Raw genomic sequence first — 44,727 nt, 5'->3', positions numbered from 1 at the left:
AATCCCGGGGCTCACTGTGCTGCGGGATCTCCGTGTCGATGCGGTGGGATGAGGCACACCCCGCCAATCGGGATTCGTGTGTGCCCGAACAACCGGTGTCCCAAGCGCCCGACTGCCTGCTCCCGGAGTCTCTCACCTGCACCAGGAATGGCAGCGGGTTCAGTCGAAGCGGAGTGCGTCAGTGGCCTCGGCGGCGCGATAGGCGGTGCGGGTGCGCTGGAGGGCGGCGGAGTCCGCTGCAAGAACGCTTAGGGGGCGGGGAGCAATGAGTCCCAAGACGTCCGGAATGTCCGCAACGCGGAGGACATTCAGCAGGAGCGGGGCGTCGGGGGCTTCATGAGTGAGGGGCGGCCCGACGAGCCTGGCACCATCCAGGGTCTCGTCGAGGGCCGCCGCGTAGGCCGCCAGCACCCCGGCCGCGCCGCTGCCGGCGACTCGCACCGACCTCGGGCGATGCGCGGCGGAACCGTCCCAGCCCTCGTCGCGCAGATGGGCGGCAACGGCAAGGACATCCCGAATCCGGCCGGCATCGACGGTGAGGCCGAGCAGCAGGAGGGAACGCTCGACGTAGTTGGGCGGATTGACCCGGGTCCAGCGGGTGGCGCCGACGCCGCGTGGCTCGCAGAGAACGACCATCGATTCGGTGGCGGCTTCCCGGACCCAGTCCGGAACGGTGCCGGCCTCGGCTTCGTTCTGGACCACCAGCAGCAGTTGGCCCGCCCGGGCAGCGTTGGCAAACTCCAGAAGGTGGAGATGCACCACGATACCGTCCTCCGTCTGGACACGACGATGGCGCGGGCTCAGGGAATCGAGGCGGGTGGCGGATGGAACTGGGGAAGGCAGGGCACGAAAGGTAACCCTGCGCAGTTCGGACAGGAGAGCGGACCTCCATTCGGCATGACGGCCGGGGACCGGGTCGGGCGCAACGGCCGAGGGAACGAAGTGCTGGTCGATGGTGGCGTTGAGGGCATCGGCCGGGAGATCGGCATCGGAAGGGAAGACCCGGAGTCGTTCGGGAGAAATGGGGTAGGGACCGGGACGGCTGCCTTCGCTGACGATGTCCACCTCGCTGTCATGGACGGGGCGCGGGTCATTCTTGAAGTGCGTGTTGAAGAACCGGTAGGCGGCCTGGCGGATGTCCGCACGGTAGGCGTGGTCACCGAGGCTGACCACGGCGTCCACGCGATCGCCAGCGCCGTACGCGGCGTAGATTCGTTCGAGGCGCTGGATCACGCGGTCATTGGCATCCATGGGAAAGATGGGATCGCGGTCGCTGTTGACGAAGAGAAGGGGACGTGGCGCAACCAGGCTGGCGATGCGCGTCCAGGGCCATTGGAAGGTGTTATGGAGGAACATGCAGTCGCAGTGGCCGTTGATGACGCGGTTGGCAAGGTAGGATTCCAGATCGGCCATGCCGCTGACCGGAGCGGCGGCGGCCACCCGGGGATCCGCGGCGGCGATCCAGAAGGTGGCCGCACCGCCGCCGCTGATGCCGGTGACACCGATTCGGGCGGGATCGACGTCGGGGCGGCTTACGAGATAATCGATGCCGCGGATACCATTCCAGGCCTCGACGCCGGCCGGGGTGTAGCCGCGCGAGACCCACCACCAGCGGTTGAGCCGGTAGGTGCCGTGGTGGTGGGAAGCGATCTCGCCAAGCTGGAGGGAATCGAGGACCAGGCAGACGTAGCCGTGGCGGGCGAACCAGATACCGTGCGACTGGTAGGCGACCTTGTTGCCATCACGGCCACGATGCGAATGCCCACACACATAAAGGATGGCGGGCAGGCGCTCACCCGGCGCAATGGCGGGCGGGCGGTAGAGGTTGGCGGTGACGTACAGCCCCGGGCGGCTCTGGAAATGGAGGTTCTCGACACGGTAGCCATCGCCCTCGAGGACACCCGTCACCACGGGCTGGAGCGGCGTGAGATCGGGACGCGGGGAGAGGCCCAGCATGTGGAAGTATTCCTCGATCGTTTCGGCACGGCGCACGTCCTCGAAGGAGCGGTTCAAGAGGGCTTCGTCGTACGGCGCCTCGATGGCCAGCGCGTGACGGGCCAGGTACTCCTGGATCATGGGATCTCCCGGCGCGGAACGATCAGGCTGGCCCAGAGGTTGGGCCACGGCGACGAGCGTGCCCGCGAGGAGCACCAGGGCAGCGGGAAGGAACGGAGAGGTGTCAGAGTCAGTCGGATTCATGGGAGGCCGGGAGAGAGGGGAAGGCGTTGGCTTGGGATAGCGCCGGGGAAGGCCCGAGTGCAAGCGGCATGGCGAGGGCGAAGTTCCCCCCGGTGCATCCCGGAGTTGTGGGTGAGGAGGCAGTGAATCGGAGGGACGAGCTCCGCGAGTCCTCAACCCAACGCCCCACACCGTTGCGGGCTCGTGGAACTCGGCCCTCCGAAGCGCCGCGTCGCGGAGTTCGCACCTCTACTCACAACTTCGGGATGCACTGCAATCCCCCGGGCACAACGAGAACTGCTGGCCCCAAGCCCGACGATCGGAGCAGGCTCGATCCATGAATCGACGGATCGCTCCCATCGCGCTGTTGCTGGCCGTTGTCCTGAACGTCGCCGCGCAGTCCCCAAGCCAGCGGGCCCACGCGCACAACGACTACGAGCATCCACGTCCCCTGCACGATGCGCTGGAGCAGGGGTTCGGCAGCGTCGAGGCGGACATCTTCCACATCGACGGTGCCCTGCTGGTGGCCCATGACCGGCCCAAGGTCTCCCCGGAACGCACCCTCCAATCCCTGTACCTGGATCCACTGCGGGAACGGGTGCAGCAGCAGGGGGGCCGGGTTCATCCGGACGCCCCCACCTTTGTCCTGTTGATCGACTTCAAGTCGGAAGCCGGGCATACCTACCAGCGGCTTCAGGAGGTGCTCGCCGATTACCGGGAGATGCTGACGGTCTTCCGGCCTGACCGAACCGAAACGAACGCGGTCACCGTGATCCTGTCTGGAAACCGTCCCACGGCCACGGTCGCTGCGGAACCGGAACGGCTGGTGGCGATCGACGGCCGCCTGCCCGACCTCGAGGGCACGGCGAATCCACACCTCATCCCCCTGATCAGCGACAACTGGCGGTCCCACTTTCGTTGGAACGGGGTCGGGACAATCCCGGACGAGGAACGGGCCCGGCTCCACGATTGGGTCGAGCGCGCCCACGCCCAGGGACGCCGCATCCGTTTCTGGGCCGGGGCCGATCGTCCCGAGATGTGGCGGGTGCAATGGGAGGCGGGCGTGGACCTGATCAACACCGATCGCCTGGCCGACCTGGCCCGCTTTCTGGAGCAGGCGGAAGCCGGGCGCCACTAAACCGGCATTTCAAGTCTCGAACCGATGACCATGCCCGCCGCACCCGGCCGCCCAGAGCTCCTCGAAGTGCGGGAGCCCCATGCCATGTCAGCGGACGAAGTCCTGCAGGTGCTGGCAAGTTCGCCCGATGGCCTCGGCACCGACGAGGTCCTACGGCGCCGCGAACAAGTCGGTCCAAACCGTCTGCCCGAGCCCGAATCGGAAGGATTCTTCAAGCGGTTCTTCAAGCACTTCCACGACCTGTTGATCTATATCCTGATCGCGGCCGCCGCAGTCACCGCCGCGCTCGGCCACTGGGTGGATACCGTGGTCATTCTGGGCGTGGTCGTCCTTAACGCGACGATCGGCTTCCTTCAGGAGGGCAAAGCCGAGCAGGCCCTCGCGGGGATCCGCAGGATGCTCTCCCCGCACGCCGTGGCACGGCGGGACGGCGGGTGGACGGAGATCGAGGCGGTGGATCTGGTGCCAGGGGACATCGTCCGGCTGAAGTCCGGTGACCGGGTTCCAGCCGACCTCCGCCTCATCGAGGCCAACAACCTGCGCATCGAGGAATCCTCCCTCACCGGGGAATCGGTTCCCGTCGGGAAGACACCCTCCCCGACTGCGGCCGACGCCAGCCTGGGCGACCGCCACGGGATGGCGTACTCGGGCACCCTGGTTGCCGCGGGCCGCGGAACGGGCGTGGCAACCGCAACCGGACCGTCCACCGAACTGGGGCGGATCAACCGGATGATCTCCGAGGTCCGGACGCTGGCCACGCCGCTCACCCGCCAGATGAACCAGTTCGGCAGGATTCTCTCGGTGGTGATCGTCGGCATGGCCGGCCTGATGATGCTCATTGGCTGGCGGCTCCATGACCTCGCGCCCGGCGAATTGTTTCTGGCGGCCATCGGGTTCGCCGTGGCCGCCATTCCCGAAGGTCTGCCCGCCATCCTCACCATCACCCTGGCCCTGGGCGTCCAGCGCATGGCCAGCCGCAACGCCATCACCCGCAAACTCAACGCCGTCGAGACGCTGGGTTCGGTCACGACGATCTGTTCCGACAAGACCGGGACGCTCACCCGCAACGAAATGACCGTCCGGCACGTCGTCACCGCGTCGGCCGCCTACGAGGTGTCCGGGACGGGTTACCAGCCCGAGGGGACCATCACCCGCGACGGTCAGGAGGCCTCGCTTGACCGGGACGCCGACCTCGCGGCGGTCATCGAGGTCATGGCCGTCTGCAACGACTCGGAAATCCGGGAGGCGGATGGCGGGTGGGAGGTGACGGGCGAACCCACCGAGGGCGCCATGCGAACGCTGGCCCGCAAGGCTGGATTCGAGGACACGAAGTACCGGCGGGTGGCCGCGATTCCGTTCGAGTCCGAAAACAAGTTCATGGCGACCCTCCATCGCCTGCCCGACGGCGGGGCGCGGATTCTCCTCAAGGGCGCCCCGGACCGGTTGCTCGACCGTTGCCGTCAGCAGCGCAGTGCAACCGGCGCCCCGGAGTCCCTGGACCGCGCCTTCTGGGAACGCCGGATCGATGCCCTGGGGAACCAGGGTCTGCGGGTGCTTGCCGCCGCCGCCCGCGACGTGGACGAGGCCCATGACGAATTGACCCCTGACGACCTTGGGGACGGCATGATCTTCCTCGGTCTGGTGGGCATCATCGATCCGCCGCGGCCCGAAGCGATCGAGGCCATCCGCATCTGTCGTCAGGCCGGCATCCGGGTGAAGATGATCACCGGCGACCATGCCGGCACGGCCCAGGCCATCGGCCGGGAAATGGGGATTGGCGACGGCTCGCCCGCGGTGACCGGCGCCGAACTGGAGGCCGCCTCGGACGACGACCTTCGAAGACTGGTGCGCAAGGCCGACCTCTTCGCCCGCACCAGTCCCGAGCACAAGCTCCGTCTCGTCACCGCACTGCAGGCCGGCGGCGAGGTCGTGGCCATGACCGGCGACGGCGTGAACGATGCGCCGGCCCTGCGGCGGGCCGACGTGGGGGTGGCCATGGGCATCAAGGGAACCGAAGCCACCAAGGAGGCGGCCGAGATCGTGCTGGCGGATGACAATTTCAGTTCGATCGAGCGGGCCGTGGAAGAGGGCCGGACCATCTACGACAACCTGCGCAAGGCGATCCTGTTCATCCTGCCCACCAATGGCGCGGAAGCGCTGGTGATTCTCGCCGCCATCGTTCTTGGCTTTGCCCTGCCGCTGACACCCGTCCAGATCCTCTGGGTCAACATGGTCACCGCCGTCACCCTGGCCCTCGCCCTGGCCTTCGAACCGGCGGAGCCGGGGGTCATGCGCCGGCCCCCCCGGGATCCCCGGGCCCCGATTCTCGGACGGGCCTTCCTCTGGAGAATCGCCTTCGTTTCCCTGCTCATCGGCGGGGCGACCATCGCCGTCTTTCTCGTCGAGAAACGTCTCGAAGCGACGGTCGAGCTGGCCCGCACGCTCGCCGTGAACACGCTGGTCTGCTCCCAAGCCTTCTACCTTTTCAACAGCCGCTTCCTGCGCGAGTCCAGCCTCTCGATGCGGGGCCTATTCAGCAACCGCATCGTCTGGCTGGCGGTCGCCATCCTGGCCCTGCTGCAACTCCTGTTCGTCTATGCCCCATTCATGCAGACGCTTTTCGGCTCCACCCCGCTGGAATGGCGGCACTGGCTGATCCCACTCGGTATCGGCCTGGGGGTGTTCCTGCTCGTGGAGACCGAAAAGGCCGTCCTCCGCGCCATCGAGGCCCGCGCCCGGCGGCGGAACCCTCCGTCAACGGATGCGGCAACCGCCGGGTAGAGGGGGCCGCTTTCCCGGATCCAGGTCGAAGGCCTCGCAGGCCCGGGCATCGAATCCGGAATCCGGTGCATCCCGGCGTTGCGGGTGAGGTGCGAACTCCGCCAAGCGGTGCTTCGGAGGGCCGAGTTCCACGAGGCCGCAACAGTGTGGAGCGTTGGGTTGAGGACTCGCAGAGATCGTCCCTCCGAATCGCTGCCTCCTCACCCACAACTCCGGGATGCACCGTCCGGAATCCGCCCCCGCATATTTCGCGTGAGGGGCCGTGGGCGGGCGATTACAGTTCCCAGCATGACAACGGCCGCGCCTTCGGCGCCCCAGAAGATCAACCTCCGCCGCCCGGACATCATGGAGGCGGTCCAGGCGCAGGTGCTCTCGCACTACCGGAGCGCCCTGGTCGAGCGGATCCGCTCCAACGGGAACGAGATCTCGGCACCCGGGGTGCTCACGGTGAGGCTGGCCAAGGAATTCGGGTTTTGCTACGGCGTCGAGCGGGCCATCGACCTGGCCTACGCGGCGTGCAAGGCGTTCCCCAATCGCCGGATCTTCCTGCTGGGCGAAATCATTCACAACCCCGAGGTCAACGACCAGATCCGCCGGATGGGGATCGTGACCATCGCCAGCCGGCCCAGCGCGGCCCAGATCGAGGAACTCACGCCGGATGACATTGTCATCATCCCCGCCTTCGGCACCGAGGTGGCCACCCGCAAGCAGCTCGAGGCCCGCGGCTGCACGTTCGTGGACACCACCTGCGGCGATGTGATGAGCGTGTGGAAACGGGTGCGGCAGTACTCGAAGGAATCCGTCACCAGCATCATCCACGGCAAGGCCTGGCACGAGGAAACCCTGGCCACCAGTTCCCAGGCCCGGGCCAACGGGTCAGGCCATTACCTGGTCGTCTTCAACCTCGACGAGACGGATTACGTCTGTGCCTACATCCTGCACGGGGGTGACAAGGCGGCATTCCTCGAGAAGTTCCGCGGAGCCTACTCCGAGGGGTTCGATCCGGACCTCCACCTCAAAGCCATCGGTGTCGCCAACCAGACAACCATGCTCCGCGGAGAAACCGAGGAGGTCCAACGCAGGCTGCGGGCCGCGATGGAGGCGCGCCATGGCACCGCCGCACTTCCCGAGCACTTCCGCTTTTTCGACACCATCTGCGGCGCCACCCAGGACCGGCAGGACGCCCTTCAGAAGCTGCTCAGGACTCCTCCCGACCTCCTCATCGTCATCGGCGGCTACAATTCCTCGAACACCTCCCATCTGGCGGAAATGGGCGAGGCCATCCTGCCCACCTACTTCGTCAAGAACGCCGGCAAGATGGTTTCCCCGGCCCTGATCCAGCACTGGGACCAGCATCGCCGCGAGGAAATCGAATCCCGCGACTGGCTCCCCGCCACCCCGGCCACGGTCGGCGTCACCGCCGGCGCAAGCTGCCCCAACAACCTCATCGAGGAAGTCATCGAACGCCTGTTCGAACTCAAGAACGTCGCCCTCCCCGACCTCGGTCCGGCCTGATCCGGAACACGTCAGTCCCCCGGCGGACTTCCCACCCGCATGCCTGTCTCCCGCCTGGAGTTGGAGGAACGCGAACGGCTCTGGCTGGCCCCCTTCGCGCAGGCCAGCGCCGCCAGCCGCGGGCGCGTCCACGACGAACCGCCCCCCGAGTGGCGCACTCATTTCCAGCGGGACCGCGACCGCGTCATCCATAGCCGCGCCTTCCGCCGGCTGGAATACAAGACCCAGGTCTTCCTCAACGGCACGGGCGACCACCTGCGCACCCGCCTCACCCACACCATGGAGGTGGCCGGCATCGCCCGGAACATCGCCCGCGCCCTCCGTCTGAACGAGGACCTCGCCGAGACAATCGCCCTCGCCCACGATCTCGGGCATTCGCCCTTCGGCCACTCCGGCGAACAGGCCCTCAACACCCTCATGCGCGGCCATGGCGGCTTCGAACACAACCGCCAGAGCCTCCGGATCGTCGATCATCTCGAACGCAAGTACCCCGCGTTCACCGGCCTGAACCTCACCTGGGAGGTCCGCGAGGGACTCGTCAAGCACGGACCGTCCCATCCGCTCCCAGGTCCACGGCCGGACTGGGTCATCCGTTCCCCTTCACTCGAAGCCCAGGTGGCTCAACTCGCGGACGAGATCGCCTACTACAGCCACGACCTCGACGACGGTCTGGACGGCGGGCTCCTTTCCGAACGGCAGCTCCAGCGGGACGTCGCCCTGTGGCAGGACGCCACCCGGTTGGTCCGCCGCCAGTTCGGCCGCCTCTCCGACGACACCCGCCGCCTGTTCACCATCCGGGTCATCATCGATGAGCAGGTGAAGGATGTGGTCCGCACCACCGAAGCCCGCCTCCGCCGCACCGGGGTTCGCACCGCCGACGCGGTGCGCCGCCTCCCCCGCCCGCTGGTCGGCTACGCGCCGGAACGCCGTCGCCTCAATCTCCAGCTCCGGAAATACCTCTACCGCAATCTCTATTACAACCCGGCCGTTCACACACCCAACCAGCGCGCCGTCCGGCTCCTCGAACAACTCTTCCGGCACCTCCTCGATCACCCCGAAGACATGGGCGCCGGCGCCCAGGCGCGGCTGGCCCAGGACGGTCTTCACCGCACGGTGTGCGATTACCTCGCCGGCATGACCGACCGCTACGCCATGCGCGAACACCGCCGTCTCCTGGGAGTCGAGCTTTGATCCCGCGTCACCCAACCGGCACTCGCCCGCGGCCCCGGCCTTCGGATACCCTGTTCTCATGACCGATTTTCGTACCGGCACCCGGGCGGTGATCTTCGACATGGACGGCGTCATCGCCGACAGCGAACCGCTGCATCGGCTGTCCTTCCAGCGCCTCTTTGCCGAGATCGGCGTGGAACCGGTCGGCATGGAACCCTGGCACCGGTTCATCGGCACCTCGGACCGGCACGCCCTCCTTCAAATGTTGGATGGCCGCGAGGTGGGACCTTCGGTGGACGAACTGCTCGATCGGAAGGGCCGGCATTTCCTCAAGCTGCTTCGCGAAAAGGAACCCCTCTTCCCCGAGATCCCCGCCCTGGTGGACCGCCTGGCAGACTGCTTTCCCCTGGCTGTCGCCTCGGGTTCCCTCCGGTCCGCCATCACCGCCATCCTCGAACTCCAGGATCTCCAGCGCCACTTCCGCCACACCGTCTCCGTGCAGGATGTCGCCCGCGGCAAACCCGCCCCCGACCTGTTCCTCCGCGCCGCCGAACTCCTCGGCGAACCTCCGGAAGCCTGCGTGGTGATCGAGGATTCGCCGCCCGGCGTCAGTGCCGCCCGGGCCGCCGGCATGCGCGTCATGGCCATCACCAACACCTCTCCCGCCCAGGCCCTGCTCGAAGCCGATGCCGTGGTGTCCAGCTACGCCGAAGTTCAGACACTCCTGCTCGGCGAACCGGCCCCGGCGTTTCCCTGACCTCCCTGACCTCCATTCGCACCGTGCGGGACGCCGCACCCCGATCCCAGCCACGCCCGCAATCGCTCCAGCGCCCGGGCCCGATGGCTGATGCGGTTCTTCACCGCCTCGCCCAATTCCGCCAGCGTGTCCGTCCCGCCCTCGGGCACAAACAGCGGATCGTACCCGAAACCCCTCGATCCCCGCGGCACCCACCCGATCCGGCCCTCGCAGGTCCCGTCGAAACTCCCGCCCTGCACCTGATCGTCCAGCCATTCCCACACCAGCACACACCGGAACCGCGCCGTCCGCCCTTCCCACGGCACGGCCGCCAGCAACCGCATCAGCCGGGCGTTGTTCGCGGCATCGGGCGCATTGCCCTCCAGACCGAAATCCGCGGACGCGAACCGTGCCGAATGCACCCCGGGCGCCCCGCCCAGCGCGTCCACTTCGAGCCCCGAATCGTCCGCCAGCACCGCCCATGAACCGTCCACCGTCCGGCCGCCGCCCTTCTCATTCGCGGCCCGCGGACCGCGCAACCACGCGGCCAGGGCCTCCGCCTTGAGCCGCGCATTCTCGACGAACGTCGTCCCGGTCTCCTCCACATCCGGCACGTCCCCCACCTCCGCCGCTCCGAGGACCCGGAACCCCTCGCCCAGCACCGCCCGGATCTCCTCCACCTTGTGCCCGTTGCGGGTCGCGATAACCACGGTTGTCACGCCGCGCAGCATGCCGCAGCGGGCGGGGAATTGTCACCGACTTCACCCCTCCGCTCCCGTTGGGTGTCCACGCTTCAGCGTGAGCCTCCGTACCCCGTGACGTTTCTCCCCTCTGACCGGAGAAACCCGGAGGGTTTCCAGACATTAGCCGGGGTCGAACCCGCGGAGCGGGCTTCGACCCCCGGAGCAAATCCCCCCCCCCGTTCACGACCCCGCGAGGGGTCGCAGAACCCAGTCCGCATGAGGATCGTTCAGACATAGCTTCCCGAACGCCTGGCTGGCAGTTGCCGGGCTTCCGCTTCCGATCGGTATCGGGGTCGGTATCGGAATCGGGATCGTCTCCGCCCACCCAATCCCCACCCGGTTCCACATCGATCGTACGCCTGCGCTCTCCCTGATTCGTTAGCGTGTCCAAATCCCATTTCAGCCCTTTCGATTCCGATTCCGATTCCGATTCCGACCCCGATGGAACCTGACGGGTGAACGGGGCGCACGAAGAGACCCCGTCGTTGTCCTCCCTTCCCTCGGGTTCAAGCTGCCCGCCATTCGGGGAACTCATCCAGCGTCGCCGGATCGCCACCGTGGCACAGGACGGCGGCCAGCACCTCCAGCAGGCGCACGTTGGGATGCCCCGACTTCGCTGCCACCTCGATGGTGGCTTTGAAATCCCAACCCGGCGATCGGTCTCCCGTCGCCACCCGCTCCTTCAACGATCCAAGAATCCCGGGCCAATCCTCCCGCACATGGGCCGCCCGATAGAAGGCAAGCTCGACCTGAAGGGCTCGATTCCCATCCGCCAGCCTTTCCGCCTCGACCCATCGCCGCATCGCCTCATCGGAACGCCCAAGAAGGAATAGAAGTTGGGCGTAGTTGCCCAGATGGTTGGCGTGCTTCGGATCGGCCTCCAACGCCCGCTTGAAATACACCTCCGCTTCCTCCAGTCGCCCACGCCTCTCCAGGAACAGGGCGTAGTTGCCCAGATGGCCAGCGTGCTTCGGATCGGCCTCCAAAGCCCGCTGGTAGTACGCTTCCGCTTCCTCCAGTCGCCCACGGTTTCCCAGGAACACGGCATAGTTGCCCAGATGGCCGGCAAGCTTTGGATCGACCTCCAACGCCCGTCGGTAATACGCTTCCGCTTCCTCCAGTCGCCCACGCTTCTCCAGGAAGTCGGCGTAGTTGCCCAGGTTGTTGGCGTGCTTCGGATCGACCTCCAACGCCCGTCGGTAATACGCTTCCGCTTCCTCCAGTCGCCCACGCCTTTCCAGAAACACGGCATAGTTGCCAAGATTGTTGGCGTGCTTCGGATTGGCCTCCAACGCCTCCTGGTAGTACGCCTCCGCCTCCTCCGTTCGCCCACGCTTTTCGAGGAACATGGCGTAGTTGCCAAGATGATTGGCGTGCTTCGGATCGACCTCCAACGCCCGTTGGTAGTACGCCTCCGCTTCCTGCAGTCGACCACGCTTCTCCAGGAAGTCGGCGTAGTTGCCAAGGTGATTGGCCTGCTTCGGATCGACCTCCAACGCTCGCTGGTAGTACGCCTCCGCTTCCTGCAGTCGACCACGCTTTTCCAAGAACACGGCGTAGTTGTCCAGATGGCCGTCGTGCTTCGGATCGGCCTCCAGCGCCCGCTGGAAATACGCCTCCGCTTCCTGCAGTCGACCACGCTTTTCCAGGAACACGGCATAGTTGCCCAGATGGTTGGCATGGTTCGGATCGGCCTCCAACGCCCGCTGGTAGTACACCTCCGCTTCCTCCATTCGCCCTTCTTGCGCCAGGCGGTTGGCGTAGTTGCCGCGCAGGGAAGCATTGCCGGGGAATGCCTTGAGCGCCTCCTGATAAACTCGTTCGCGGGCGACCGGATCTTCCTGAGCTGTCGCCTCCTGCTCCCAGACCCACCAGGGTTTGCCCACTCTCTGATGGGCCAGATCACGAACTGCGGCCAGAAGGAGTCGATTGACTTCCAACGCCTTTTGCCCGGCCTCCGCCTTCGCGGTGCCACGCATACCCGGATCACCTGTGACTTCTTCCACCTTCCTGGAAGTTTGATCCAGTTTCTCGGACAGGACCCGTTGCTGCTCGTCAAAGCGTCTGACCCGCTCTTCCGAGCGCTTCTTGAGCCGGTCGTAAAGATTTGGAGCCGTCCCAACTTTGTTCAACTCGCGATGCAGTAACAGCATCAGTTCATCAAATCCCGGGATCGGAACCAAGTGACCCTTTTGCCTGGCCACGTAGTCGCGGACGGCCTGCGGAACGGCCTCCAGCCTCTTCACAGGTTCGTTGTCCGGATTCCAGAAACACCAGAAGACGGTGTCCGGGACCGACTCCGGCAGGCTCTCCAAGGTTCCCATCAGGCTGCCGTCATTGCCGTCGTAACCGATGACAATGGGAGTGTAGCGCTCGAGGATCGCGGCCAGCGCCCCCTTCCATTCGATGCTCAGCTCCTTCAATTCGTCGGGGGAACTCTTGGGGGCAAAACCCAGGCTCCCATGCACCTTCGCAATCAGGGGACGCCGCAGCGCCACTCGGGCATAGCTGGCAAGCGAGTCGTGGCCCACCACGATGGGGAAGGTACTGGAATGGATCGATAGGGCGTCGGCCGCCAGATTGTCAAAATTCGTGGTGATCAGGACCTTGTGCGGCGTTTCGGCGAGGATATAGGCCAGCACTGAGTAGCCAAAGCTGGGCTCCTTGTTCTCCATCTTCGCTTCGAGAAAGGCGTAGCCGTCCTCCGCATGATCCCGATAGCACGCGGAATAGAGTTTCGGGTAGGAGCGGGCGGGATTCTGGAAATCGAACCCGTCGATGTCCAGTCGTTCCGCCGTCGCCCACTCCTCCAGCGGCAACCTCGCCAGATCGTACTTCCTGTGGAGCTTTTCGACCCATTCCCTGGCCATGTCCCCGCCCGTGGGAATTCCGGACTGTTGTGACGCCCCTGCACCCAGGATGAAGCAGAACGGACGATCGCCCCGGTTTCGATGCCGGTCTGAAAAGGTTTCCAGGAACCCTACCGTTGCCATGAGTCGGTCACCTCGCATACTCGCGCCTTCCCAAGCTTGAATCGTTCCGAATCGCACAACCAGCATCAACTCGCTGAGCGACCCTCCCCCCGTACTCGTACTCAGCCCGAAGGGCGGTACTCGTACTCGATCGATCCCAAATCACCATCCCCCCTGCAACGGAATCCTGACCTCTCGACACCCTCGCTCCGCTCTGAGTATCCAGAATCGTTGCCCCGAAGTGTGCCCGCCTTCAGATCCCTGACAGGCAAAACCCGAAGAGTTTCGAGAGATCAGCCGGGAGTCGACCCCCACCCCTCATCACCGCACCCTCCCCTCGAAATCGGGATCGGGATCGCCATCGGCGCCGCAGGCTCACGAAAGCCTCCACACCCAACGGAGTGCAGCCAAACCCCGTGCCCCCCCACGTCCCCGCCCTGCCGGAAGGGTTGGGTGTCCACGCTTCAGCGTGAGCCTCCGAACCACCCCGACACGCTAAAGCGTGCACACCCAACAACCGACACGATCCGCAATCCGCCTCGAAAGAGAATCGCGGAATTTGAAGTCCCGACCCCGATTTCGATTTCGATGGAGATCTTGAGTCCGTATCCGCGTCCTCGCGGCTCGGTGTTCAAGGCAGGAAACTGCGAGGAACAGGATCGGTGGCGCAAGGGACAGGGCAACTCGCAGCTCTGGTAGCGCGCATGCGGGCTGAATCGGGGTTCGATGACATCCAACGCACCCCTCCACGGCAGCGGGATCACATTTCCAGGATATGCCGGCGCCGTTCGTCCTCACGGTCACCCTGTTCCACGGCCATGATCCACCGGAAGAAGGGACCCAGGACAGGGTCCTTGGCGTGCGTCGCCGCGGCCCGAATGGCCTCGGCCTCGACGTAGTCGCTGTCCCGGTTCAGTTCGCCATCCGTGAAGCCCCGGACCGACGGACCGGTGACGTGGTAGAGGGCTGCGCGAATCCGCCTGGACCCCACGGTGCCGTCGAGATCCTCGGCCCGCAGCAAGGCGGCGGAGGTCAGTTCCGGGAAGCGAAAAATCACCAGCGAACCGTCGAAGCAAATCAGGTTCAGCCAATTCCTGAGATCCTCGATTGTAGGCGCAGATCGGATCGCCTCGATCAGCCGGGGCAGCCAGAACTCGATGTGGTCCAGGACGACGGCCTGGAACAGTTGGCACCAGGCGTTGTGTGGGGAGCTGACTGTCGGTGAACTCACTTTCTGCCACAGAAACTCACAGATGGCGGGAAAGTCCGGCGCCCTGTCCAGTCCCGGAAGGCGAAAGCGGCCAAGGCCGGGACACGGCAGGGGCCGGTAGCCGGCCTCCGGGGTGAGCCGTTCGCCCACCGCAATGCGTTGCAGCACGAAGTCATAGACCACCCTTGGATACAGCTCTACGGCGCGTTGGAAACCGCCGCCTTCGTGGTCCGCGATGATTTCGGGCACGGCAACCAGCGCATTCAGGACGTGACGTACCGTCGCCTCCGGGGGCGCCACGCGTTTCACCCCATAAGGATTGAGGGCGGCCAGCACCTCTCCATGCTGCGCCTCGGTCATCTCGGCAAGGCGCAGCCTACCCAGCAGACGGAATCCCCACTCCGCACAGGATTCGCCGGCCCATTGCACCAACCGGACGAGGGCGAGCATCTCGTCAGTTCCGGCACTGCCGGCCATCTCCTCGAGCAGAAGCTGTTCATCCGGGGTGATCACCACCTCCTTGCGGTCCCGGAATCGAAGGTAGTCCACCACTCCGCGCCGAACCTCGGTTCGCGGGTGCGACGCCGCTTCCCGAAGCAACGGCCAGACCCTGCCCGGTTCGTCCGTCAATCCGAAGAGAAGATGATACCAGGCCACGGCGATTTCCGGGATGCGGCCCGAAGCGTGGAATGCCGGCACCATGGCACCCGCCAACTCCGGGTGACGCCGAGCCAGCACCGGAAGCAGCTCTCCGAGTCGTGGGAAATATCCCGCCTCAAGGCTCTCCGCGACCAACCCATCGAGATATTCCACCGCCTCTGTTGCAGTCGGCCGCGCCGCGACCAACGCGTCGACCACCCGACCGATCCGTTCCTCCCAGCGTGCCATGGTCTCGTTCCGCGCCTCGCCCTTCGGCGCACCAGGCTCTTCCCTAAGTTCAACATAGCCATCCGAAAGGATGACTCCGAGCAACTGCAGGTCGAGATCGTCCCGCACTGCGGCCAGCACATCGCGCAGCTTCGCTCCAAACGCCTCGTCCTCCTCCCGGGCCAGGGCGCACTGGAGCATCTGCCGCACAGTCCAGTGCACCATCGGGTGCGAATGCCGGGCCAAGGCTGTGGTCAGCAAGCCCAGGGCCAGCTCGCGTTCCGGCAGCCATGAGGTGAGGAACGCTTTGGGATCCTTCATCCAGGCGACCTCCAAACCCGCGGTCCGTTGAAACGCCCGCTCCGCCGCACGCACGGCGTCCAGTGCCAATCGCCATGAGTCCTGGTTGATCAACTCCGCGAGGATTTCCCGCGCACGGGTGCGCACCGGCGCCGTGGCCTCGATGTTCACCTCGCACTGGTGCCAACGCACGGTGCGGCCGTGCCATTCGGAAGACTCCACGTACCGCGCGAAGCATGGCCCGAGGAGTGTGCCGAGGACCGAACGGTTGGATTCCATGACCTTCCGGACGGAAGGACGCCGTGCCAATCCCGCCACCCAACCCACCGCCTCCTTCGAGACGTGCAGCGGCTTGCGGGACGAGAATCCGACCACCTCGGAAATGACGGACCAAGGGTGATTCTCGCCGCCTTGTGCGGCCCCGCGAGGCGCATCGAGGCCCAGCGTCCACAGGACGTCCAGCGCCTCGTGCCGCTGCGCGTCGTGCCAGAGTGCGACGGGCTTCAGGAGGGCCGGAAGCCCCGCCAACACGCCGTCCCGCAAAGTGACATCGTAGTGCCCGTCGCGGTCGGTGGACGCCCCGTTCAGTTCCACAGGCGGCGTCTTTCGCCCCAGTGCTCTCCGGGCCAGCTCCAGCGACTCTGCGGGAAGGTACACGGAGAAGGCGGACCATTCGTGGATCATGCGCAGGCGCTCCCAACCGTCCGCCGCATCGAACCGGGCGAATTCGTGATCCAGCAGGGGCCGAATCAAATCGTTGTGGGGGATCGCCTGCGCGCTGGCGACCCAGGACGCCTCGGCGAGATTCCGCAGGAGCTTCGTGCTGTCCTCGACGAACAGCTTGAGGACGGTTCGGGCGAATTGTGGCAGGCGCCGCAAGGGATCGAAGACCGTCTCGAAAACCAGAAAGTCCGCAAAGAGATCGGGAATGACACGAATGTTGCCCGGCTCGGGGGACACGACTCCTGTGGCCTGCAAGCCGTGCAGCAGTGCCTCCACCTCGACCTTCGGAATCTCGAGGCAGTCCGCGCCGCGCTGATGGAACGGTTCGTCCGGGTTCACCGGCTCCAGCAGGGCGATGAGGCGCAGCAGTCGCTCAGCGGGCCCGCGACGGGTCTCATCCAACGGTTCCAGGTTCTCGCGTTCGAACCAGCGGAACACCTCGGCTCGAAACGCGTCATCGGAATGCCAGCCTGCCCATCGAAGGGTCCCCCGGCGAATGAGGTTCCCTGCCAGCACGGTCAGAAACGGGCTGGAACCCGTCCGGGCGGCCAGTTCCCCGGCGTGCTCCTTGTGCCCGGGGCCCAGCGCTTCCTCTGCAAGCGCCACGCTGTCCTTCTCCTTCAGCGCTTGAAGCTCGATCGTCGGGACCTCGGTGAATCCCTGGTCGCGCAGCCGCTCATCGACCGCTTCCCTTCCCTGCGGGCGCATCGCCAGCAGGAGTTTCGTCGCCGACCCGTTGCGGACCAGCGCGAGCAACTCCGCCGACACCCGATCCAGGCGGTGGGCATCATCCACCACCAGAACCCGCGGAACATCCTGCTCCCACAACGCCAGGGTCAGATCGCCGGTGGCGTGGGGATTCAGGAACAGCACTTCCGGCTGGCCCTCCTGCGGGACCGTCCCGGCGAATTCCTTCAGGAGGCGGCTTTTTCCTTCACCGCCTTTGGCGGAGAGCTTCAGGACCTTTGCCCGGGGATCGCCGGCAAACGCATGCAGCGCCGCCAGTTCCCGCCGGCGTCCGATCAACGGGTGGTCGTGGTGGAACGAATGCCCGGGCCGCGACATCGGCGCGAAGTACTCCATGGCGGGCACCAGCGCATCCGTCGCAAACGGCGCGAACCGCGCCAGTTCCTCGGGCGCCAGGAAATGCAGGATCCGAGGCAGCATCGGCTTCGGAACCCGCATGCGGACCTCCTGACAAATGCGGTCCAGGTTCCAGAAACTCCAGTTGGCGTACTGTGCCATCAAATCCTGCACGTCCTGGTGCGGATCACAGGCCACCAGCAGGAAGTAATGCTGAGCGGGGTATGTTGCATCCTCCACCGCCTTCCCGGTTGCACCGACGTCCCAGGTCTTCCGGCGTTTGCATTGGAAGGCCCAAGTTTCCCCCCCCTCCATCTTGGCCAGCAGGTCGATGCCCTTCTGATTGCGACCGGTCCCCGCAGCGTAGGTGATCGCCTCGATCACCTTCCGCTCGATCCGTTCTCCTCCCCGATCGACGGCCAGGGAAATCCCGGCGTTGAGGAAGTGCAGAAAAAACTGCTCAAAACCCACTGCCGACAGATCCGCCAGTCGGAGACGGAGATGCTGATCAAGGCGAGATGCCTGGTTCTCTTCGCTCATTATTCTTGCAGTTATGCAGCGCTACTACATAATTTACAGGAAATGGAGCATGTCAACCAGATTCCTCGCCCGGGAGAGTTGGATCGGATCCGGGCGGGACTGGCCCACTGGCCGGTGACGATCGTTTTCGGCCCGCGGCAGATCGGCAAGACGACGCTGGTGCGGGACTTCGCCACATCGCCGGACCACTACTTCGACCTTCACCAACCGGTGGATCGCGTGCGGTTGGAGGAGAGCCAGTTCCGGATCCTCGACGGCCTCGATGGGGTGGTTGTTATGGATGAGGCTCAGGAGATGCCTGCGCTATTTCAAAAGTTGCGGGCCCTCGCCGACCGCCGGGACCGCCAAACCCGCTTCATCCTCACAGGCAGCACCTCACCCCGCATCTTTCACGGCGCCTCGGAGAGCCTGACCGGGCGCGTACGATTGCATTCACTGGGCGGCTTCTCCTTGTCCGAAGTCGGGCCCGGGGATTGGAATCGGTTGTGGATTCGCGGCGGGTTCCCCGCGGCCTACTGCCGGGAACTGGAGGCGGTTTCCATGGAGATCCGGCAAAACTACATCGCGCAGGTTCTGACCCGCGACCTGCCCGCCTTGACCGAACTCCGCCTCACCTCCGAGCAGACCTACCGCTTCTTCCGGCTCCTGGCCCATTACCACGGTCAGTACTGGAACCACGCCAGGGTCGCCGCCCTCCTCGGGGTCAACAACCGCACCATCCAGCGCTACGTCGAGCTGTTCAAGGGTATCTACCTCGTGCGGGAACTCCCGCCCTACTTCCACAATGCGGCAAAGCGCCTGCGACGGGCTCCGAAGCTATACCTCCGCGATACGGGGCTGCTGCACGCGCTCCTCAACATCCGGACCGAAGCCCAGCTCACCTGCACGCCGCACATTGGGGCCTCATGGGAGGGCTTCGGCATCGAACAGATCGCCTGCCTCTTCCAGATCCGCGAGGAAGAGATGTTCACCTGGTCTGTGCAGAGTGGGGCGGAGGTGGACCTTGTGCTTCCTCGTCCAGGTGGACTGATCGGGTTCGAGTTCAAGTCGGGCGATGCCCCACGGCGCACCCGTTCCATGACCGCCGCCATCCAGGCCCTGCAGCTCAGAAAGCTCTACATGGTCTATCCCGGAGAGAAGGACTACGCCATCGACGATGTCGTTCAGGCCGTCGGCATCAGAAACCTGCACCGATTGCCGGACCTGGGCGGCGATTCGCCTGCATCGAGGCTCTTACACCCTGAAAACCAGGCGGGGCCAGAGATCTGAGCCCGTTGGCTCTGCTCGAAGGGACCCGGAGCGGTCCAGACGTTAGCCAGGAGGTCCAACCCTGCTCCGCATCACCCCCTTCCCTCGAAATCGAAATCGCCATCGGCGCCGCAGGCCCACGAAAGCCTACACACCCAACGGAGTGCAGCCAAATCCCGTGCCCCCCACGTCCCCACCCGGCCACAACGGTTGGGTGTACACGCTTCAGCGTGAGCCTCCCAACCCACCCCACCCCTTGCAGCCTCGTAGAACCCGGCCCTCCGAAATGGTGCTTCGCGGTGGGAACACGCCGGAAGGTCACGGCCACGGGAGCCGGAAGCTCGCAAAGAACCCGTGGGCGGTGTAGTCAGCCGCGCCGCCCAGGGTCGGCTCGTCGTACCCGAAGAACCCATACTCGAGCCGCAGCAGCCGGTCCCGATGAAAGCGCCGGGTCACCGCCAGGGTCGCGGCGTGGCGGGTGTAGGTGATCCCCAGCGGCAGGGTGAAATCCGAATTCTCCTGCCCGTAGTTCGCACTCGAATACAGGTACGTCGCCAGCAGATCCGACTTCTCGTCCACGAGGAAGGTGGCCGTCTGCAGCAGGTGCCAGGCATGCCCCTTGTAAGGCGCCACCTCGCGGTCGTTGTTCACCCCCGAAAGGCTCCGGCTGTCGGTCCACGACAAGGTGGGCGCCCAATACAACCGGCTCCACGGATTCACCACCAGCCCGGCCGACAGGGTATGCGCGTCATACTGTCCCGCCAGCAGGCTTCCGCCCGATTGCGGCGTTGGTGGGAACGTCCTGAAATCCTCCCAGTCATCCGTGCGGGTCCGATAGTCGGTCGCCGCCACGCCGTACTTCACCGTCGCCTTCAATCCCCGCCTCACCTGCCACACCACGCGCGCCTCGACTTCGTCCGTCTCCGTCCGCCTCGACCGGATGAACGCCGGATACCCGTTCCCGCTGGAGAACACATCCACGTCCCGCGGATGCTCGTAGTCGTCCCGTCGATCCCGGTGACGATACCGGGCATGCAGGCTCACCGGGCGCCAGGGCGAGATCGAGAACCCGGCCACCACCTCATGCAGGTTGCCCGTCGCGTCGGTGTCCCGCAGAAACGCCTGCGTCTCGTCCGCCAACCCCTCCTCGAATTGGGAGATCGAGTCCTGTTGAAACCGCGTTTCCACGTACAGCACGGTCCAGGGAAGCCCGGCATAGCGCAGGCCGAAGGTCTCCTCGGTGGCGGCCCGGTCGAGATTGGCATCGTAGGTGCGCCGCGCACCGAACACGGTTCCCCCGGCAAACCCCTCCTGCCGGGTCCATTCCGCCTGGAGCCCGGCATAGAAGTGAAGCTTCTCCCAGGGCCCCAGCATGGCGTTGGCGTTGGCCACGTGGGATCGCCGCCGCAACGTCATCCCGTCGGCGTTCCAGTCCAGTGACGGCGGCAGGGTGGGGTCCGACGGCGCGAAGCTTTCCACGCTGAACCCCCCGACATCGCGCAACTGGGAGAACAGGTAGCCACCCGAGAGATACAGCCAGTCGCGCACCGACTTCTCGAGCCGCAGCACGTTGGCCCCGCGCCAGGCGTCCTGCCGGTCCCGGGTCCGCGTCGCAAAATCGAACGGCGGATCGGCGAACTCGTAGCTGGTCCGCAGGTTGTCCTGGTCGTGCCACTCGAATTGCGCCTGGTCTGAAATCAGCAGCCCGTTCCAGTCGTACCCCACTTCGAAGGTCAGCCGGTGCGTCGTCTCGTCCACCCGCTTCCGCCCGGGAAACACCGCCCGCGTCACCACATCCCGGCTGACCGCCCCCCAATGCAGCGTCGCCTCGGTGCCATCCCGTGTATGGAGATCGTAGGCCAGCCGCAGATCCGGCCAGTCGGGCAGGTCCAGCCCGACCTCGATCGTCGCATGACGTCGCCGCACCACCAGTTCCTCCCCCAACCTCGGCGCCGCCACCCCCAACGCCGGATCGTACCCGCCGGTGTCGTCATGGAACCGGCTGAACTCCCGGTACGCCACCCGCACCCAGCCCAGTTCGTCCCGCTCGACCCGCGTCTCGAACCGGTAATCGTCCGGACCCGCCATCGCGCGGCCGCTCATCGTCACCCGCGTGGCCGCATCGAGATCGTACTTCAGGGCGAAGTCCGCCACCCCGCCTCCCCAGCCCGCCGCGGTCCCCAGGTGTTCCCGGAACCGGGCCACATTCCCGCTCACCGTGAAGAACTGCACCGCGGTGGTCACGCTGGCCGTGATCTGCGGGGACGACGGCGCCTCCGACCACGCCGCCCCCTGGTCGATCCAGGCGCGCACCAACCCGATCTCCTCCGGCGTCCACGGATCCCCCTGCCCGACCGGCGGCATCTCCATGTCCTCCACCAGACCCGCCACGAAATGGATCAACGGACTGGCCGCGCTGTCGCCCGGAATGATCGCCACGCCCTCATGGCCCCCGCGCAACGCCAGATCCCGGTCATCCAGCCGGAACCCGCTGCGGGGCCGTTCCGGTCCGTGACACCGCAGGCACGTCCGCTCGAACAGCGGGGCGATGTCGCGATCGAACGACACCGGCCCCGATGCCGCGGGCGGCAACGCCGCCGGATCCACCGCCCCCGAAACCGATGCTGCCGCCACGCCCGCAGCGAGGCCCAGACACTGCTGCAACCGCGCGCTCCGGGTCCGCCAGGATATGGGTGACGACAGGTTCACGGCGGTTCAGTACAGCATCTTCGGGTGGAAATTCGACCCATGCACCGCGGTATGACATCCGGCGGACCAGCAGCTTCCCATCGACAGGAGGGCGGTGTGGTTGACCTTGCCGATGAAGACTTCGCTGGGCCTTGCCTGGACCTGGGCATGGCACTTCAGGCACAGGTTCGAATCCCGCTCGGTCAGGAGCTTCGCGTGGATGGACCCGTGCGGCTGATGGCAGCTCACACACCCGTCCCGCATCGCCTCGTGCTCGAACACGAAGGTCCGCGCCTGTTCCCGGTGGCAGTCGGCGCACTGTTCGTTGAGCCGGGCCATTCCCAACCCGCCCGCCGGCTTGAAGATCTCGCGCCCGTGCGGATCGTGGCACTGCACACAGTTCATGTGCCCCTCCAGCACCGGATGATGCACCGGGAGCCGGAACTGGGTGTGGACATCCAGATGGCAACTGAAGCAGGCCTGCGGGTCCTTCCCCGGATTCACGATCAGCCGTGCCCGGTCCTGCGGCGCCGCCGCGTGCAGGCTTCCCGGCCCATGGCAACTCTCGCAACTCGTCCCGCCCGGCAACTGGCCCACGTCCGCCCGCACCCGGAAATGCACGCTTCCCTGGAACGTCCGGGCGTAGTTCGTGTGGCAGTAGTAACACTGGTCGTTGCCCACGAAGGTCGCCCCCGCGATCTGCGGCGGCACCACCACCGTCCGCGGCACCGTCCCGCACGATCCAACCGCCAGCAGGGCCGCCGCCAGAAACGGCAACGCCGCCAGCCCCAACCATCGATGTTCAACGAATCGGCCCATGACGGTCGCCCCACCGAAACGCCCCGATTCCGTCGGCGCACACCGCCTCCGGGATCGCAGGAGCACGGGGAAGAGACTCGCGGTTTATACCGATCCCGTCCCGCATGAGGCAACCCCCTCTTCCGATTCATTGCTCGCGAGCGGTGCATCCCGGAGTTGTGGCTGAGAGGGCAGCGAATCGGAGGGACGAGCTCCGCGAGTCCTCAAACGCTCCACATCCTTGCGGCCTCGTGGAACCCGGCCCTCCGAGGCGATGCTTCGCGAAGTTCGCACCTCAAAGTTCTCCCTGTAAGCCCCCCACTCGCCACTCGCCACTCGCCACTCGCCGTTCGCCATTCCCCATTCGCCCCCACGCCTCACGACGCGGCATCCACGTCCGGATCCGGTGGCACACCCGCCAGCACATGATCGACAACGCGATCCGCCGTGACGCCATCCGCGTCGGCCTCGTAGTTGAGAATCAACCGGTGACGCAGGGCCATCGGAGCGGCCCATGCGATGTCCTCGCAGGCGACGTGGAACCGGCCCCGGGCCAGGGCCCGGACCTTGCCCGCGAGGACCATCGCCTGCGCTCCGCGCGGACTGCTCCCGTACCGCACCCAGCGGGTCACCTCCTGCATCGCCGTTGCCGTGCCCGGATGCGTGGCCAGCACCAGCCGCACGGCGTAGTCGCGCACCGCGCTGGCCACCGGCACTTCACGGACCAGCCGCTGCATCCCCTCCAGACTGGCAGCGTCCAGCACCTTGCCGACGTCGGGAGTCGCGCCGCCCGTGGTGCGCTCCAGAACCTCGGTCAGTTCCGCCGCCGTGGGATACCCGACCAGCAACTTGAAGAAGAACCGGTCCAACTGCGCCTCAGGCAAAGGGTAGGTGCCTTCCTGGTCGATCGGGTTCTGCGTGGCCAGCACGAAGAACGGCGCCTCCAGCGGGCGCATCGCCCCGCCTGCTGTCACCTGACGCTCCTGCATCGCCTCGAGCAGCGCCGACTGCGTCTTCGGCGTCGCACGGTTGATTTCGTCCGCCAGGATCAGATGGGCAAAGACCGGCCCGGGCTGGAACTGAAATCCGCGCCGACCGTCCGGGTCTTCCATCACCAGGTTGGTCCCCACGATGTCTGCGGGCATCAGGTCAGGCGTGAACTGGATGCGGCTGAACGACAGGTCGAGCGCCTCGCCGAGCGTTCGCACCAGCAGCGTCTTACCCAGACCCGGAACGCCTTCCAACAGGACATGACCCCCGGCGAACAACGCGACCAGCGTGCCCTCGACGATCCCCTCATGGCCCACGATCGCCTTGGCGATCTCCGTCCGCAGACGCCCGTAAGCCTCCCGGAACCCCGCAATGCGCGCCTCCAGTGTCATGCGTTTCCAGGAACTGCCCCCCGTCTTCCGCTTAGAGCCAGCGAACCCGTGTCTTGCGCCCGTCCTCTTCGCGGTTCCCGGCGAAGGCCCGCAACGTCAGGTCCACTCCGGTCGGATCGAACCATGCATCCACCCAGCCCACCGGATCGCTGTCCCGGAAGTTGTAACCCACGGCGGGGAGGTTGATCAGTTGCAGGGTGTCCCGCTGCCGGATGCCCCACACGTGCGAGTGCCCGTAGAACACGGCCTTCACGTGGGCATGCGGACGAAACAGCTCGAACATCCGGTCCGCGTCCAGCAGGTCCCCGTCGCCGTCGCCCAGCGTGTGGTGCACGAAGAAGACCATCGGCCGATCCGCCTGCGCCGGGAGGAAATCCGCCAGCCATTGCCGCTGCGCGCGTCCGAGCAACCCCGCCACCTTGTCCACGTACAACAGCGAATCCAGCACCACCACCCGCACCGCCGGATGCTCGATGACCACCACGTGTTTCCCGGCAATCTCCTGGCGCTGTCCGGGCGGCGCCTCGAACACCCGGAAGAAGTTCGCCCGATCGTCGTGGTTCCCCAATCCCACATAGACCGGCGCCACCTCCGCCACCGGCTTCAACAGCGCCGCCAGTTCCTGGTAATCCTCCAGGTAACCGGCCAGACGTGCGGCGTCCCCGTTGATGATCACCCCCTGGGGCCGCACCGCCACCACGTCCGGCGCGATCCGGAGCAGGTTCTCCCACGGATTGAAGCCACGATGCCCGTTCTTCCGGTCCCCCGGAATGTGGGTGTCCGAGAGCAGGGCGAGATGCAGCCGGTCCGGAGCGCTGTCCGGTTCCGCCCCCCGGACCCCCTGCCCCACCCACGGCAGGGTCGAGCCGGCCAGGCCGGCGAACTTCAGAAATCGGCGACGATCCACAGGTTGATACAGGAGTCCGGGCATGAACGGCCTTTCGTTTCGCGATCCCCGAAGCGAATCGCGATCCGCCGGCCGGGACAAGCCAAACCGGGGCCCTTCAACCACCACAATTCGCGTGGCGCGATCCCTGCCGGTTCGCAGGATGTTCCCCATGCGCCTCACCGTGAGCCTTCCGCCCGCCAGCAGCGCCCTCGCCACCGCCCTGGTCCTCCTCCCGCTGCAACCGCTCCCGGCGGACGGTGCCGGGGGCGCCGCGGCCTGGCATGTCGCGCCCCATGGCGACGATGCCCACCCGGGCGATGCCCAACGCCCCTTCGCCTCCCTCGAACGCGCCCGGGACGCCATCCGCGCCCTGCCCCGCCCCCTGCCCGAGGGCGGTGTGACCGTGTGGATCCATGACGGCGAATACCCCGTTCGCTCCACCTTCCGGCTCACCCAGGCCGATTCCGGCACCGACACCGCCCCGATCGTCTATCGAGCCGCCGACCGGGCGCAGCCCCGCTTCTCCGGAGGCCGGCGCCTCAGCGGCTTCACACCAGCCACCGCGGAGGGCCCGGGGACGCGACTGCCCGAGAACGTCCGGACCCAGGTGCGCCAGCTCGACCTGCGCTCGGCCGGCATCGAACGCTGGCTGCCCCTGGAACTGGGCGGGTTCGGAAGCGGACGCGGCTTCCGCACCCACCCGGTGATGGAACTCTTCGTCGATCATCAACCGCTCCCCATGGCCCGCTGGCCCAACGACGGGTTTGTCCACACGGACGAAGTCCTGGGTCCGCTCACCCTCCCCGCATGGGACGGGAAACGCGGCACCGTCGAAGGCCGCTTCCGCTACGCCGGCGACCGGCCAGCCCGCTGGATCGGCGAACCCGACGCCTGGCTCTACGGCTACTGGTTCTGGGACTGGGCCGACGGCTACGAACGCATCGCCCGCATCGACCCCGGCCAGCGTTCCATTGAACTCGCCCCGCCCTGGCATCGCTACGGGTACCGGCATCAACAGCGTTACCACGCCATCCACATCCTCTCCGAACTCGACGCCCCCGGGGAATGGTACCTCGACCGCGCCTCCGGCCGCCTCTTCGTCCTCCCGCCCCGCACTCCTGATCGCGCCCTCGACGACGCCCTCGTCGAACTCTCCCTCCTCGCCGAACCCATGGTGGTCCTCGACAACGTCTCCCACGTCACCTTCGAGGGAATCGCCTGGGAACTCGGCGCCGCCGATGGCATCCAGGTCCGCGGTGGCGCCCACTGCCGCTTCGTCGGATGCACCATCCGCAAACTCGGTGGCACCGGCCTCGAAATCGACGGCGGCCACCGGCATCGTGTCCAGTCCTGCGACCTTCACACCCTCGGCCGCGGCGCGCTCCGCATCGCCGGCGGCAACCGGCAAACCCTCTCGCCCGGCGCGCACGTCGTCGAAAACTGCCATCTGCACCACCTCTCCCGCATCGACCACACCTACACCCCGGGCGTCTGGCTGGACGGCGTGGGGCATCGCCTTGCCCACAACCTCGTTCACCACGTGGCCAGCAGCGCCTTCCGCGTCGGCGGCAACGATCACCTCATCGAACTCAACGAAGTCCACCGCGTCGTCCTCGAGTCCGACGACCAGGGCGGTGCCGATCTCTGGGGCAACGCCACCTACCGCGGCATCGTCTTCCGCCACAATTACTGGCATCACCTCGGCAACTGGGACGGGCGCGCCGAGGAATCCCCCACCGGTCAGGCCGGCATCCGCCTCGACGACGCCATCTCCGGTGTCCTCATCGAAGGCAATGTCTTCCAGCGCTCCTCCGCCGGACGCGTCGGCTTCGGCGGTGTGCAGATCCACGGCGGCAAGGACAATCACCTCGTCGGAAACCTCTTCGTCGATTGCGGCGCCGCCGTGAGCTTCACCGCCTGGGGCGACCGGCGCTGGCGCGAATTCGTCCGCAACGCCCTCGACGATCCCGCCATCGACCGCGCCCTCTATCTCGAACGCTACCCCGCTCTCGCCCGTCTCGCCGACGATCACGACGTCAACCGCCTCTCCGGGAATGTCGCCCTCCGTTGCGCCCGCCTCCTCCTCCGCTCCCCCGGACGCCAGATCCTCGAAGACAACCGCGAACTCGACGATCCCGAACTTCTCCGCGAAGGCCCCGACGGGCGCCTCGTCTGGTCCGACGCCGATGCCCGCCGCCTGGGCCTGCCCGACATCCCCTTCGCCCGCATCGGACTCTACCAGGATCCCCATCGCCAGCGCCTGCTCCGGTGAAAGCCCGGATCCGTCGGTTCATGGTATGAGCGCACAAGACGGATCGTCCGTGAACCGCACCTAACGGTGGGCGGCCAGGGCCACTCCGCCAATCACCACGGCTCCCACGCCGTGCTGTTCCAGGATCCGGGCGACCCCTCCGCAACCTCGATGATCGACTCGGGATCCGGCATCCCTCAGCCGTATCCATGCAGTAAGGAGGAAAGCGATGGCGCCGCAGGCTTTCGGGCAAGACGAGGAGTGATCGAGGCGCGTATCGGAACCGAGATACGTAACGAGCGAACGACGAAGCTCTTGCCCGAAAAGATCAAGCCAGCGCGCCCGACCTTACTGCATGGCTACGGCTCAGCCCTTCCTCCTGGCGTCGATCGGAACGGGCGAAATCCCGGCAAACCGGTCCCCCATCGATCACGCGGCCCTGACCCGCTCCTCAATCGTCATCGCGGCGACGCGTTCGATCTCGGCCTGCCGCGAAGCCCGGGCCACGCGGCTGACTCGGGGCCGGTCCATCGCCACATCGGGCGGCGGGTTCGCACCCATGACGCGAGCCTTCACCCGGCCGTCCACGGGTGGCAAGAAACGATCCGCGAGACCGGCGCATCCCAGGTTATCGGAACTCTTGGAACTCCCCTAATCCACCCCTCGCACGACTCGTACTCAGCCCGAAGGGCGGTACTCGTACTCGTCATCGATCCCGCAGACACACCTTTTCGATTGTCGCCTTGTGGCAGGTGCGATGGGTTCGATCGTGTTCGGTCCTCCCATTCCACGTGCGAACTGGGCTGGGCGATTACGAGTACGATTACGAGTACGATTACGATGACGAGTACGAGGGGAACCCGGGCACATCTCCATGTTGTCGGAGATGCGATCGGTCGAGGGATACGACGAGGGGACCGTCGGGGTCGGGGGCGGAGTCGGCATCGGAATCGAACCGCAACGAACTCCGGGGATGCGCGAAGCTTCCTGGCTCCTGTCGATACCGATTCCGAGTGCAACCCCGACCCCGATTCCGTTGCATCTTCCGACAACTCGGAGATGCGCTCCGGGAGGGCGTGGAGGTGACGGATCGCGAGTGTCCACCGCAAGCGAACCCATGGATCGCAGGACGGCGGAGTCGCGGTGTTGACGCGTGATGGCGGCTTTGGACGAGTGGCCTGATGAACCCCGCCCGGTCCCGGTGTCACTGTCTGCCGTCCACGCGACGGTCGCTTCTGCGATCCGTCCTGGCCGCCTCGGTGGCGCCTGTTTTTGTCCCGGCGCGGGTGCTGGGGCGGGGCGCCGAGCCTGCCCCGAACAGCAAAGTGACCCTGGGTGTGATCGGGGCGTGGGAGCAGGGGCATTCGGGCATGCTGGCTTTTCTGGCGCAACCCGGGGTTCCGCTGGGCCTGTGAGCTGGCGCTGAACGGCCGGCTGGGCGCCATCCGCGAGATCCAGGTCTCCGTGCCGGGCGGTCGTGCGGGACCCCGGTTTCCCGGGCAGCCCGTGCCGGATTACGTGGACTGGGACCGCTGGGTGGGTCCCGCGCCCGAAACGACGTTTCAGCCAGCGCTTTAGTCAGCACCGGCGGGCCCTGCGGTACAGCCGCTCACTTGAGCGTTTCCTCGACCAGGATCTGCTCGAACAGTTCGTAAACCAACGACCGCCGTTCCGCGAACAGGCAATCGAACGTGCGGACCCGATCCTTCACCGAGTCGGCGTACAGGATCCGATAGCCACCGACCCGCAATCTCCAGTACCCGGACAGCCTCCCCTCGAGTGCCTTGGTGTCCCCGGCGGGCAGCCTCTTCATGGCCCGGACCAGACGGCGCGGTTCGGGTGGCAGGGCCCGCACAAAGACCTCCGCCTGCGGGTGAACGATGACTCTATTCATCGAGGCAGGCAATGTCCTTGCCTTGGGAACGCCCGGCCTCGAAGTTTCGGATGGTCTTCATGGCCTTGGGATTCGCCAGGAGCTCCAGCGTCTCGATGATGGCTTCCATGCGCTCCTTGGAAACCAGGAAACCGGCGACCCGCCCATGACTGGTGATGGTCACCGACTTCCTTGCGGGGAGCTGTCGCAGCAGCCGGGGCAGTTGCGCCTGCGCTTCCGTGGTGGTCACCGTATTTTTCATGGAAATCCACGTAGCATGATGGTTGACGACTGTAAACCGCGTTTCCTTGGCGAAAGCCGGGAATGGCGACTGGAGCGCGGACAGCCCTGTCCGCGAGTCCCACCATCTGGCGAGGGGTGGTCCTGGAAGCGCTTCAGAGCCTGCGGATGAAGCGTTCCATCCGCTCCACCGCCTGCTCGAGCTGCGGGAGGGACGTAGCAAAGCAGCAACGCAGGTACCCTTCCCCGCTCGGCCCGAAGGCGCCGCCCGGCACGCACGCGACGTTCTCCTCCTTCAGGAGCCGCAGGGCGAACTCCCGGGACGCAAGGCCGGTCGAGGCCACCGACGGGAAGGCGTAGAACGATCCCCGGGGCAGGTGACACTGCAATCCCATCGCATTGAAGGCGCTGACAACGAAGTTGCGCCGCAACCGGTACTGTTCCCGCATTTCGATCGTGTCCGATTCGCCATGGCGGATCGCCTCGAGGGCGGCCTCCTGGCTGATGATGCTGGCGCACAGCATCGAGTACTGGTGGATCCGCATCATCGCCTCGGTCAGGCCCACCGGCGCGCAGGCGTACCCGATCCGGAACCCCGTCATGGCATAGGCCTTCGAGAAGCCGTGAAGGAAGATGGTCCGCTCCCGCATGCCCGGCAGCGACGCGATCGAGACGTGCTCCCCTTCGAAGGTCAGCTCGGAATAAATCTCGTCGGTGATCACCAGGAGGTTATGGCGCTGCGCCAGCGCGGCAATCGCATCGAGTTCCCCGCGCGTCATCGTCCCGCCGGTCGGGTTGGTCGGGAAGTTCAGCAGCAACGCCTTGGACCGTGGCGTCAGCACCGCCTCGATCGCCTCGGCACGCACGGCGAACCCGTCTTCCGCCCGGCACGCCACCGGCACCGGCACGCCATGGGCCAGGGCGATGCTGGGCGAGTAACTCACGTAGCACGGCTCGTGGTAGATCACCTCGTCGCCCGGATCGATGATCGCCCGCAACGCCAGGTCCATGGCCTCGCTGACCCCCACCGCGATCAGGATCTCCGTGCGGGGATCGTACCGGACGCCGAACTTCTCCTCCAGATGCCCGGCCAGCGCCTCGCGCAATTGGGGTGTCCCCAGGTTGGAGGTGTAGGTGGTCCGCCCCTTCTCGAGAGCGTAGATGGCCGCCTCGCGGATGTGCCACGGCGTCACGAAGTCCGGCTCCCCCACGCCCAGCGAGATGACTTCCTTCTGGCTGGCCACGATGTCGAAAAACTCGCGGATGCCCGATCGCGGGATGTCCCGCACATGGGATGCCACGAACGACTCCTCGGCCTGCGCACTCATAGGGGCGCCGACGCTAGGTCAACCGGGTCGCCACTGGCAAGGAGCGGCCGGAGTTCAGCCCAACGGCGACGGACGCCCCCGGATCACGGAAACCGAATGGTTCAACGCGGCATTGCGGCCCGGCTTCTCCGGCATGGCCAGCAGCTCCTCCTGGATCGCGTCAAACTCGCCCACGTCGAGCCAGATCCCCGCACAGGCCGGACACTCGTCGATCTCGGTCCGCTTCAGCCGGCTGAAATACCGTCGCATCATCCTCTGCCCTCGACACTTCGGACATGCCCTCGGAGCCAGCGGTCGTTCTTCGACCGTGATCTCGCGGGCCACTTCGCGGATCGCTTCCGACCCGGCCTCGTCGATCTTGCGCAGCTCGAAGTTGTCGAACCAGACCCCCCCGCATCCGCCGTCACACACGTCCACCGCGATGGACCCAGCCGCTCGCGTCACCAACTCATGGCCGCACGCCGGACATTTCATGGCCCGAGGGTAGCGACGACGCTCCGGAAACGGCGAGTCTCCTGTGGCCGGATCGCCAGGGTGCCAGGCATCCCGGAGTTGTGGGGAGGGGTGCGAACTTCGCCAGGCGGCGCTTCGGAGGGCCGAGTTCCACGAGGCCGCAACGGTGTGGAGCGTTGGGTTGAGGACTCGCGGAGCTCGTCCCTCCGGTTCGCCAGCTCGGTACCCACAACTTCGGGATGCACCGGCCAGGGTGCCCGACCACCCCCGCTCAACCGTTTCTCCTTAAAGCTCCCGTGCCATCCGTCCGATACCGCCACTGACAGAACCGTCGTGAAAGGGTCCGGTGGAGTGCCCGATCCTCGGCACCTACCGAGGTCGCGGATGCAGCCGCGTCCCCTCGCCGGAGATCGTGAAGGGCGGGGGTCGCAGCGCGAACCCATCCGGCCAGGATGATCTCCCGTGCCCCGGACGGCCCAAGCGTTCAGCGTGCCCGCGTCATCACCAGCCGTGCCTCGCGCAACAGGACCGGAAAGACTCCGGAGCTGTCCCCTCGATTGGTTCCGGCACCGCACCACCGGCCACGCCGTCATCACGATATGCCTGGCGATCACGGGGCTGGCATGGCATTCCGTGCGCCTCCGTGAAATCGAGCAGGGCGAGACACGTTTCCATGCCCTCGTCGATGAAACCACCTATCGCATTCAGCGACGCCTCCTGGACTACGACCAGCTCCTGCGGACCGCCGCCAGCCTGTTCCCGGCCTCCGACCATGTGGACAGGAGGGAATGGACCGAGTTCGTCTCCCACGCCCGCATCCTCGAATGGAACCCGGGCCTCGTCGGATTCGGCTTCGCCCTGCGCCTGGAACCCGGCGGGGTCGAGGCCCACGAATCCATCCTGCGTGCCAGCGGATTCCCGGATTACCGCGTCCATCCGCGAACCCTCCAGGACCCGCTCTCGGCCGTCCTCTACCTGGAACCGTCGGACGGCCCGTTCCGCCACGCCCTCGGTCTCGATCTGTTCTCCGAACCCGCGGCAGCGCGCGCCCTGGGCCGCCTCGATCCAAACGGCGGAACGGTCATGTCGGCCCGATTGTCGTTGCCGACGGGAGGACCCGAAGAACCTCCACCTGGCTTCCTCCTCGCCACCACGGCCTTTCCACCGAGCGCCCCCGGCACCCTGGAGGCGGAAGCGCCCGCAGATCCGCTCGGGTACGTGTTCGCTCCCGTCGCCATCGGAAACTTCTTCCGTCACCTGACGGGCTCGGACGCCGGCGACCCGCTGGTTTCCGTGTACGAGGTTTCCGAGGGTGGTCACACCGTCCGCATCCACCCGGAGTCGGCGGATCCCCTGTCCACTGCGGACCGTGCCCCGCGATGGGAAGTGGAGCGGGGACTGGAGCACGGGGGCCATACCTGGCGCCTGCGCTTCGTCTCGACCCGCGAATTCGAGCGTGCGCACCTCACCGCCCAACCCTGGCTGGTGGGGGCTGGCGGCCTGCTCCTCAGCCTGGTCCTGGTGAGTCTGATGGGAGCCCTGGCCGACACCCGCCGCCGGGCCGCCGAACTGGCCGACGACATCACCCGCCAACTCCGCTTCCGCGAGGCCCTGCTCCGGCAGTTCGTGGAACACGCCCCGGCCGCGGTGGCCATGTTCGACCGGCAGATGCGCTACCTGATGGCCAGCCGTCGATGGATCGAAGAGTACCACCTGGGGAACCGCGAACTCACAGGGTGCAGCCACTACGAGATCTTTCCCGATATCCCCGACCGCTGGCGTGCCATCCATCGGCGCTGCCTGGAAGGCGCCGTCGAACGCTGCGACGAGGACCCGTTCGCGCGGGCGGACGGGCGGGTGGACTGGTTGCGCTGGGAAATCGAACCCTGGAGGGATGCCTCGGGCGGGATTGGCGGGATCATCATGTTCACCGAGGTCATTACCTCGGAGAAACAGGCGCAGGACGCCTTGCGCTCGGCCAAGTGGGAGGCCGAGCGGGCCCATCGCGAAGTGATGGACATCAACCGGCAGCTCGAAGAGGCCATCGCCCACGCCAACCGCCTGGCCGACGCGGCCGAGACGGGCAACCGCACCAAGAGCGCCTTCCTCGCCACCATGAGCCACGAAATCCGGACCCCCATGAACGCCATCATCGGGTTCACCGGACTGCTCCTCGACTCCCGCCTCGATCCGGTTCAGCGCGAGCACCTCGAAACGATCCGTTCAAGCGGTGAAACCCTGCTCGGCCTGCTCAACGACATCCTCGATTTCTCCAAGATCGAGGCCAACAAGATCCGTCTGGAATCGGTCCCTCTGGACCTGACCGCCGTCCTCCACGACTGCCGCAAGCTCCTCCTGCCTCAGGCCATGTCCAAGGGCCTGTCCCTGGAATCGTCCGCCGACCCCAACCTGCCCAATCCCATCGAGGGCGACGCCGGCCGCATCCGCCAGGTCGTCCTCAACCTTCTCAGCAACGCGATCAAGTTCACCCCGGCCGGTTCCATCACCCTCCTGGCCCGGACGGTCTCCCTCCAGGACGACCATGCAACGCTTGAAGTCGAAATCCGCGACACCGGCATTGGCATCCCCGAGGACAAGCTCGACCTCCTCTTTCAGCCGTTCAGCCAGGTCGATGCCTCCACCCAGCGCCGCTACGGCGGCACCGGACTGGGATTGGCCATCGCCCGTCACCTCGCCGAGGCGATGAACGGCAGCCTCACCGTGGAAAGCCGCGAAGGCCAGGGCACCGCCTTCCGCTTCCGTTTCCCGGCCCGCCTCGCCGCCCCCGCCGCCCCCGCCGCCCCCGCCGCACCGACTCCCACCCGCCCGCCGGTCGTCGCGTCCGACGTCGCCCGCCCGGGCACACCCCCCCAACCTCCCGGACGCTCCCCGCTCCGCATCCTTGTCGCCGAGGACAATCCCGTGAACCAGCGCGTCATCCTCGCCCAACTGGCCCGCCTGGGACATCAAGCCAATGTCGTCACCAACGGCGTGGAGGCCTTGAAGCACCTCGAGAGCTCCCCCTGCGACGTGGTGCTGATGGACGTCCACATGCCTGAAATGGATGGGCGCGAGGCGTCCCGCGTTCTTCGCGCCCGGCAACCGCGCACCGCGGGTCCTGTCATCCTCGCCCTCACCGCCAGCGCCATGAAGGAGGACGAACACGCCTGCCTCACCGCCGGCATGGACGGCTTCCTCACCAAGCCGCTGCGCCTGCCCGAACTGGCGACGGCTCTCGAAGACGCCATCGCAGTCCTCGCCGGAAGGGCCCAGGCCGGCGGCTGAATCGGTCGGGCCGCTCCCGCCAGACGCGCCCCCGGCCCTTCGAAGACATCCTTTCGCCTACTGCCAGGTCAATTGCAGGACACCGCCCTGAACCTGGACGGTCTGGATCGTCAGCGCCGATCCGCCGCGCAGCCGGAAGAACCGATGGCCGGCGCCCAAGGGTACCGTGGCCGTGCGACTCGCCACCGAGACCGTCGCCGCTGGTTCCGGCGCATAGGGTCCCTGCACCGCCGGGGCCGATTCAACCACCACCTCGTCCACGACCTCCGCAATCGTGCGCCACGCCGCAATCCCACCCGGCGCCGAGGTGTCGTTGATCAGGGTCCGAACCCCCGTGGCCGGATCCACCGAGAACCATTCCGCATGACCCGCCCCGGCGCGCTCGTACCACACCATGCGGAAGGCATAGAAGCCGGACTGCGGAACCACAAAGTCGAAGGTGGTGTTGGCCGGCCCGCCGTTATGGAAGGCCAGCGGGGCCGTCCCCGGCGATACAGGCGCCCGGGCCACCGCGATCTTGTAGCCGTCGTCGGTCACCACCCCAAAGCGGTGAACCCCGGCCGGCAGCTCCAGGTACGTGAGAATCTCGACGGCAAAATCGTTGTTCCCGTTCCCGGTGACATCCGGGTCGATGCCCGGAACCGGAAGGTCGTCCTCGAAGAAGCCCGCCATGGCCCCGATCACCTTGTTGAAGTTGATCCGGTCCACGGTGTCCTGGACGTCCACTTCCCGGGGGATGGAGGAGTTGGGTGCGAGCTGGTTCTCAGCCCGGTCCAGACTGTTCTCCAGCGGGCCCAGATCGAACGGGGCCTGCACCACCCGGACCCGGAATCCGCGCTCGGTCCCGCTGGCGTTGACCCGGGCCGCCAACGGCAGCGAACGATAGGTGACGGTGAAGGACCACTCGGTGCTGACCTCGACCCCTTCGCTGTCCAGGAAGATCACCCGGGCGGTCACCAGGCTGCCCGAAGGAGGCAGCGCGGCAAGATCGTGCCGCACCACCGCGCCGTCGGCGGTCGCCTCCACCACGGCCCCCGGCACCGCCTCCCCATTCACCTCGAGCCGGACGGTCCCCACGTTGACCGTCGTGTCACGGTTCGCCAGCGTCGCCTGGAGGGAGGGCCGTACACTTTCGACCGTGGTCCCTGCCGCCGGGAGAGTGGCGCTGACAGTCGCCCGCTGCACGCCGGGATCGGGCACGGGGACGAACACCATGTAGTTGAGCTGCCGGTAGGCGTCGCTGGTGCTGGTGGTGACATGACGCAATCGAAGCGTCGTGGTGCCACTCAGGCGCAGCACGATCCGGTTGGCGCCCGTGCCGTCGGTCAGGGGCACGTTCTGATAGTCGAATCCCCCGCGCTGCCCGAGGAAGGTCCCGAGGAGCTGGGCCGGCGCGTCGGGTTCGGACCGATCCCCGGTCACCCGTTCGAGCACGCTTTCCCCGAAGGCCAGGTTCACCACCTGCTTCCGCAGGTACACCTCGTACGTCCCCGGAGCGAAGTCTCGCGTGTACTGCATCCACTCGCCCGCCACGATGTCCCCGACATCGTAGTCGTACACCCCGGCATCCGGACCGCCCGCGGCGACGAACTTCGCGCGCGGCTTGTCCAGCGTCCGCGCCATGCGGATCGGATCGAAGGTGCGGTACCGCGTGTTGGTGAAGTTCGGGCCCGCCCGCGTGTCCGAGTAGTCCACGTCTCGGATGCCCTCCTGGTTGTTGTACGTGTCCGGCGCCGGCCCGCCGTCCTCGGGATACGGCACCGGATCGTTGATGTATTCGCCCGCCTGAAAGTTGTAGTCCTCGACCTCGATGATCCGGTTGCCGGAGGCGAAGGTGTCGAATTGGAAGGCGATCTCCCGGCTCACCCCCTCGGCGTCCACCACCCGGGCCAGGGCCTGATAGTTCACGTTCGCCTCGAGGACCCCTGCCAGACTCACCGTGCGCGTCGTCCCCGTTCCAGCCACCGCCAGCCCGTTTGCCGCCGTGTACTCGGTTCCGTTCAGCACGATGGAGAACGCCCCGTCCGCCAGGGGCGCATCGTCGCTGGCCGTGAACGACAGGGTCGTGCTGGCCGGCAGGAAGTTCGAGGCCGGGCTCGGCTGCAGCGCGGAAATGACCGGCGGTTCGTTCGCCGCCGCCGGCGCCGAGGCCACCACGGCGTTGTCGTAATCGACCCGGTAGGGATCCTCCGGCGCCCCCGCATCGAAGTCCTGGTAAAGGTAGAGGACGAAATGGCCCTGGGTGATGTAGGGGGCGGCCGGGTCGTCCGTGCCGTTGGCCATGACATCCGCCGCCGGCGTGTCCACCACCCGCTTCTCGAACAACACGACGCTCGGGTCGTCGCGGTCCAGGACCTGGGCGAGGAGATACACGTTGCCGCCACGCACGGTCATCTCGAGCGAGAGAATGACGTTCTCGTTCCGGATCGGTTCCGGCGGGTCCTCGTTGTAGAAGTATTTCCCGATGCCCTTGGTGATGAGGATGTCGGTGGTGGACTTCGCCAGACCATACCCCGCCAGGGTCGAGGCGCCGGTGCTGGTCGGGATGAATCCGAGCACCGCGAACGAATCCTTGGCCCCTCCCTCCACCAGATCCACCTGGAACGTCAGGCGCTCGCCCTCCCGAAGCTCAAAGGTGCGGGTCGTCTTGGTGCTGGCAATGAAGATCGCCTGGCCCACCGGCGGGAGCCGGAACTGAAACAACCCGTCCGCCACCGCCGGACGGGGCAAAGCCGCGTTGAACGAGAAATCCTCCCATCCCTCCTTGCCGCTGTTGAAGTCGTCCAGCAACGCCCGGTCGGTCACGAAGACTTCCGCATTGTCGTAGGTCACCTGGTACGGGTTCTCCGGCGCGTTGGCATCGAAATCCTGATACAGGTACAGCACGAACCGGCCCTCGGTCAGATACGGCGCCGCCGGTTCGTCCGTGCCGTTGGCCATGACATCCGCCGCCGGCGTGTCCACCACGGTCTTCTCGAACAACACCGCCTCCTGGTTGTCCAGGTCGAGCACCCGGGCCGTCAGGATCACGTTGCCGCCCAGCGCCGTCATGGTAAGCGACAACGCCACGTTCTCGTTCTTCACCGGCTCGGGCGGGTTCTCATTATAGAAGTACTTCCCGATACCCTTGGTGATCAGGATGTCCGTGGTGGACTTGGCCATGCCGTACCCCGCCAGGGTGGACGCCCCGGTCGAGGTCGGAATAAACGCCAGCACGGCGAAGGAGTCCTTGCCTCCCCCCTCCACCAGATCCACCCGAAACTCGATGCTTCGCCCCTCCTTCAGCTCGAAGGTCTCCGTGGTCTTGGTGCTGGCAATGAAGATCGCCTGGCCCGCCGGCGGCAGGGTGAACTTGAACCGGCCGTCCTCCACCTGCGGCAACGGCAGCGCCGCATTGAACGAGAAATCCTCCCAGCCGGACTTCCCGCTGTTGAAATCGTCCAGCACCCGTCCCTCGGCGGATGGCAGCCCGGTGAACACTCCAGCGGTCCAGCACGCCAGGACCAGGCCCCGCAGCCAGTTCATGCCCTTCATCATTCGATCAGTGGGTTCGGCCCCTTGGTCCCGGAAAGGCCCGTCCAGGTCAATTCATTTTCCCGCCAGCGCCAGAAAGTTGCCGATCATCCGCCGCCCCTCCTGCGTCAGGATGCTCTCCGGATGAAACTGCACCCCCCAGATCGGATGGCTCCGGTGCCGCAACCCCATGATCTCGTCCGGATCCTCCTCGCACCAGGCCGTCACTTCGAGACACTCCGGAAGCGTCTCGCGCCGCACCACCAGCGAATGGTACCGCGTGGCGGTGAACGGATTCGGCATGTCCCGAAAGAGATCCTGCCCGTCGTGACGGATCTGCGAAGTCTTGCCGTGCATCATCCGCCGATGCACCACCACCTCCGCCCCAAAGGTGTGGCCGATGCACTGGTGCCCCAGACACACCCCCAGCACCGGCACCCGCGGACCGAATTCCCGGATGATCTCGTTCGACATCCCCGCCTCCCGCGGCGAGCACGGGCCGGGCGAAATGACGATCCGGTCAGGGTTCAGCGCCCGGATCTCCTCCACCGTGATCCGGTCATTGCGATGCACCGCCAGATCCGTCCGCAACTCGCCAAGGTACTGGACCAGGTTGTAGGTGAACGAGTCGTAGTTGTCGATGACCAGGACCATGTGCGCCGGATGTTGGGCGAGGCGCCGGGACAGGAAAGGGGAAACTCGGGGAACCGTGCCCAAGTGCCCAGGATGTTCTCAGGTCACGAATTCCAATTCCTGCCGGTGGGGCAGGAGGCCCCGCTCAAACCCCTTCCCAAGAAACCGTCGGATGCTCTCCCGCCCCTTTTCCCCGTAATCCAGCGTCCAGTGGTTCACGTACATCCCCACAAAACGGTCCGCCAGATCCCGCCCCATGTCCCGCGCATACTGGAGCGCATGTTCGACCGCCTCGGCCCGGTGATCCAGGGCGTATCGGATGCTCTCCGCCAGCACCTGGGACACCTGTCGGCGGACGGCCGGGTCGAACCGCTTGTGAATCACATTGCCGCCCAGGGGCAGCGGCAGCCCGTCATTTCGCTCCCCCCACCACACCCCCAGATCCGCACAACACTCCAACCCCTCGTTCCGATAGGTCAGTTGCCCCTCGTGGATGATCAATCCCACCTCCGCCCCACCCGTCCGCACCATCTCGAAAATCCGGTCGAACGGCACCACGACCAGATCCAGTTCCGCCCCGGCCCGCTCCAGCCACAATTGCAGCGCCAGGAAGGCACTCGTCATGCGCCCCGGTATCGCGATCCGCGCCCCCCGGATCGCCTCCCGATCCATCGCGCGCCGGGCCACCAACATCGGGCCGTAGCCGTCCCCCATGCTCGCGCCGTTGGGCAGCAGCGCATATTGGTCACTCACATGGGCGTACGCATGCAGGCTCACCGCCGATACGTCCAGTTCCCCCCGCGTCGCCCGCTCGTTCAACGTCTGAATGTCCTGAAGCACGTGTTCGAACCGCATCCCCCCCGTGTCGATCTTCTCCCGGGCAAGGGCATAGAACATGAAGGCGTCGTCCGGATCCGGTGAATGCCCCAGGGTCAGCGCGCGCGCAGACGTCATGCCCCCACCCTAGGCCGCCCGCCCCCAACCGGCCAAGCCGCCAATCCCAATCCCCGACCCCACGCAAGTGGGTCAACAAATTCAATAAATCGGCAGGCATCCTGACAATAAATCGGCAGGCATCCTGAAATCTATCAGTCAATAACTAACAACAAAATGGCAGGCTTCTTGATATTGTCGTCAACAACTAACCCAACGATAAACTGCCCGGCTTTTTAATGTGAATGTTGTCCCCGCTCCTTGGTCATCCGGACATCCCTGTGCTGTTGCACTTGCGCCCCCGCGCCGATCGCTTGTCAGGCGTTTTCAACGCGGCGCCCACCCTTGGCTTCGAATCGTCGATCTGGACCGGTCCGGGATCCTGCCCCCTCGAAGCACCCGCTTTCGCATCGTCCGCTTTCCCTCCTGTCCCCCGTCCATGCAGGATTCGCGCCATGCTGCGACTCGAGCACCTTGCGGAACTGGCCGCCTGCCATGCCTCGGATCTAGCCGTCCGGGTCGAGGAGTTCGATCTCGGCGGCCGCCACTTCGCATGGAACACCCGGCCGGCACTGATGGGCGTAATCAATCTGTCCCCCGACTCCTGGTACCGCGAGAGCGTCGTCCTGGACCCCCGGGCCGCCCTCCGACGCGGCACCATTCTCGCCGCCCAGGGCGCCGATCTCGTCGATGTCGGTGCTGAATCGACCCTGCCCCACGCCGACCGGGTGACCGTGGCGCGCCAGACCGATCGCCTGGTGCCCGTCATCCGCGGACTTCATGAGCGAGGGATCCTCGTCTCTGCCGAGACCTATCATCCCGAAGTCGCCCAAGCCTGCCTCGAGGCAGGAGCAAGCGTGCTCAACCTGACCGGCACCGATCCCACCGAATCCATTTTCCGCCTCGCCGCCGCCTTCGATGCCGGGGTCATCCTGTGCTACGTCCAGGGCGAAAACGTCCGCGAGGTCGGCGCCTTGGATCTTCGCTCCGATCCCGTCCCCCTCCTCCACGACTTCTTCGCCCGCCAGATCGACCGTGCCACCCGCTGCGGCGTGCGACGCCTCCTCATCGATCCCGGGCTCGGATTCTACTACCGCAATCTGACGGACGGCACGGACCGGGTGCGCCACCAGATGGCGGTATTCCTCCACACTTTCCGGCTGCGGCGCCTTGGCTGGCCGGTGTGCCACGCCTTGCCCCACGCCTTCGAGTCCTTCGGGGACGAGGTCCGAACGGCCGAGCCCTTCTTCGCGGTCCTGGCTGCGCTCGGACGGACCGATCTGTTCCGCACCCACGAACTGCCGAGAGTCCGGGCCGTCCTCGAAACCCTGGCGGCGTTTTGACCCGTTGACTTGCCGGGCCACACCCGCAAACTGCCTTCCCAAATGCGTCATGACCTGACGAATTTCCTCCGGAAGTGGGACTACCAGCCCGGGGAGCTTCGCGTCCGCCGTTTCAAGGGGCGCGATGGCGCCCACAAGATCCAGCTCCGCGTCGATCTTGGCGTCCTCCAGATGGAGGCCGAGGGACGCCCCGACGGGCGCCGCCCCATGGGCCACGAATCCTGGCTCCAGTTCTACCAGTCCCGCCTCGGCGAACACATCGCCAGTCAGGGGGACGACGATGGATTCGCCCTCAAGGCCGAGGATTGCCAGCGCCTGCAGCAGGAGGCCATCCAGTACTACCACCGCTACATCTGCCTCTTTCAATTGGGTGACCACGCCGGCGTCCTGCGCGACACCGACCGCAACCTGGAGGTCTTCCGCCTCCTCGAGGAGTACTCCGAAGTGCCCGAGGTGGCCGCCACCCTCGCGGTCTTCAAACCGCAGGTGCTCCTGATGCGCACCCGTGCCCAGGGGGCCCTGGCCCTGGATGCCGACGATCCCCACGGTGCCATCCGCGCCATCGAGGCGGGCGTCGCGGCGATTCGCAGCCTTTTCCGCGACCACGAACAAACCGATCTCGCCGATCAGGCCGTCGAAGTCCGCATGCTCGAGTCCTGGCTCCAGGAACTGCGCCCGCACCTGCCCGTCTCCCCCCGTCAGCGTCTCGAGATCGATCTCAATCAGGCCATCGCACGCGAGGATTACGAGAAGGCCGCCGAACTCCGCGATGCCCTGAAACGCCTCAAGGAATAGCCGCCTCCCGGACGCGGAAATCCCATTGCGGTCCTCCACTCCGTCCGCGGATAAACCCGGATGCATTACCTCTGGATCGTCCTCATCGGCCTGGCGGGAGGCGTCGCCAGCGGCCTCTTCGGCGTCGGCGGCGGCCTCATCATGGTCCCCGGCATGACTCTCCTCCTCAAGGCCGACCTGAAACTCGCCGTCGGCACCTCCCTTGCCGTCATCGTTCCCACCGCCCTCGTCGGCGTCTTCAAACACCACCACCTGCGCCAGGTGGACTGGCAAATGGCCGCCTGGCTCGCCCCGGCCGCCGTCGCCGGGGGCCTAATCGGACCGTGGCTCACCACCAAGCTGTCGTCCCCGGAACTCCAGCGCCTCTTCGGCGTCTTCCTCATCGCCGTGGGCGTCCGGCTGACGATCGTGGCCCGTTGAGGCAGCGCCGCGCTCCTTCAGAACACCTCCACCGGCAGCCCGGTCAGCTGGTGCACGCGGCCCGCAATCTCCGAAAGCGCCCGCAACGATAAATGCCGGCAGCGCGGCGAATGCAGCGAACGGGTGGCCGAATAGACCTGAACCAGGGAGATGCGGGCTCCCGCCTCCCGCAGCGCCACCAACCGTCGGGCATAGGCCGCGAGCTCCGCGGGGTCGGGCCCCAATCCATCCAATTCCACGAACATGCTCTGGATCACCACCGGCCGCTGCCGGCCCACCTCGAGTATCCCTTCCAGCACCTTCTCGATCGGCACCGCGGGCCGGTTGATCCGGTCCATGAACCCCTGGGTCCCCGCATCCAGCTTCGCCCAGATCTCGTCGGCCCGCGTGAACAACCGCAAACCGGCCCGCACCGACGGCCGATCCAGCGCGCTGGCGTTGGTGATCAGAACCAGTTTGAAGTACGGCGCCAGACCGGCCGCCCGCAGGTGGACCACCCCTTCCACCGCCTCCCCGAAATTCGGGCACAACGTCGGTTCACCGTCCCCGCTGATCGCCACATGGGCCAGACGGAGCATCTCCTCCGGCAGCCCCGTCAGGTCCGGATGCAGCCGCAGCATCCCCGCCTCCACCCGGGTCAGGGCCCCGGCCAGCTCCCGTGCCAGCTTCCGGGCATCCACCGGTGTCGGGCCCGCCCCCCTCGACGCCGCGTCCCGTTCCACTTCGCAGTAGCAGCAGTCGAAATTGCAGTGCCTGTCGAGGTTGAGGTTCAACCCCACCGAAAGGCCGCGCGCCCGCGAGGAGATCACCGCATAGACATGTGCCGACCCGGCGAAGTAATAGCGCGGACACCCCAGCGCCATGTCCTCCCGCCCCCCCCCTGTGCCCCTCAATCCGCAGGCGGGCTGCGCCCGGGAGACGGGCACCGACACCAGAGGCGTGGCCGACGAAGCGGACATTCCTCTGGATAAGGGCCCAGACCGGCGGACCGCACCCCACCAAACTTGGCTGAATCGCGTCGTATCTTGCGGATTGAGGGTTGCGGCCGGGGACCCGTTGGGACAGCTTCGGCCTTCGTTCAATGGAGCCCGATGCCAGCAAGGGCCTGGTGCAGCGCCTGAGCCAGTCGCAGATCTACCAGGACTACGCCAAAGCCTTCGTGGAAACGACCGGCCTGCCGCTGTCCTTCCAGCCGGTCGAGGCCTGGCAACTGGCGCAGCGCGGGCATCCCCGGGAAAGCCCCTTCTGCGCACTGATGGCCGAAAGCAGCCGCAGTTGCGCCGCCTGCCTCGAAGTCCAGGAACAGGTCCGCCAGAGCGCCTCCGGCCAGCCCGTGACCCTCCGCTGCTTCGCCGGCCTCTGTGACACCGCCGTCCCTGTGCAACTCGGGACCGAAATCGTCGGCTACCTCCAGACCGGCCAGGTCTTCCCTCACACCCCGTCCCGCAGCCAGTTCGCCCGGACCGCCCGGCAACTGGTCGCCTGGGGCCTCAAAGTCGATCTCAACCAGGCCGAGGAAGCCTATTTCCACACCCGCGTCATCGCGCCCCGCCAGTACGAATCCATGGTCCGCCTGCTCGCCATCTTCGCCGAGCACCTTTCCATGGTGAGCAATCAACTCGTCGTGCAGCGCGACCACGCCGAGCCCCAGATGATCGTCCGGGCCCGCCGCTTTATTGACGAACACCAGGCCGAGGACGTCTCCCTCGGCGACGTCGCCCGCGCCGTCAACTGCAGCACCTTCTACTTCTGCAAAATGTTCAAAAAGGCCTCGGGCCTTCACTTCACCGAGTACCTCGCCCGCGTCCGCGTCGAGAAGGCCAAGAACCTCCTCCTCAACCCCAACCTCCGCATCAGCGAAATCGCCTACGAGGTCGGCTTCCAATCCCTCACCCACTTCAACCGCGTCTTCCGCCGCCTCGTCGGCCAGTCCCCGACCGAGTACCGCCGCAAACTCCCCCGCCCATGAATCCGGACCGCCCCCCCTTCGCCAGCCGCCTCCCCACCCGCCGCGAATTCCTCGCCCGCTCCGGCATGGGCTTCGGCCTCCTCGGCCTCGCCACCCTGCTCGGCTCCCAACGCGACGTCGCCGCCTCGGGTTTCCTCAACCCGATGCTGCCCAGGGCTCCCCATTTCCCCGCCAAGGCCAAGCGCGTCATCCACCTGTTCATGAACGGCGGGCCCTCCCATGTGGACAGCTTCGACCCCAAACCCGCCCTCCAGAAATACGCCGGACAGGAACTCCCCACCGGCAACCTCCGCACCGAACGCCGCACCGGCGCCGCCTTCCCCTCCCCCTTCGCCTTTCAACGCCACGGACAAAGCGGCATCGAGGTCAGCGAACTCTTCCCCCACACCGCCGCCTGCATCGACGACATCGCCGTCATCCGGTCCATGCACGCCGATGTCCCCAATCATGAGCCCTCCCTCCTCCTCATGAACTGCGGCGAGGCCCGCCTCGTCCGGCCCAGCCTCGGCTCCTGGGTCACCTACGGCCTCGGCACCGATAACCAGAATCTGCCCGGCTTCATCTCCATGTGTCCGTCGGGGTATCCCATCCAGGAATCCCAGAACTGGCAGTCCGGGTTCCTCCCCAGCGTGTACCAGGGCACCTACATCGACACCCAGCACACCCGGGTGGACCGCCTCATCGAGAACATCCGCAATCGCGCCACCTCCCTCCCCGAACAACGCGCCCA

General features: G+C 66.3%; 30 protein-coding genes (1 of these 30 cut by a window edge). 14 read left to right on the top strand and 16 right to left on the bottom strand.

The genetic code is table 11. The features are described 5' to 3' along the window. Window positions 1-159 precede the first annotated feature (159 nt). Window positions 160-2,199 carry a prolyl oligopeptidase family serine peptidase gene (locus tag KF833_14940; protein ID MBX3746603.1) on the bottom strand — a complete coding sequence of 680 codons (2,040 nt, stop codon included), beginning with the start codon at window positions 2,197-2,199 and terminating at the stop codon, window positions 160-162. Window positions 2,200-2,515: 316 nt separating this feature from the next. Between KF833_14940 and KF833_14935 the strand changes: the two genes are divergently transcribed. From KF833_14935 to KF833_14915, 5 genes are all read left to right on the top strand, one after another. Further along, the gene (locus KF833_14935) at window positions 2,516-3,316 is read left to right on the top strand and encodes a phosphatidylinositol-specific phospholipase C/glycerophosphodiester phosphodiesterase family protein (GenBank protein ID MBX3746602.1); all 801 of its coding nucleotides are present in this window, start codon (window positions 2,516-2,518) and stop codon (window positions 3,314-3,316) included. 30 nt (window positions 3,317-3,346) lie between these two features. Further along, on the top strand, window positions 3,347-6,097 hold the full coding sequence (locus tag KF833_14930) for a cation-transporting P-type ATPase (GenBank protein ID MBX3746601.1): 2,751 nt from the start codon (window positions 3,347-3,349) through the stop codon (window positions 6,095-6,097). A 288-nt stretch (window positions 6,098-6,385) separates the two neighbouring features. Further along, window positions 6,386-7,612, top strand: a complete 1,227-nt coding sequence (locus tag KF833_14925; protein ID MBX3746600.1) for a 4-hydroxy-3-methylbut-2-enyl diphosphate reductase — start codon at window positions 6,386-6,388, stop codon at window positions 7,610-7,612. A 39-nt stretch (window positions 7,613-7,651) separates the two neighbouring features. Continuing rightward, window positions 7,652-8,803 (top strand): deoxyguanosinetriphosphate triphosphohydrolase, encoded by a 1,152-nt coding sequence (locus KF833_14920; protein ID MBX3746599.1) that lies wholly within the window; start codon window positions 7,652-7,654, stop codon window positions 8,801-8,803. Window positions 8,804-8,861: 58 nt separating this feature from the next. Next, entirely contained in the window at window positions 8,862-9,539 is a 678-nt protein-coding gene (locus KF833_14915; GenBank protein ID MBX3746598.1) for an HAD family phosphatase, read from the top strand. Here KF833_14915 and KF833_14910 read toward each other — a convergent pair. The 3 genes from KF833_14910 to KF833_14900 all read right to left on the bottom strand — a co-directional run bounded on the left by KF833_14910 (window position 9,497) and on the right by KF833_14900 (window position 17,956). After that, the gene (locus KF833_14910) at window positions 9,497-10,249 is read right to left on the bottom strand and encodes a non-canonical purine NTP pyrophosphatase (protein ID MBX3746597.1); all 753 of its coding nucleotides are present in this window, start codon (window positions 10,247-10,249) and stop codon (window positions 9,497-9,499) included. The genes KF833_14915 and KF833_14910 overlap by 43 nt on opposite strands. 518 nt (window positions 10,250-10,767) lie before the next feature. Beyond that, window positions 10,768-13,323, bottom strand: coding sequence for a tetratricopeptide repeat protein (locus KF833_14905; GenBank protein ID MBX3746596.1), 2,556 nt, complete (start codon window positions 13,321-13,323; stop codon window positions 10,768-10,770). A 670-nt stretch (window positions 13,324-13,993) separates the two neighbouring features. Then, window positions 13,994-17,956, bottom strand: coding sequence for a hypothetical protein (locus KF833_14900; GenBank protein ID MBX3746595.1), 3,963 nt, complete (start codon window positions 17,954-17,956; stop codon window positions 13,994-13,996). A gap of 42 nt (window positions 17,957-17,998) precedes the next feature. Here KF833_14900 and KF833_14895 point away from each other — a divergent pair, with 42 nt between their 5' ends. After that, window positions 17,999-19,225, top strand: a complete 1,227-nt coding sequence (locus KF833_14895; protein MBX3746594.1) for an ATP-binding protein — start codon at window positions 17,999-18,001, stop codon at window positions 19,223-19,225. Window positions 19,226-19,522: 297 nt separating this feature from the next. Here KF833_14895 and KF833_14890 read toward each other — a convergent pair whose 3' ends face one another. The 4 genes from KF833_14890 to KF833_14875 all read right to left on the bottom strand — a co-directional run bounded on the left by KF833_14890 (window position 19,523) and on the right by KF833_14875 (window position 25,003). After that, window positions 19,523-21,913, bottom strand: coding sequence for a hypothetical protein (locus tag KF833_14890; GenBank protein ID MBX3746593.1), 2,391 nt, complete (start codon window positions 21,911-21,913; stop codon window positions 19,523-19,525). Between the two features lie 6 nt (window positions 21,914-21,919). Then, window positions 21,920-22,711, bottom strand: a complete 792-nt coding sequence (locus KF833_14885) for a hypothetical protein (protein ID MBX3746592.1) — start codon at window positions 22,709-22,711, stop codon at window positions 21,920-21,922. 356 nt (window positions 22,712-23,067) lie between these two features. Next, window positions 23,068-24,072 carry a MoxR family ATPase gene (locus tag KF833_14880; protein MBX3746591.1) on the bottom strand — a complete coding sequence of 335 codons (1,005 nt, stop codon included), beginning with the start codon at window positions 24,070-24,072 and terminating at the stop codon, window positions 23,068-23,070. 31 nt (window positions 24,073-24,103) lie between these two features. Next, window positions 24,104-25,003: a metallophosphoesterase gene (locus tag KF833_14875; protein MBX3746590.1), complete on the bottom strand. Its 900-nt coding sequence runs from the start codon at window positions 25,001-25,003 to the stop codon at window positions 24,104-24,106. A 127-nt stretch (window positions 25,004-25,130) separates the two neighbouring features. On the opposite strand from KF833_14875, the gene KF833_14870 reads away from it, so the two are divergent. Then, window positions 25,131-27,233, top strand: a complete 2,103-nt coding sequence (locus KF833_14870) for a right-handed parallel beta-helix repeat-containing protein (protein MBX3746589.1) — start codon at window positions 25,131-25,133, stop codon at window positions 27,231-27,233. Window positions 27,234-28,393: 1,160 nt separating this feature from the next. Continuing rightward, entirely contained in the window at window positions 28,394-28,627 is a 234-nt protein-coding gene (locus tag KF833_14865) for a hypothetical protein (GenBank protein ID MBX3746588.1), read from the top strand. 194 nt (window positions 28,628-28,821) lie between these two features. Here KF833_14865 and KF833_14860 read toward each other — a convergent pair whose 3' ends face one another. The 4 genes from KF833_14860 to KF833_14845 form a co-directional block, all read right to left on the bottom strand. After that, a complete protein-coding gene (locus KF833_14860) occupies window positions 28,822-29,106 on the bottom strand; it encodes a hypothetical protein (GenBank protein ID MBX3746587.1) in 285 nt (94 codons plus the stop codon). Continuing rightward, a complete protein-coding gene (locus KF833_14855) occupies window positions 29,099-29,347 on the bottom strand; it encodes a type II toxin-antitoxin system prevent-host-death family antitoxin (GenBank protein MBX3746586.1) in 249 nt (82 codons plus the stop codon). Before KF833_14855 ends, KF833_14860 begins: the two co-directional genes overlap by 8 nt. A gap of 133 nt (window positions 29,348-29,480) precedes the next feature. Beyond that, entirely contained in the window at window positions 29,481-30,653 is a 1,173-nt protein-coding gene (locus KF833_14850) for an aminotransferase class I/II-fold pyridoxal phosphate-dependent enzyme (GenBank protein MBX3746585.1), read from the bottom strand. A 54-nt stretch (window positions 30,654-30,707) separates the two neighbouring features. After that, window positions 30,708-31,127, bottom strand: coding sequence for a zf-TFIIB domain-containing protein (locus KF833_14845; GenBank protein ID MBX3746584.1), 420 nt, complete (start codon window positions 31,125-31,127; stop codon window positions 30,708-30,710). Between the two features lie 489 nt (window positions 31,128-31,616). Between KF833_14845 and KF833_14840 the strand changes: the two genes are divergently transcribed. After that, window positions 31,617-34,391, top strand: a complete 2,775-nt coding sequence (locus tag KF833_14840) for a CHASE domain-containing protein (GenBank protein MBX3746583.1) — start codon at window positions 31,617-31,619, stop codon at window positions 34,389-34,391. Between the two features lie 57 nt (window positions 34,392-34,448). Here KF833_14840 and KF833_14835 read toward each other — a convergent pair whose 3' ends face one another. From KF833_14835 to KF833_14825, 3 genes are all read right to left on the bottom strand, one after another. Beyond that, window positions 34,449-37,916 (bottom strand): hypothetical protein, encoded by a 3,468-nt coding sequence (locus KF833_14835; GenBank protein ID MBX3746582.1) that lies wholly within the window; start codon window positions 37,914-37,916, stop codon window positions 34,449-34,451. Between the two features lie 63 nt (window positions 37,917-37,979). Next, complete coding sequence (locus KF833_14830; protein ID MBX3746581.1) at window positions 37,980-38,558, bottom strand: aminodeoxychorismate/anthranilate synthase component II; 579 nt, start codon at window positions 38,556-38,558, stop codon at window positions 37,980-37,982. Window positions 38,559-38,636: 78 nt separating this feature from the next. Next, window positions 38,637-39,491 carry an ABC transporter substrate-binding protein gene (locus KF833_14825; GenBank protein MBX3746580.1) on the bottom strand — a complete coding sequence of 285 codons (855 nt, stop codon included), beginning with the start codon at window positions 39,489-39,491 and terminating at the stop codon, window positions 38,637-38,639. 434 nt (window positions 39,492-39,925) lie between these two features. On the opposite strand from KF833_14825, the gene KF833_14820 reads away from it, so the two are divergent. From KF833_14820 to KF833_14810, 3 genes are read left to right on the top strand one after another with little or no spacing between them, the layout of a single operon-like run. Beyond that, window positions 39,926-40,813 carry a dihydropteroate synthase gene (locus KF833_14820; GenBank protein ID MBX3746579.1) on the top strand — a complete coding sequence of 296 codons (888 nt, stop codon included), beginning with the start codon at window positions 39,926-39,928 and terminating at the stop codon, window positions 40,811-40,813. Window positions 40,814-40,855: 42 nt separating this feature from the next. Beyond that, window positions 40,856-41,608, top strand: coding sequence for a UvrB/UvrC motif-containing protein (locus KF833_14815; protein ID MBX3746578.1), 753 nt, complete (start codon window positions 40,856-40,858; stop codon window positions 41,606-41,608). Between the two features lie 60 nt (window positions 41,609-41,668). Then, entirely contained in the window at window positions 41,669-42,028 is a 360-nt protein-coding gene (locus KF833_14810; protein MBX3746577.1) for a sulfite exporter TauE/SafE family protein, read from the top strand. Between the two features lie 17 nt (window positions 42,029-42,045). Here the strand turns inward: KF833_14810 and KF833_14805 are convergent, their stop codons facing one another. Continuing rightward, window positions 42,046-42,987, bottom strand: coding sequence for a radical SAM protein (locus KF833_14805; protein ID MBX3746576.1), 942 nt, complete (start codon window positions 42,985-42,987; stop codon window positions 42,046-42,048). Window positions 42,988-43,109: 122 nt separating this feature from the next. Between KF833_14805 and KF833_14800 the strand changes: the two genes are divergently transcribed. After that, complete coding sequence (locus KF833_14800; GenBank protein MBX3746575.1) at window positions 43,110-43,997, top strand: helix-turn-helix domain-containing protein; 888 nt, start codon at window positions 43,110-43,112, stop codon at window positions 43,995-43,997. Then, window positions 43,994-44,727, top strand: the 5' portion of a protein-coding gene (locus tag KF833_14795; GenBank protein ID MBX3746574.1) for a DUF1501 domain-containing protein. Its footprint extends 709 nt past the window's final position; the window shows 734 of its 1,443 coding nt (coding positions 1-734); the start codon lies at window positions 43,994-43,996; its stop codon lies beyond the right edge, outside the window. The genes KF833_14800 and KF833_14795 overlap by 4 nt, the downstream gene beginning before the upstream one ends.

The sequence above is a fragment of the Verrucomicrobiia bacterium genome (genome assembly GCA_019634625.1).
In the GTDB taxonomy this organism is placed as follows: Bacteria; Verrucomicrobiota; Verrucomicrobiia; order Limisphaerales; family CAIMTB01; genus CAIMTB01.
The sequence above is the reverse complement of the archived record's forward strand: the minus strand, read 5'-3'. Positions and strand labels throughout refer to the sequence as shown.

Excerpts from the sequence above, each read along its gene's own strand:
- KF833_14820 (MBX3746579.1), top strand. The coding sequence starts at position 39,926 with ATGCTGCGACTCGAGCACCTTGCGGAACTGGCCGCCTGCCATGCCTCG.
- KF833_14850 (MBX3746585.1), bottom strand. The coding sequence starts at position 30,653 with ATGAGTGCGCAGGCCGAGGAGTCGTTCGTGGCATCCCATGTGCGGGAC.
- KF833_14915 (MBX3746598.1), top strand. The coding sequence starts at position 8,862 with ATGACCGATTTTCGTACCGGCACCCGGGCGGTGATCTTCGACATGGAC.
- KF833_14940 (MBX3746603.1), bottom strand. The coding sequence starts at position 2,199 with ATGAATCCGACTGACTCTGACACCTCTCCGTTCCTTCCCGCTGCCCTG.
- KF833_14870 (MBX3746589.1), top strand. The coding sequence starts at position 25,131 with ATGCGCCTCACCGTGAGCCTTCCGCCCGCCAGCAGCGCCCTCGCCACC.
- KF833_14800 (MBX3746575.1), top strand. The coding sequence starts at position 43,110 with ATGGAGCCCGATGCCAGCAAGGGCCTGGTGCAGCGCCTGAGCCAGTCG.
- KF833_14930 (MBX3746601.1), top strand. The coding sequence starts at position 3,347 with ATGCCCGCCGCACCCGGCCGCCCAGAGCTCCTCGAAGTGCGGGAGCCC.
- KF833_14855 (MBX3746586.1), bottom strand. The coding sequence starts at position 29,347 with ATGAAAAATACGGTGACCACCACGGAAGCGCAGGCGCAACTGCCCCGG.
- KF833_14900 (MBX3746595.1), bottom strand. The coding sequence starts at position 17,956 with ATGAGCGAAGAGAACCAGGCATCTCGCCTTGATCAGCATCTCCGTCTC.
- KF833_14860 (MBX3746587.1), bottom strand. The coding sequence starts at position 29,106 with ATGAATAGAGTCATCGTTCACCCGCAGGCGGAGGTCTTTGTGCGGGCC.
- KF833_14910 (MBX3746597.1), bottom strand. The coding sequence starts at position 10,249 with ATGCTGCGCGGCGTGACAACCGTGGTTATCGCGACCCGCAACGGGCAC.
- KF833_14805 (MBX3746576.1), bottom strand. The coding sequence starts at position 42,987 with ATGTCCGCTTCGTCGGCCACGCCTCTGGTGTCGGTGCCCGTCTCCCGG.
- KF833_14880 (MBX3746591.1), bottom strand. The coding sequence starts at position 24,072 with ATGACACTGGAGGCGCGCATTGCGGGGTTCCGGGAGGCTTACGGGCGT.
- KF833_14815 (MBX3746578.1), top strand. The coding sequence starts at position 40,856 with ATGCGTCATGACCTGACGAATTTCCTCCGGAAGTGGGACTACCAGCCC.
- KF833_14920 (MBX3746599.1), top strand. The coding sequence starts at position 7,652 with ATGCCTGTCTCCCGCCTGGAGTTGGAGGAACGCGAACGGCTCTGGCTG.
- KF833_14865 (MBX3746588.1), top strand. The coding sequence starts at position 28,394 with ATGAACCCCGCCCGGTCCCGGTGTCACTGTCTGCCGTCCACGCGACGG.
- KF833_14885 (MBX3746592.1), bottom strand. The coding sequence starts at position 22,711 with ATGGGCCGATTCGTTGAACATCGATGGTTGGGGCTGGCGGCGTTGCCG.
- KF833_14895 (MBX3746594.1), top strand. The coding sequence starts at position 17,999 with ATGGAGCATGTCAACCAGATTCCTCGCCCGGGAGAGTTGGATCGGATC.
- KF833_14825 (MBX3746580.1), bottom strand. The coding sequence starts at position 39,491 with ATGACGTCTGCGCGCGCGCTGACCCTGGGGCATTCACCGGATCCGGAC.
- KF833_14925 (MBX3746600.1), top strand. The coding sequence starts at position 6,386 with ATGACAACGGCCGCGCCTTCGGCGCCCCAGAAGATCAACCTCCGCCGC.
- KF833_14845 (MBX3746584.1), bottom strand. The coding sequence starts at position 31,127 with ATGAAATGTCCGGCGTGCGGCCATGAGTTGGTGACGCGAGCGGCTGGG.
- KF833_14935 (MBX3746602.1), top strand. The coding sequence starts at position 2,516 with ATGAATCGACGGATCGCTCCCATCGCGCTGTTGCTGGCCGTTGTCCTG.
- KF833_14835 (MBX3746582.1), bottom strand. The coding sequence starts at position 37,916 with ATGAACTGGCTGCGGGGCCTGGTCCTGGCGTGCTGGACCGCTGGAGTG.
- KF833_14875 (MBX3746590.1), bottom strand. The coding sequence starts at position 25,003 with ATGCCCGGACTCCTGTATCAACCTGTGGATCGTCGCCGATTTCTGAAG.
- KF833_14810 (MBX3746577.1), top strand. The coding sequence starts at position 41,669 with ATGCATTACCTCTGGATCGTCCTCATCGGCCTGGCGGGAGGCGTCGCC.
- KF833_14830 (MBX3746581.1), bottom strand. The coding sequence starts at position 38,558 with ATGGTCCTGGTCATCGACAACTACGACTCGTTCACCTACAACCTGGTC.